This window comes from Tardiphaga robiniae, from assembly GCF_001618955.1.
GTDB classification, from domain to species: domain Bacteria; phylum Pseudomonadota; class Alphaproteobacteria; order Rhizobiales; family Xanthobacteraceae; genus Tardiphaga; species Tardiphaga robiniae_A.
The window spans coordinates 172,820-228,578 of sequence record NZ_LVYV01000023.1; the positions used below are offsets into that span (position 1 = coordinate 172,820).

58 protein-coding genes and 3 tRNA genes (1 of these 61 only partly in view) are annotated in these 55,759 nt (G+C 61.5%); 47 read left to right on the forward strand and 14 right to left on the reverse strand.

The annotated features are described in order from the left end of the window. Positions 1 to 17: 17 nt before the first annotated feature. The 8 genes from A4A58_RS18345 to A4A58_RS18380 all read right to left on the reverse strand — a co-directional run bounded on the left by A4A58_RS18345 (position 18) and on the right by A4A58_RS18380 (position 7,633). A tRNA-Gln gene (locus A4A58_RS18345) sits at positions 18 to 92 on the reverse strand. Between the two features lie 310 nt (positions 93 to 402). Next, a complete protein-coding gene (locus A4A58_RS18350; RefSeq protein ID WP_068734695.1) occupies positions 403 to 2,061 on the reverse strand; it encodes a urocanate hydratase in 1,659 nt (552 codons plus the stop codon). A gap of 19 nt (positions 2,062 to 2,080) precedes the next feature. Continuing rightward, entirely contained in the window at positions 2,081 to 3,169 is a 1,089-nt protein-coding gene (locus A4A58_RS18355) for a DUF917 domain-containing protein (RefSeq protein WP_068734697.1), read from the reverse strand. 64 nt (positions 3,170 to 3,233) lie between these two features. Next, positions 3,234 to 4,613, reverse strand: a complete 1,380-nt coding sequence (locus A4A58_RS18360; protein ID WP_068734699.1) for a dihydroorotase — start codon at positions 4,611 to 4,613, stop codon at positions 3,234 to 3,236. 64 nt (positions 4,614 to 4,677) lie between these two features. Continuing rightward, a complete protein-coding gene (locus tag A4A58_RS18365) occupies positions 4,678 to 5,337 on the reverse strand; it encodes an amino acid ABC transporter permease (protein WP_068734701.1) in 660 nt (219 codons plus the stop codon). Continuing rightward, positions 5,337 to 6,038, reverse strand: coding sequence for an amino acid ABC transporter permease (locus A4A58_RS18370; protein ID WP_204378187.1), 702 nt, complete (start codon positions 6,036 to 6,038; stop codon positions 5,337 to 5,339). The genes A4A58_RS18365 and A4A58_RS18370 overlap by 1 nt, the downstream gene beginning before the upstream one ends. Positions 6,039 to 6,041: 3 nt before the next feature. Further along, on the reverse strand, positions 6,042 to 6,803 hold the full coding sequence (locus A4A58_RS18375; protein ID WP_068734702.1) for an amino acid ABC transporter ATP-binding protein: 762 nt from the start codon (positions 6,801 to 6,803) through the stop codon (positions 6,042 to 6,044). Then, on the reverse strand, positions 6,800 to 7,633 hold the full coding sequence (locus tag A4A58_RS18380) for a transporter substrate-binding domain-containing protein (protein ID WP_204378188.1): 834 nt from the start codon (positions 7,631 to 7,633) through the stop codon (positions 6,800 to 6,802). Before A4A58_RS18380 ends, A4A58_RS18375 begins: the two co-directional genes overlap by 4 nt. A 166-nt stretch (positions 7,634 to 7,799) precedes the next feature. Between A4A58_RS18380 and A4A58_RS18385 the strand changes: the two genes are divergently transcribed. The 6 genes from A4A58_RS18385 to A4A58_RS18410 all read left to right on the forward strand — a co-directional run bounded on the left by A4A58_RS18385 (position 7,800) and on the right by A4A58_RS18410 (position 13,904). Next, entirely contained in the window at positions 7,800 to 9,020 is a 1,221-nt protein-coding gene (locus A4A58_RS18385) for a LysR family transcriptional regulator (RefSeq protein ID WP_068734705.1), read from the forward strand. A 183-nt stretch (positions 9,021 to 9,203) separates the two neighbouring features. Next, complete coding sequence (locus A4A58_RS18390; RefSeq protein ID WP_068734706.1) at positions 9,204 to 10,412, forward strand: ABC transporter substrate-binding protein; 1,209 nt, start codon at positions 9,204 to 9,206, stop codon at positions 10,410 to 10,412. Positions 10,413 to 10,567: 155 nt separating this feature from the next. Next, positions 10,568 to 11,440 (forward strand): branched-chain amino acid ABC transporter permease, encoded by an 873-nt coding sequence (locus A4A58_RS18395; protein ID WP_068734708.1) that lies wholly within the window; start codon positions 10,568 to 10,570, stop codon positions 11,438 to 11,440. A 1-nt stretch (position 11,441) separates the two neighbouring features. Beyond that, the gene (locus A4A58_RS18400) at positions 11,442 to 12,446 is read left to right on the forward strand and encodes a branched-chain amino acid ABC transporter permease (RefSeq protein WP_068734710.1); all 1,005 of its coding nucleotides are present in this window, start codon (positions 11,442 to 11,444) and stop codon (positions 12,444 to 12,446) included. After that, positions 12,439 to 13,197: an ABC transporter ATP-binding protein gene (locus tag A4A58_RS18405; RefSeq protein WP_068734712.1), complete on the forward strand. Its 759-nt coding sequence runs from the start codon at positions 12,439 to 12,441 to the stop codon at positions 13,195 to 13,197. The genes A4A58_RS18400 and A4A58_RS18405 overlap by 8 nt, the downstream gene beginning before the upstream one ends. Continuing rightward, entirely contained in the window at positions 13,197 to 13,904 is a 708-nt protein-coding gene (locus A4A58_RS18410; protein WP_068734716.1) for an ABC transporter ATP-binding protein, read from the forward strand. The genes A4A58_RS18405 and A4A58_RS18410 overlap by 1 nt, the downstream gene beginning before the upstream one ends. Positions 13,905 to 13,908: 4 nt before the next feature. On the opposite strand, the gene A4A58_RS18415 is transcribed toward A4A58_RS18410, so the two are convergent. Both A4A58_RS18415 and A4A58_RS18420 read right to left on the reverse strand, forming a co-directional pair. Beyond that, positions 13,909 to 14,331, reverse strand: coding sequence for a hypothetical protein (locus A4A58_RS18415; protein WP_244499800.1), 423 nt, complete (start codon positions 14,329 to 14,331; stop codon positions 13,909 to 13,911). Positions 14,332 to 14,378: 47 nt separating this feature from the next. Next, positions 14,379 to 15,290, reverse strand: coding sequence for a helix-turn-helix transcriptional regulator (locus tag A4A58_RS18420; protein WP_068734719.1), 912 nt, complete (start codon positions 15,288 to 15,290; stop codon positions 14,379 to 14,381). Between the two features lie 158 nt (positions 15,291 to 15,448). Between A4A58_RS18420 and A4A58_RS18425 the strand changes: the two genes are divergently transcribed. From A4A58_RS18425 to A4A58_RS18520, 20 genes are all read left to right on the forward strand, one after another. Further along, on the forward strand, positions 15,449 to 16,999 hold the full coding sequence (locus A4A58_RS18425; RefSeq protein ID WP_068734721.1) for a benzoate-CoA ligase family protein: 1,551 nt from the start codon (positions 15,449 to 15,451) through the stop codon (positions 16,997 to 16,999). Between the two features lie 21 nt (positions 17,000 to 17,020). Beyond that, a complete protein-coding gene (locus tag A4A58_RS18430) occupies positions 17,021 to 17,839 on the forward strand; it encodes an alpha/beta fold hydrolase (RefSeq protein ID WP_068735355.1) in 819 nt (272 codons plus the stop codon). A 12-nt stretch (positions 17,840 to 17,851) separates the two neighbouring features. Further along, on the forward strand, positions 17,852 to 18,346 hold the full coding sequence (locus A4A58_RS18435; RefSeq protein ID WP_244499801.1) for a DUF309 domain-containing protein: 495 nt from the start codon (positions 17,852 to 17,854) through the stop codon (positions 18,344 to 18,346). Between the two features lie 111 nt (positions 18,347 to 18,457). After that, positions 18,458 to 20,146 carry a 2,3-epoxybenzoyl-CoA dihydrolase gene (gene boxC, locus A4A58_RS18440; protein WP_068734725.1) on the forward strand — a complete coding sequence of 563 codons (1,689 nt, stop codon included), beginning with the start codon at positions 18,458 to 18,460 and terminating at the stop codon, positions 20,144 to 20,146. 104 nt (positions 20,147 to 20,250) lie between these two features. Continuing rightward, on the forward strand, positions 20,251 to 21,696 hold the full coding sequence (gene boxB / locus A4A58_RS18445; RefSeq protein WP_068734727.1) for a benzoyl-CoA 2,3-epoxidase subunit BoxB: 1,446 nt from the start codon (positions 20,251 to 20,253) through the stop codon (positions 21,694 to 21,696). A 73-nt stretch (positions 21,697 to 21,769) separates the two neighbouring features. Beyond that, a complete protein-coding gene (gene boxA, locus A4A58_RS18450) occupies positions 21,770 to 22,963 on the forward strand; it encodes a benzoyl-CoA 2,3-epoxidase subunit BoxA (RefSeq protein WP_068735357.1) in 1,194 nt (397 codons plus the stop codon). Positions 22,964 to 23,056: 93 nt separating this feature from the next. Continuing rightward, positions 23,057 to 24,946, forward strand: a complete 1,890-nt coding sequence (locus tag A4A58_RS18455; RefSeq protein WP_081421948.1) for a feruloyl-CoA synthase — start codon at positions 23,057 to 23,059, stop codon at positions 24,944 to 24,946. Positions 24,947 to 25,565: 619 nt separating this feature from the next. Then, complete coding sequence (locus tag A4A58_RS18460; protein ID WP_068734729.1) at positions 25,566 to 26,285, forward strand: aspartate/glutamate racemase family protein; 720 nt, start codon at positions 25,566 to 25,568, stop codon at positions 26,283 to 26,285. Between the two features lie 75 nt (positions 26,286 to 26,360). Then, positions 26,361 to 27,221: a VOC family protein gene (locus A4A58_RS18465; protein WP_068734731.1), complete on the forward strand. Its 861-nt coding sequence runs from the start codon at positions 26,361 to 26,363 to the stop codon at positions 27,219 to 27,221. Further along, the gene (locus A4A58_RS18470) at positions 27,221 to 28,342 is read left to right on the forward strand and encodes a M14 family metallopeptidase (protein ID WP_068734733.1); all 1,122 of its coding nucleotides are present in this window, start codon (positions 27,221 to 27,223) and stop codon (positions 28,340 to 28,342) included. The genes A4A58_RS18465 and A4A58_RS18470 overlap by 1 nt, the downstream gene beginning before the upstream one ends. A gap of 21 nt (positions 28,343 to 28,363) precedes the next feature. Continuing rightward, entirely contained in the window at positions 28,364 to 29,377 is a 1,014-nt protein-coding gene (locus A4A58_RS18475) for a quinone oxidoreductase family protein (RefSeq protein ID WP_068734735.1), read from the forward strand. Continuing rightward, positions 29,374 to 29,799 (forward strand): PaaI family thioesterase, encoded by a 426-nt coding sequence (locus A4A58_RS18480; RefSeq protein ID WP_081421949.1) that lies wholly within the window; start codon positions 29,374 to 29,376, stop codon positions 29,797 to 29,799. Before A4A58_RS18475 ends, A4A58_RS18480 begins: the two co-directional genes overlap by 4 nt. A gap of 90 nt (positions 29,800 to 29,889) precedes the next feature. Next, positions 29,890 to 31,464 carry an ABC transporter substrate-binding protein gene (locus tag A4A58_RS18485; RefSeq protein WP_244499802.1) on the forward strand — a complete coding sequence of 525 codons (1,575 nt, stop codon included), beginning with the start codon at positions 29,890 to 29,892 and terminating at the stop codon, positions 31,462 to 31,464. Between the two features lie 14 nt (positions 31,465 to 31,478). Next, positions 31,479 to 32,447 (forward strand): ABC transporter permease, encoded by a 969-nt coding sequence (locus tag A4A58_RS18490; protein WP_068734739.1) that lies wholly within the window; start codon positions 31,479 to 31,481, stop codon positions 32,445 to 32,447. Positions 32,448 to 32,450: 3 nt separating this feature from the next. Continuing rightward, positions 32,451 to 33,296, forward strand: coding sequence for an ABC transporter permease (locus A4A58_RS18495; protein ID WP_081421950.1), 846 nt, complete (start codon positions 32,451 to 32,453; stop codon positions 33,294 to 33,296). 7 nt (positions 33,297 to 33,303) lie between these two features. Continuing rightward, positions 33,304 to 34,326 carry an oligopeptide/dipeptide ABC transporter ATP-binding protein gene (locus A4A58_RS18500; protein WP_081421974.1) on the forward strand — a complete coding sequence of 341 codons (1,023 nt, stop codon included), beginning with the start codon at positions 33,304 to 33,306 and terminating at the stop codon, positions 34,324 to 34,326. After that, on the forward strand, positions 34,304 to 35,293 hold the full coding sequence (locus A4A58_RS18505; protein ID WP_068734743.1) for an ABC transporter ATP-binding protein: 990 nt from the start codon (positions 34,304 to 34,306) through the stop codon (positions 35,291 to 35,293). The genes A4A58_RS18500 and A4A58_RS18505 overlap by 23 nt, the downstream gene beginning before the upstream one ends. 24 nt (positions 35,294 to 35,317) lie before the next feature. Continuing rightward, positions 35,318 to 36,826 carry a class I adenylate-forming enzyme family protein gene (locus A4A58_RS18510; protein WP_068734746.1) on the forward strand — a complete coding sequence of 503 codons (1,509 nt, stop codon included), beginning with the start codon at positions 35,318 to 35,320 and terminating at the stop codon, positions 36,824 to 36,826. Beyond that, on the forward strand, positions 36,823 to 37,584 hold the full coding sequence (locus A4A58_RS18515) for an SDR family NAD(P)-dependent oxidoreductase (protein WP_068734749.1): 762 nt from the start codon (positions 36,823 to 36,825) through the stop codon (positions 37,582 to 37,584). Before A4A58_RS18510 ends, A4A58_RS18515 begins: the two co-directional genes overlap by 4 nt. Positions 37,585 to 37,808: 224 nt before the next feature. Then, entirely contained in the window at positions 37,809 to 38,324 is a 516-nt protein-coding gene (locus A4A58_RS18520; protein WP_068734751.1) for an Lrp/AsnC family transcriptional regulator, read from the forward strand. Between the two features lie 584 nt (positions 38,325 to 38,908). On the opposite strand, the gene A4A58_RS18525 is transcribed toward A4A58_RS18520, so the two are convergent. Further along, positions 38,909 to 38,983 (reverse strand) — tRNA-Thr (locus A4A58_RS18525). A gap of 333 nt (positions 38,984 to 39,316) precedes the next feature. Here A4A58_RS18525 and A4A58_RS18530 point away from each other — a divergent pair. From A4A58_RS18530 to A4A58_RS18545, 5 genes are read left to right on the forward strand one after another with little or no spacing between them, the layout of a single operon-like run. Continuing rightward, positions 39,317 to 39,529 carry a hypothetical protein gene (locus A4A58_RS18530; RefSeq protein ID WP_068734753.1) on the forward strand — a complete coding sequence of 71 codons (213 nt, stop codon included), beginning with the start codon at positions 39,317 to 39,319 and terminating at the stop codon, positions 39,527 to 39,529. A gap of 35 nt (positions 39,530 to 39,564) precedes the next feature. Further along, the gene (locus tag A4A58_RS18535) at positions 39,565 to 41,274 is read left to right on the forward strand and encodes an FAD-dependent oxidoreductase (RefSeq protein WP_081421951.1); all 1,710 of its coding nucleotides are present in this window, start codon (positions 39,565 to 39,567) and stop codon (positions 41,272 to 41,274) included. Positions 41,275 to 41,294: 20 nt separating this feature from the next. Beyond that, a complete protein-coding gene (locus tag A4A58_RS18540) occupies positions 41,295 to 41,603 on the forward strand; it encodes a UBP-type zinc finger domain-containing protein (protein WP_068734755.1) in 309 nt (102 codons plus the stop codon). A gap of 8 nt (positions 41,604 to 41,611) precedes the next feature. Further along, positions 41,612 to 41,815: a hypothetical protein gene (locus tag A4A58_RS30375; protein ID WP_139069881.1), complete on the forward strand. Its 204-nt coding sequence runs from the start codon at positions 41,612 to 41,614 to the stop codon at positions 41,813 to 41,815. Positions 41,816 to 41,828: 13 nt separating this feature from the next. Then, positions 41,829 to 42,335 carry a hypothetical protein gene (locus tag A4A58_RS18545; RefSeq protein ID WP_068734757.1) on the forward strand — a complete coding sequence of 169 codons (507 nt, stop codon included), beginning with the start codon at positions 41,829 to 41,831 and terminating at the stop codon, positions 42,333 to 42,335. Positions 42,336 to 42,366: 31 nt separating this feature from the next. Here A4A58_RS18545 and A4A58_RS18550 read toward each other — a convergent pair whose 3' ends face one another. Next, positions 42,367 to 42,975: a TetR/AcrR family transcriptional regulator gene (locus tag A4A58_RS18550; protein WP_244499803.1), complete on the reverse strand. Its 609-nt coding sequence runs from the start codon at positions 42,973 to 42,975 to the stop codon at positions 42,367 to 42,369. A gap of 164 nt (positions 42,976 to 43,139) precedes the next feature. Between A4A58_RS18550 and A4A58_RS18555 the strand changes: the two genes are divergently transcribed. The 16 genes from A4A58_RS18555 (at position 43,140) to paaE (ending at position 55,137) form a co-directional block, all read left to right on the forward strand. Further along, on the forward strand, positions 43,140 to 44,075 hold the full coding sequence (locus A4A58_RS18555; RefSeq protein ID WP_068734761.1) for an SDR family oxidoreductase: 936 nt from the start codon (positions 43,140 to 43,142) through the stop codon (positions 44,073 to 44,075). Between the two features lie 42 nt (positions 44,076 to 44,117). Continuing rightward, entirely contained in the window at positions 44,118 to 44,783 is a 666-nt protein-coding gene (locus A4A58_RS18560) for an epimerase (protein WP_068734763.1), read from the forward strand. Positions 44,784 to 44,909: 126 nt separating this feature from the next. Next, positions 44,910 to 46,199, forward strand: a complete 1,290-nt coding sequence (murA, locus tag A4A58_RS18565; RefSeq protein WP_068734765.1) for a UDP-N-acetylglucosamine 1-carboxyvinyltransferase — start codon at positions 44,910 to 44,912, stop codon at positions 46,197 to 46,199. Between the two features lie 21 nt (positions 46,200 to 46,220). Next, positions 46,221 to 46,673 (forward strand): DUF2948 family protein, encoded by a 453-nt coding sequence (locus A4A58_RS18570; protein ID WP_068734768.1) that lies wholly within the window; start codon positions 46,221 to 46,223, stop codon positions 46,671 to 46,673. A gap of 103 nt (positions 46,674 to 46,776) precedes the next feature. After that, on the forward strand, positions 46,777 to 48,072 hold the full coding sequence (gene hisD, locus A4A58_RS18575; protein WP_068734770.1) for a histidinol dehydrogenase: 1,296 nt from the start codon (positions 46,777 to 46,779) through the stop codon (positions 48,070 to 48,072). Then, positions 48,069 to 48,566, forward strand: a complete 498-nt coding sequence (locus tag A4A58_RS18580) for a UPF0262 family protein (protein WP_068734772.1) — start codon at positions 48,069 to 48,071, stop codon at positions 48,564 to 48,566. Before hisD ends, A4A58_RS18580 begins: the two co-directional genes overlap by 4 nt. A gap of 6 nt (positions 48,567 to 48,572) precedes the next feature. Further along, positions 48,573 to 49,040, forward strand: coding sequence for a low molecular weight phosphatase family protein (locus A4A58_RS18585; protein ID WP_068734774.1), 468 nt, complete (start codon positions 48,573 to 48,575; stop codon positions 49,038 to 49,040). Positions 49,041 to 49,180: 140 nt separating this feature from the next. After that, on the forward strand, positions 49,181 to 49,804 hold the full coding sequence (locus A4A58_RS18590; RefSeq protein WP_068734776.1) for a Maf-like protein: 624 nt from the start codon (positions 49,181 to 49,183) through the stop codon (positions 49,802 to 49,804). 1 nt (position 49,805) lies between these two features. Then, on the forward strand, positions 49,806 to 49,970 hold the full coding sequence (gene yacG / locus A4A58_RS18595; protein ID WP_414716994.1) for a DNA gyrase inhibitor YacG: 165 nt from the start codon (positions 49,806 to 49,808) through the stop codon (positions 49,968 to 49,970). Positions 49,971 to 50,128: 158 nt separating this feature from the next. Beyond that, positions 50,129 to 50,204 (forward strand) — tRNA-Phe (locus A4A58_RS18600). Positions 50,205 to 50,446: 242 nt separating this feature from the next. Then, the gene (gene paaX / locus A4A58_RS18605) at positions 50,447 to 51,319 is read left to right on the forward strand and encodes a phenylacetic acid degradation operon negative regulatory protein PaaX (RefSeq protein ID WP_068734779.1); all 873 of its coding nucleotides are present in this window, start codon (positions 50,447 to 50,449) and stop codon (positions 51,317 to 51,319) included. Positions 51,320 to 51,394: 75 nt separating this feature from the next. Next, positions 51,395 to 52,387 carry a 1,2-phenylacetyl-CoA epoxidase subunit PaaA gene (gene paaA / locus A4A58_RS18610; RefSeq protein ID WP_068734781.1) on the forward strand — a complete coding sequence of 331 codons (993 nt, stop codon included), beginning with the start codon at positions 51,395 to 51,397 and terminating at the stop codon, positions 52,385 to 52,387. A 17-nt stretch (positions 52,388 to 52,404) separates the two neighbouring features. Next, entirely contained in the window at positions 52,405 to 52,692 is a 288-nt protein-coding gene (gene paaB, locus A4A58_RS18615) for a 1,2-phenylacetyl-CoA epoxidase subunit PaaB (protein ID WP_068734783.1), read from the forward strand. Positions 52,693 to 52,771: 79 nt separating this feature from the next. Further along, on the forward strand, positions 52,772 to 53,548 hold the full coding sequence (gene paaC, locus A4A58_RS18620) for a 1,2-phenylacetyl-CoA epoxidase subunit PaaC (RefSeq protein ID WP_068734785.1): 777 nt from the start codon (positions 52,772 to 52,774) through the stop codon (positions 53,546 to 53,548). After that, positions 53,542 to 54,045, forward strand: coding sequence for a 1,2-phenylacetyl-CoA epoxidase subunit PaaD (paaD, locus tag A4A58_RS18625; protein ID WP_068734787.1), 504 nt, complete (start codon positions 53,542 to 53,544; stop codon positions 54,043 to 54,045). Before paaC ends, paaD begins: the two co-directional genes overlap by 7 nt. A 12-nt stretch (positions 54,046 to 54,057) precedes the next feature. Then, positions 54,058 to 55,137, forward strand: a complete 1,080-nt coding sequence (paaE, locus tag A4A58_RS18630) for a 1,2-phenylacetyl-CoA epoxidase subunit PaaE (RefSeq protein ID WP_068734789.1) — start codon at positions 54,058 to 54,060, stop codon at positions 55,135 to 55,137. On the opposite strand, the gene A4A58_RS18635 is transcribed toward paaE, so the two are convergent. Together A4A58_RS18635 and A4A58_RS18640 are read right to left on the reverse strand one after the other, a co-directional pair. Then, positions 55,138 to 55,563, reverse strand: a complete 426-nt coding sequence (locus A4A58_RS18635) for a PaaI family thioesterase (protein ID WP_068735367.1) — start codon at positions 55,561 to 55,563, stop codon at positions 55,138 to 55,140. Positions 55,564 to 55,594: 31 nt separating this feature from the next. Then, positions 55,595 to 55,759, reverse strand: partial view of a cytochrome P450 gene (locus A4A58_RS18640; protein ID WP_068735369.1) — the end only. Its footprint extends 1,074 nt past the window's final position; the window shows 165 of its 1,239 coding nt (coding positions 1,075-1,239); the start codon falls outside the window, past its right edge; it ends in the stop codon at positions 55,595 to 55,597.

Consider the following 55,759-nt stretch of genomic DNA (forward strand, 5'->3'; position numbering starts at 1 on the left):
CGTTTGGCCGGACTGCCTGGCTGGGGCGGGAGGATTCGAACCTCCGCATGGGGGAATCAAAATCCCCTGCCTTACCACTTGGCGACGCCCCAAAGGCCAAGGCGATCAAAGGGCGGGCTGGGCCCGCGGATTGCTTTGGCTCCGCCGGTCTATAGAGAGAGCTCCGCAATTTCAACCACCTACCAGCGGTGTTCCCCGCTTCCGGATGCGACGGACTTTTGTGCAATTGCGGGTGTCGGCTTCTGCCGGTGCGCGTGAGCCCCTGACGCCCTGAATTTTCCGATTTTCGCGGTCGCATATTGGGTGATAGGGCCTGTGAGCTGGCCCTCGGCACGTTCCCGAAGCCTGTCCGCAGGCGCGGGCTCTCGCCTAACGCGCCAGAGAATGCTCGGAACGACCGTTCTAGAGTTGTATATGCGGGATGTGCTTGAGCGAGACCTCGTCGATGGCCTCGCCATACCCCGCATCCGCGTAGCGGATGACGCCGAGGCCCGTGTCGTTGTCGAGGCTCATGGCGAGTCGTTCTGCCGCGGCGGCCGTGCCGTCGGCGATCAGGGTGACCCCGGCGCTGGTCATATAGCCGGCATAACCTCCGCCGCCGGAGTGAACGGCGACGAGATCGGCCTGGGATGAACACAGCGCCATCGCGTCGAGCAGCGGCCAGTCGGCGATGGCATCTGAACCGTCGCGCATGTTCTCGGTCATGATGTTCGGATGCGCCATGCCGGCGGCGTCGAGATGATCGCGGGAGAAGGCGACCGGTCCCTTGAGCGTGCCATCGGCGACGAGTTCGTTCACGCCCAGCGCCAGTTCGCTGCGCTCGCCATGACCGAGCCAGGCAATGCGCGCCGGCAAGCCTTCGAAAGGCACGTATTGGCGCGCGAGCTTGATCCAGTTCGAGACGATCTGATTGTCGCCGAACAGGCGCAGCACGAGATCGTCGATGGCAGCGATATCCTTGGGGTCGCCCGACAGCGCCATCCAGCGGAACGGACCGATGGCGCGCGCAAATAGCGGGCGCAGATAGGCTTCCGTGAAAATGGGGATATCGAAGGCGTTGGCGAGGCCGCCTTCTCTGGCGTGGGTCCGAATGAGGTTGCCATTGTCGAACACCTCCGCGCCGCGCGACTGGAATGTCAGCATGGCGCGCACATGATCGACAATCGACGCGCGGCTCTCCTCCATCAACTGTTCGGGCGCCGTCTTACGCATGGCACGCGCCTCGTCGAGCGATCGGGTCCGAGGTACATAGCCGAACACCAGATCGTGGGCTGCGGTCTGGTCGGTCACCACATCGGGAACGATGCCGCGCCGGGCGATCTCCGGATAAATGTCGGCGGCATTGCCGACGAGACCGACCGACAGAGCGCGGCGTTCGGATTTGGCTGCCTCGATCATCGTGAGTGCCGTGTCGAGATCCGGCGCGATTACTTCGAGATAACCGATCTCCTTGCGCTTACGCGCGCGCTCCGGATCGATGTCGATGGTGAGGATCGCCGCACCGGCCATGCGCCCGGCGAGCGGCTGTGAGCCGCCCATGCCGCCGAGCCCGGCGGTGAGGATGAAGCGCCCGGCGAGGGTGCCGCCGAAGCGACGTTCGGCGATACGCATGAAGATCTCGTAGGTGCCCTGAATGACGCCCTGCGAGCCGATATACTGCCAGGCGCCGGCCGTGAGTCCGCCCCAGCAGATCAGGCCCTTGCGTTCGAGTTCGTAGAAGATCTCGGCCTTGGCCCATTGCCCGACAATGTTGCAATTCGCCATGATGACCAGCGGCGCCTTGGCGTGGGTGCGCAGCAGGCCGACCGGCTTGCCGGACTGAATGACCAGGGTTTGGTCTTCCTCCATGGTCGTCAGCGCCTGCACGATCGCCTTGTGTGCTGGCCAGTTACGGGCCGCGCGCCCCAGCGCCGCATAGACGACGAGGTTCGACGGATCCTCACCGACCGCGAGCACGTTTTCCAGAAGCCGCAACAGACCCTCTTGCCGCCAACCCTTGGCACGCAGCTTTGGGCCGCCAGGAATCGGAAAATCGGGGTGCCGTGGATTCGCTGATGTCATGACGGACTCCTGTCGTGTCTCAGGCCAGTGCGTAGCGTGCGATCTCGATGCCCATGGCGCGCTCGACGGAGGGATAGACCGCCGGATCCTTGACGCTGGAGGCAAGCGGAATGATCGTCTTCGGCACATGGAACAGATGCACGTTCATGCCGACTTCGAGATGGCCGACGCTCATCGGCTCGGCCTCGTCGGACAGTGTGGCGATGATGTCCGGGAAGGTCGCGAGACGATTGCCCGATGCATCGACGATTGCCATGTATTCGTTCATCACATGCAGCGTGATGGCGCGGTCGCCTTCGCCGATGGTCAGGGTGCCGATGTCGAAGGCTTCCGGTGTGTAGACCACATTCTTTGCGGTGATCTTGCCGCTGCCGAGGATGGAGCCGCCGGTGTCCTTGCAGATCGCGTCGATCACGGCAGTCGGTCCTTTGGACTCGGCGGCGAGGATGGCTTCGCCGAGGCGCAGCGCCAGCGAGATGCCGCCGAGAGCAGCGTTGTCGCGCACATAGGATGCGCGGACCGGGTTGCGGCAGGAGGCAATGAAACCGCCGGACATGTCGCCGGCCGTACGCAGGATCGGCGACACCTTCGCGGTAGCGCCGCGCACGGTGAGTTCGATGTAGCGGTTCTCGGCGCGGTTGCCGCCGGCGGCTGTCTGGATCATCGGTTCGGGCGAGCCGGCAAGGCCGATCGATCCCATGTCGCCGGTCGGATGCGCGCGCATGTCGCCGACGGCATCGACCACCTTGGTGCCGAGCAGTGCCGATGGTAGCCACGCATTCATGGTGGACGACTTGCCATTCTGGCCGATGATGAGGCCTTTCAGCGGTTCACCCAGCGCGTCCTGCAGCAGTTGTACCGCACGAACGTAATCCTTGCCCTGCATCTCCCAAGCGGTGGTCGACGCCGGCGCGCCGATCGCGGCTGCAGTGGCCACCCAGTCGTCGTCGTCGAGTTCGTCGATCGACACGAGTTCGGGCTTGCCGACGAGAATCGCGGCGCGGCCGAGCATACGCCCGTGATCCGCCCAGCCGCCGCCACCGGCAGCATAGACACCGCCGCCGCGCACGGCGGCTTCAATATCGCGTTCGGTCAGAATACGTCCCATCGGAATGTCTCCTCGGCAGATGTTCTTGTGTTCGATACGTGGTCGGTGATCGGAACGGCGGGCGTTACGCCACCGGCGGTCGCTCCGGGAGAAGCAGCGGCGGCCGCACGAATTGTCCGCTGCCGGGCTCGGCGAGAACCTTGCTGCCGTCGAAGGCAAGCTGGCCGCGCACGTAGGTCGCAGCCACGGTCCACGGCAGCGTGATGCCATTATAGGGCGACCAGCCGACCACGTTGTTGCCGCTCGCCGCGCCGTCATAGACGACGGGCCTCTCGACCAGCACGGTGATGTCGGCGTCGAGGCCGGGCGCTAGCGTGCCCTTGCGATCGTCGATGCGGAAGTGCCGCGCCGGATTGAACGACATCAGCTTCGCGGCGTGGGTCAGCGGCAGCTTGCGTTCGACGAGACCCTTTACCAGCAGCGGCACCATAGCTTCGAGGCCGGGGACGCCGGACGCGTTGGCGAGCATGTCCGGATTGACCTTGCGGTCCTCCGACCAGCTGACGTGATCGGTCGAGACCAGCGAGACGCGTCCGGCTGCAAGCTCTGCCCAGAGCGCCTCGACATCGGCACGCGGGCGCACCGGCGGATTGATCTTGGCCTTGCCGCCGAGTCGGGAGACATCGTTCTCCTCGTCGAGCACGAGATAGTGGATACAGCATTCCACGGTGGCGTGATGACCTTCGGAGCGATACCACGCAGCAATGTCATAACCACGTGCGACAGAACAATGCACCACATGGGCGGGACAACCGGTCTCGGCGCCGGTCTCATAGATCTGCAGCATCGCCAGGATTTCGGCGAGCGGCGGGCGCGACATCGCATGGGCGCGCCAGTCGGTGACGCCCTTGGCCTTCACCTTGGCGACGGCGTCGCGGATGAATTCGTCGTCCTCGTTGTGGACGCCGGCGGCGAGGCCGGTCGGCGCAATAGCGGTGAAACAATCGGCGAGCAGCGGCGCGGGGATGCGCGGAAAGCGCTTCGGGTCGGTGCCGAAGGTGGAGAACTTGAAGGCGGCGACACCGGCCTTGGCCTGTTCGGCGATGCGTACCGGACCTTCTTCGGGGTCGATGGTGCCATAGAGCGCGAAATCCACGCGCGCCTGTTTGCTCGCATGGGCAATCTTGCGCTCGACTGCAGCAGCCGAGCAGACCAGATCGCCTTCGTCATAGGGCATGTCGACGATGGTGGTCACGCCGCCGGCTGCAGCGGAGCGCGTCGACCAGACGAAGTCTTCCTGATTACGCTGCGACAGCGAGTGGACCTGTGCGTCTATGGCGCCAGGCAGGATCATCCCGGAACTGAAATCCTGCCGCTCGCGCGCGGCAGGCGGCGTGCCTTCGCCGACGGCAGCCACGCGCCCGTCGCGGACCGCGACCCAGCCGTTCTCGATGATGCTGTCGTGACCGATCACCTTGCCGGTGAGAACCAGATCGAAATCCATGTGCAACTCCACATTCGCCGCCGGCGAGCCGGCTTGTCGTGATGGCCCTGCTGGACCGTATGTCCTAGAGCCTGTGCTCCAGCCGCGCGATCAGCCGCACGATTGGTAACAGCAAGAGCAGATAGATGATGGCCGCGAGGATCAGCGGCGACGAGTTGTAAGTGAGCGAGCGCGCGAGATTGGCGGAATGCAGCAGCTCCGGCACCGAGATGACGCTGGCCAGCGTCGTGAGCTTCACCAGCTCGACCGTATTGGACAACAGATCCGGCAAAACGTTGCGGATAGCCTGTGGCAGCGTCACGTAAAGCAATGTCTGTGTGGCGGAGAGACCGGTCGACCGCGCGGCCTCGCGCTGGCCCTTCGGCACGCTAACCATGCCGGCGCGATAGATCTCGCCGTAGTAACTTGCCGAATTGATCAGGAAGGCGACGGCCACTGCTACCAGCGCGGGCACGCGCAGTCCAATGAAGGGCAAGCCTGCATAGACGAAGACCAGCAGCACCAGCGGCGGGAAGGCGCGGAAGAAATCGACGGCGGCGATCGCCGGCCAACGTAGCAAGCGATAGGGACTGGTGGTGAGCAACATCACGAGGATGCCGCTGACGAGGCCGATCGGGATCAGGAACGAGCACAGCAGAAGCGTCTGCAGCAAGCCCTGCAGCAGGAACGGCGCAACCTTCGCCATGACGTCGAGATTGAGGAATTCTTGGCCGAACTGCTCCATCAGTGCTCACCCCACCGATAGTTGCGTTCGAGCGTGCGGGAGGCGATCACGAGCGGGATGAACACCAACACATAGAGCAGGGCGCCCATGGTGAGCGGCGTCGCATTGGCGGACATCGACAGCGCGGAATTGGCGCGGCCAAGGATCTCGTTGACGCCGATGGCGCTGCCGAGCGCGAGGTTCTTGGTGATGGAGATGGCGCGATTGGTCAGCGGCGGAATGCCAAGGCGAACGGCCTGCGGCAGGATCACGTAACGCAAGGTTTGCGCGAAAGTCAGGCCGGTGGAACGTGCGGCCAGCCATTGGCCCTTGGGTACCGAGGTGATGCCGGCCCAGAAGATCTCCTCCGCGAATGCGGCGAGCACGGCACTAAGCGACATCCAGAGCACGATCAGGCTGGGCAGCACGATGCCGATATTGGGAAATCCGAAGAACAGGACCAGGATGATCGCCAATGGCGGCAGCGAGCGGAAGATATCGACGAACACGATGATGAAGAAGTTGACAGGCTTCCCGCCGATCGCCCGGAGCGCCGCGAGGCCGAAGCCGGCGCTGATACCGGTGATGACCACCGCGAGGCCGGCAAGGATGGTAATGCCGGCGCCCTGCAGGATCTCCCAGCCGTACTTCATCGCGATATCCGCATTGAAGAAGGTGAAGACGAAGCGGTCCCAGTTGCTCATCGCGTCGGCGGCGGTCATGACCTAGTGCCTGATCTGCGCGAGGAAACGTCTGGTGCGCTCTTCCTGGGGTCGCAGGAAAATGTTTTCGGCACTGCCATGCTCGATGACGAGACCGCCATCGAGGAACACGACCTTGTCGGCGGCTTCGCGGGCGAAATTCATCTCATGGCTGGCGATCACCATGGTGATGCCGCGGTCGCGCAGGTCCTTGACGACGGCGAGCACGCTGCCGACGAGTTCCGGATCCAGCGCCGAGGTCGGCTCGTCCATCAGGATGATCTTGGGATTGAGCGCGAGCGAACGCGCAATGCCGATGCGTTGCTGCTGGCCACCGGAGAGTTGCGCGGGATAGGACGCGGCCTTGTCGGGCAGACCCACCAGCGCCAGCATCTCCGCGGCACGGGCATTGGCGTCGGCGGTGCTCATGCCGACGACCTTGCGCAGGGCCAGCGTGATGTTCTTCTGCACGGTGAGGTGCGGATAGAGATTGAAGCTCTGGAACACCATGCCGATCTGTCGCCGTGCGGCATTGATATCGGTACGCGGCGACAGCAGGTCGACATTGTCCATGATGATGGAGCCGCCATCCGGCTCCTCCAGACGATTGCAACAGCGCAGCAAGGTACTCTTGCCCGAGCCGGATGGGCCGATCAGAAACACCAGCTTGCCCGGCTCGACCAAAAGATCGACGCTCTTCAGGACTTCGGTGGTGCCGAAGCTCTTCCGGACGCCGCGGGCTTCGAGCAGATAGCGGGGCACGGGCGCTGCTGCTGCCGAACTCATGAACAGGTCGGCTTCTGCTCGGTCGCGTCATAGCCGGCAACGCCCGGTGCGCCATAGCCGGGATAGATGGTGGTGGTCGCCGAACCGGCCTCGGGCTCGACACCGAACCACTTCACGTAGAGTTTCTTCAGCGTGCCGTCCTGCTTCATGCAGACGAGTGCGTCTTCGAGCTTATTGCGCAATTCGGTATTGCCGTTGCGCAGCGGCATGCTCCAGACGAGGCCCGTCTTGTAGAGAAAGGCATTCTTCAGCCGCGGATTGTTTTTCACGATCCAGGCGACGACGGTTGCGGCCGAGATGTTGGCGTCGGCACGGCCGGCGAGCACGGCCTGCGCCGCGTCGGTGCTGGTGGCGAAGGATTCCGACTTCCAGCCATATTTGGCGGCGTTGTCGTTGACCCATTTCTCGTAGATCGCGCCTTTCTGCACGGCGATGGTCTTGCCGGAGAGATCTTCGAGCTTGGTGATATCAGGCGCCGAGGCCAGCGTCATGAAGCGATAATCGGCGTCGACGAAGCCTTCCATGAATAACAACTGCTGCGCGCGCTCGGGCGTGACAGTGACCACAGCGGCGAGGAAGTCGTAGGTGCCGGCCTGAAGCGCCGGAAGGAGACCGGCGAATTGCGCGCCTTCCACCGTGATCGGGCGTTTGATGCGCTTCGACATCTCATCGACGACGTCGATATTGAAGCCTTCGAGGCCGCCCGACAGTTTGGGCATGGCATGCGGCGCGAAGGTCGAGTCGATCGCGGACTTCAGCGGTTCCTGAGTCTGAGCGAATGCGGGACTGGCAAGGGCCAGAAGCCCGGCGGCAAGGATCATTGCTTTCATCGAACACCTCCATTGGTGCGGCCAGGCCAAGCCGGCATCTGGCTCCGCGGTCCCTGTTATGAAGGCTAACGCAATTGCGCATCGGGGGGATATCCCATTTGATGGACATCCTATACGCTCTCGCTGCAGCGCGGAAAAATCGACTACAGACCCGGATGACTATGGAATGGACATTGCGACCTTGGTGATGACAGCCGTGGTGCTCCGTTGCGGCAATGTGCGTGAGGCCGCGCGTCAACTCGGACGCGCACCCAGTACGCTCTCGGCAGCGGTGAAACGGTTCGAACGATCCATTGCAGCGCCCCTGCTGAACCGCGCAGGCGCAGCCAGCTTTCTCACGCTCGAGGCGCGGCGCATGCTGAACGACATCGAGGCGGCATCTGATATCGCACGCGCGGTGATTGCGCCGCGTCTGGCCGCGGATGCTGCGCTTGCCTTTTGCGCCTCACGCGACATCAGCCTCACGGCCCTGCAACGCGTCGCGCTGGTGGCCGAGACCGGCAGTGTACGCCGTGCCGCACGCATCATTCGTCTCGGTCAGCCGCAGCTCGCGCGGCAGATTGCGCGGGTGGAAGATGAGCTCGGCCGCGTGCTGTTCGATCGATCGCGGGTCGGCGTCACGCCGACGACTGCTTGCCAGCTGCTTATCGCATCGCTCGGCGAACTTGAAAAAACCATGCAACGACTGTCACGGCGTGCGCGTGAGCGTTTTCGTTCGACCAATGCCACCATCAGGCTCGGGGCGGTGATGCCGCTCGGCCATGAAAGCAATGTCGCGCGGCTGCTGGCCTTTCTCGTCGCAGCCTGGCAGCGGGATCGGCCGACGCAGCCGCTGTTTGTTACCAATGGTACGGCAGAGGATCTGCTCACCGGCCTGAAGGACAAGCGCTGCGACGTCGCGCTGATCGATAGCGACACGATCCCCGCCGATGTCTCGTCCCGCGCGCTGGTGCGATCGAAACTTGTGGTCGTCGGCGCGCGCGAGGTGCTGGGCGACCAACCCGATGTCATGCGGGTGCTTCGCCAGCAACCGCTTGCGCTACCCAGCCGACGCACTGGCCTCGGGCAGGCCGCGCACAGACTGCTCGCGCAATTGCTGCCTCAGGCAGAGATCGATGCGTTGGCCATCACGGAAATCGACTCGATCCCGATCATCGCCAACCTGATGCTGGATTTCGGCTTCGTATCAGTACTCCCCGAAAGCGCGCTCGTCTCGTTCGATGCGCGCCTCGTGGCGCTGCCGGTTGATCCCGGACTTGAGCTTATCCTGTCGCTGGTCTGGGTGCAGACCGAAGGTGCACGGCGCGGCGCCCGCTCCATTCTTGCTGCCTTGCGCAACTATGCGCCGGCAACGCCAGCAGCCGCCATGATGGTCAACAGCGATTGATTTGAATGAGCGTGGCTACCCGCTGTCGATAATTATGAATTATAATTCTTGATCTTTTCCAATTTCGTGCATTATGATGCAGAGATGTGAGCGCGGGTGGAGGGCAATGCTCCCACCTGGCGTCAATCTGCATTGTTAGGCCGGATCAACCGGTCATCAATTATTCCGAGGGGAGACGAGCCGATGACCACCAAGGGGTTTCTGCGTCCGGTGACGCGGCGCGCCATGCTGTCCGGGACCGCCGGTGCAGCAACATTCATTGCGACGTCGCCGCTTCATAGCCCGGCCATCGCGCAGAACGCGCCATTGAAGGTGGGGATGATGCTTCCCTACACCGGGACCTATGCGAAGCTTGGCCAGTTCATCGATGACGGCTTCCGTCTTTATGTCGAACAGAAGGGCGGCAAGCTCGGCGGGCGCGACATTGCGTTCGTGCAGGTGGACGATGAATCAAAGCCGGAAGCCGCCACCGACAACATGAACCGGCTGGTCGGCCGCGAGAAGGCTGACGTCGTTGTTGGCACCGTTCATTCCGGCGTGGCCATGGCCATGGTCAAGGTCGCGCGCGACACCAAGACACTGCTGATCATTCCGAATGCCGGCGCCAATGATGCGACTGGTCCTGCTTGCGCGCCGAACATCTTCCGCACGTCGTTCTCGAACTGGCAGAGTACCTACCCGATGGGCAAGGTGATGGCCGATGCCGGTATCAAGAACGTGGTCACGATCACATGGCGTTATACGGCCGGTGCCGAGATGATCGGCGCCTTCGCTGAAAACTTCACCAAGAACGGCGGCAAGATTGTCGCGGACCTGACAGTGCCATTTCCGGAGGTAGAATTTCAGGCGCTGATCACGCAGATCGCGCAGCTGAAGCCCGATGCCGTGTTCAGCTTCTTTGCAGGCGGTGGCGCAGTGAAGTTCGTCAAGGACTATGCGGCGGCGGGCCTGAACAAGACCATTCCGCTTTATGGCGCAGGCTTTCTGACCGACGGCACCATCGAAGCGCAGGGCGAAGCCGCCAAGGGCATAAGAACGACGCTGCATTACGCGGACAATCTCGATAATCCCGCCAATCTTGCCTTCCTCAAAGCGTTCAAGGCCAAGACGGGCAAGGACGGCGATATCTACGCCGTACAGGGCTACGATGGCGCGGCGCTGCTGGATATCGGGCTGACGGCCGTCGGCGGCGACTTCAATGCGCGCGACAAGATGATCGCGGCGATGGGGGCTGCGAAGATCAACAGTCCGCGCGGACCGCTGTCCTTCAACAAGGCGCATAACCCGATCCAGAACATCTACCTGCGCGAGGTCCGCAACGGGCGTAACGAGATGATCTCGATCGCCCAGGCTGATGTCGACGATCCCGCGCGGGGCTGCAAGATGACCTGAAGCATCGTTGCGCGGTCTGTCGATGGAGATCGAATCGTCGAATCCTGTTGCGCGCAATACCGTCCGTGAGGGAGGTGTCGCTGCGCAGCGAGGTATGGCCTCATGCTTGATTGCGCCGGCGACTGAAGGTGGCCCGCCGTGGTTGGATTGATCTGATGGACCTCATCACACTAGGCGTTCAGTTGCTGAATGCGGTTCAGTATGGCGCAGTCCTGTTCCTTGTCGCGAGCGGGCTGACCCTGGTGTTCGGCATCCTGGGGGTCATCAATCTCGCCCATGGCGCGTTCTATATGCTCGGCGCCTATCTGGCTTACTGGATCACGTTGATGACCGGCAGTTTTGTTGTCGCCCTGCTTGGCGGCGTGCTGGTTGCCTTCATCGCCGGTATTCTGCTTGAGACCGTCTTCGTTCGTCTTCTCTATGGCCGCGATCATCTGGCACAGGTGCTGCTCAGCTTCGGTCTCATTCTGGTCATCGACGAAATCAGGCAGTTGCTGTTCGGCAAGGACGTGCATGCGGTCGCCCCGCCGGCGTGGTTGTCGGGGTCGATCCAGCTGACCGACAACCTGTCCTATCCGGTTTACCGGCTGGCGATCTGTGTATTCTGCCTGATGGCGGCACTCGTCATCTTCTTCGTGATCGCGCGCACCAAGATCGGCATGATCGTGCGGGCGGGTTCGGAAAACCGCGAGATGGCGCGTGTACTTGGCATCAAGTTCGACCGGGTCAATCGCTACGTCTTCGCCGCCGGCATCGCGCTGGCGGCGCTCGGCGGCATCCTGATCGCGCCGATCTCGACAGTGTTTCCCGGCATGGGCGATGGCATGCTGATCCTGTCTTTTGTCGTGGTCGTGCTCGGCGGCATCGGTTCGGTCGCTGGCGCAGCCGTCGGCGCACTGCTGATCGGCCTCACGGATACGTTCGGAAAGGTGTTCTTTCCCAGTGTGTCCAGCATTCTGATCTATGTGGTGATGGCAGCCGTGTTGCTGTGGCGGCCCAGCGGAATTCTCGGACGCCAGGATGCTTGATATGAGCATGCCCAATCTGCGGGTCCGATTGTTCGGCATCGCCTGTCTGGTTATGGCGATTGCGCTGCCATTCTGTGTATCGACCTATTACACGCAATTCCTTGCTAAGGCGCTCATCATGGGCATGCTGGCCATGTCACTGAATCTCGTGGTCGGCCATGGCGGTCTGGTGAGCCTGTGTCATGCGGCCTTTTTCGGCCTCGCCGGCTACGTGCTTGCGCTGTTGTCGCCTCGTTATGATGCGGCGTCGCTGTTAACGACGCTTCCGATTGCGATCCTGTGCTCCGGCACCGCAGCCTTGCTGATTGGCGCGCTGGTGCTGCGCACCCGCGGCGTCTATTTCATCATGGTGACGCTTGCCTTCGGCGAGATGCTATTCTTCTTCTTTCACGATACCAAATTCGCGGGTGGATCGGATGGCATCTCCGTCAACATCCGGCCCGAGATCGCCATTGCCGGCCGTCAATTGCTCGATCTCGACAAGCCCATGACTTTCTACTTTGTCGTGCTGGGCTTCCTGGTGGGCGTGATCGCTCTGCTCACAATGGTGGTCCGCTCACCTTTCGGACGGGCGCTGGCGGCAGCCCGGGACAATGAGCGCCGGGCGCGGTCGCTCGGCTTTCCGATCTTCCGCCTCCGCCTGACGGCGTTCACCCTGTCCGGCGCGCTGGCGGGCGTTGCCGGTTATCTGGCCGCGGCCCAGTTCGGCTTCGTCGCGCCGCAGATGCTGGGATGGCACCAGTCGGCGACAATCCTGGTCATGGTGCTGATCGGTGGCCTGCGCTCGGTCACCGGGCCGCTGGTCGGTGCGCTGGTTCTGATCGGCATGGAAGAAGTGCTGAAGGCGCATCTCGACAACTGGAAGCTTGTCGAAGGCCTGATCATCATCGGCATCGTTATCCTGCTGCCCAATGGCGTCCGGCAGATCTGGTCGATGGTGTTTGGCGCGTCGCCGCAACGCGCGGCTGAGATCAAGCCTGCAGCCGCGGAAGCCCGTCATGCATGACATTGCGCTGCGTGCCGCTGGATTGCAGAAGCGTTTCGGGGGCCTGCTGGCCGTCTCCGATGTGTCGATCGACATCCGCGTTGGCGAGATCCATGCGGTGATCGGCCCGAACGGTGCCGGAAAATCCACACTGATCAATCTGCTGGCCGGCGAACTTCTGCCAACCTCGGGTGAGGTCCTGCTGAATGGCGCGGATATTACGTCGTTATCGCCGGACCGCCGCGCGCGTGCTGGCCTCGGCCGCGCCTATCAGAAGACGACGTTGTTTGCGCAGTTCAGCGTGCATGAGAATGTGCGTCTTGCGGCGCAGGCCCGTTCAACCGCGCCGCTCCGGATGTTTGGCGGCACGCGGTGCGACCGGCCATATCTCCAGTTGGTCACCGATGCGATCGACCGGGTCGGGTTGTCCGCACGGTCGCAGATCGTTGCCGATAAACTCAGTCACGGCGAACAGCGTCAGCTCGAAATCGCGATGGTGCTGGCGACCAATCCGCAGGTCATTCTGCTCGACGAGCCACTGGCCGGCATGGGACCGTCGGAAGCGCGGGGCATCATCGGATTGATCGCGTCGCTGAAGGCCGACCGTGCGTTGCTTGTGGTGGAGCACGACATGGATGCGGTGTTCGAGCTTGCAGACCGCTTGACGGTAATGCAGGACGGCCGTGTCGTCGCCACAGGTTCGCCGCAGGACGTGCGCGTGGATCCCGGCGTGCGCGCCGCCTATCTCGGGGCTGATGGAGGCATCGCGTAATGGCCTTGCTCGAGGTGGAAAAGCTCGATGCGTTTTACGGCGTCAGCCAGATTCTGCACGGCATCGATCTAACCTTCGCGCCGGGCGAGCAGGTCGCGCTGATCGGCCGCAACGGCATGGGCAAGACCACGCTGCTGCGTTCGCTGATGGGATTGATGCCGCTTTGTCGCGGCAGTTTGCGCTTCCACGGCCATGATATCCGCAATGCAGCGCCTGAAACGATCGCGCGGTCCGGAATGGCGCTGGTGCCCGAAGGCAGGGGCATTTTCGGCTCGCTGTCGGTGACCGAAAATCTGGTGATGGCTGCGCGACCAGGCAATCATGGTCGTCAATCCTGGACCCTGCCGAAAATCTTCGAGCTGTTTCCGCGTCTGCATGAACGCCGCAACAATGGAGGGCATCAACTATCGGGAGGTGAGCAGCAGATGCTGACCATCGGTCGCGCGCTGATGACCAATCCCGATATGATCATGATCGATGAGGCCACGGAAGGTTTGGCGCCGCTGGTGGCGCAGTCGATCTGGCAGACGCTGGCGATCGTTCGGAGCGAGGGCATCGCGACCATCGTCGTCGACAAGGATTTCCGGAGTCTGGCAAAAGTCGCCGACCGAATGGTAATCCTGTCGAAGGGCTGCGTGGTGTTCGACGGAAAGCCGGCGGCATTGGCTGCGCAGCCGGACGTGCTGGAGCGCCATCTCGGCGTTTGAGCGATCAGGCCACGACGACGGTCAACGCATCGTCATTGGCCGCAATAATATTGTCGGAAAGCGGCTCCGGCCATTGCACCACCAGACGGCCGAACAGATCGTTGAGTTCTTCCCGTTCAATGGCGTCGTAAAAACAGGGCGTCGTTGCGCGCGCGATGAAGCTGTGCAGCAGGTGCGCGGCGTCGTAGTCATAGACGATGTCGCCGGGAACGCTTCCCGGCTTGCGCAGCAGGAAGGTTCGCAGGCTTGTCAGGCGTGCCTGCCCGCCGTCTGTTGCGGCAAAGGAGAGCACGGCTGTCCGATGCGCAATGCGTGGGCCGTCCTGCATCCGGTCATACATCGGCAGCGCATTGGCGCTGATAACATCGGTGAGATCGCGGAAATCGTTTGAGACGTCTTCGGAATGCAGGGTGTTGCGGATCGCCATGACACCGACGGGATCGAAGCCGCGTGCTTGCAGAAGCTCGCCCAGTGTCACGACGCAGCGCTTCTCAGCCCGAAAGCCTGGGCATTGGTGTTCAACACGCGCGACACCGCGCCGACCAGTTGCGCGGCAGCCTTGTCCTTGCTGAGGCCGGCCGTATCGACAATGGCGGATGCACGGGAATAGAGCGGTTCGCGGCTCAGCAGGATCGTGCGCAATTCCTGCATGGCGGAGCGGTCGTCGGCCATCGGGCGCAAGTCACCCTGGCGGCGGACGCGTGCCATATGTTCTTCGGGCTTGGCCTTGAGCCAGATCGTGTAGAACGATGACAGCACGCGATCGAAGGTCACGGGTTCCGAGACAATGCCGCCGCCGGTCGCAAGGACGATGGGCTCCTTGCGCCCCAGCAGGCCGTTCAGCGCGGCCTGTTCCATACGGCGAAAGCCCTCCTGTCCATAGAGCGCGATGATCTCGGCGACCGATAGTCCGTTGTGCTGCTCGATCTCCTTGTTGAGTTCGACGAAGCTCCAGCCGATCTTGTCCGCCAGCAATTTCCCGAGCGTCGATTTTCCGGCGCCGCGCAGCCCGATCAGGGCGATGCCGCTGAATGACATATAATTCTGGAACGGACCGTGTCCGCGTCCGGCGAGAACATCCTTGGCCTGGGCGATCTGGTTCGGTGTCGCGTTGCGAACGAGGTCGCGAATGACCGGCCAGTCCGTCGTGGGTTCGTCCGCCGGAATCAGATCTTCGAGATGGGCACCCATGGCGCCGGACACCCGGCGCAGCAGCACGATAGACACGTTGCCCTTGCCGCTTTCCAATTGCGCGATGTAGCGCTCCGAAATCCCGGACACTTTTGCCAGCACCTTTCGCGACATGCCGCGCAGGCCGCGCATGGTGCGGACACGCTGGCCGAGCTGTTCAAGAAAGGCGGTTTCGGGATCGGCCTGGTCGGTCATGGGGCGTGCGTGCTCGCAGAGGATTTCAGGAAAGATAATTCCGGATGCGATTGACAGCAACCGGAGTTGGTGACTTTATATGAATTATAATTCAAAAAAGACGATAGGGAGAGCACCGTGAACAACGGTTGTGGAATCGCCCAAGGTGCAAACGCATCATGAGTGGGCCGTCCAATTCTTACAATGCGGTGACCTGGCTTCTCGACCGCAACATCGATGAGGGCCGTGGCAGCAAGCTCGCCTTCACCGATACCGTGACCGAACTGACCTATGGCGACCTGCAGACAAAAAGCTGCCAACTGGCCAATTTGCTGAAGCGGCTCGGCGTCCGGCGAGAAGAACGCGTCGCGATGATCATGCTCGACACGGTCGACTTTCCGGTGGCGTTCCTCGGCGCGATCCGGGCCGGCATCGTCCCGGTGCCGCTCAACACTCTGCTGACCTCGGAGCAATACGCCTATGTGCTGGCCGATTGCCGGGCGCGCGTGTTGTTCATTTCCGCGACGCTTTTGCCGGCAGTTGACGACATGCTTGGTCGTTTGCCGGATCTTGAGCATGTGATTGTGGTCGGTGGCGCTGGCAATGGCCGCAAGTGTCTGGCCGATGAAGTCAGGGATGAGAGCACAAGCTTCACGACGGTCGCGACCCATGCGGACGAGCCGGCCTTCTGGTTGTATTCATCCGGATCCACCGGCATGCCGAAAGGCGTTCGCCATCTGCATGCCAGTCTGGAAGCAACGGCGACCACCTATGGCAAGCAGGTTCTCGGCATCCGCGAGGACGATGTCGGACTGTCTGCGGCCAAATTGTTCTTCGCCTACGGTCTCGGCAACGCCATGACATTTCCCATGTCGGTTGGCGCCACGACGGTGCTCAATCCGGAGCGACCCACGCCGGCCACCATATTCGGCCTGATGCGCCGATATCAGCCGAGCATCTTTTTCGGGGTGCCGACATTGTTCGCGGCGATGCTGAACGATGAGGGGTTCAAAACGGAAGTTCGCCTCCCGCGCCTGCGCATTTGTACCTCGGCCGGCGAGGCGCTTCCGGAGCCGGTGGGGAATGGCTGGAAGAGCCGCTTCGGCGTCGATATTCTCGATGGCGTTGGCTCAACCGAGCTGCTGCATATCTTTCTGTCGAATGCTCCCGGCGATATCAAATACGGCACGTCCGGTCGGCCGGTGCCAGGCTATCGTGTGCGGCTCGTCGATGATGCGGGCCTCGATATCGCTGATGGAGAAATCGGCGAGTTGCTCGTCGATGCGCCGTCCGCCGGCGAGGGATACTGGAATCAACGCAGCAAGAGTCGGCGCACCTTTGAAGGTCATTGGACGCGTACCGGCGACAAATATGTCCGCGATGCCGACGGGCGCTATACGTTCTGCGGACGTGCCGATGACATGTTCAAGGTGTCCGGCATCTGGGTCTCCCCGTTCGAGGTCGAGAGCGCGCTGATCGCACATCCCGCCGTATCCGAAGCGGCGGTCGTGCCGGAGGCCGACGCCGAGGGGCTGTTGAAGCCGAAGGCCTTCGTGGTGCTGAAACCGAATGCCGTGCTTGAGGGCCTGCGCGAATCCTTGAAGGATCACGTCAAGCAACGGATCGGTCCGTGGAAATATCCACGCTGGATCGAGGTTGTCGATTCCCTTCCCAAAACAGCCACCGGAAAAATCCAGCGCTACAAATTGCGCGATGGAGCGGCGGTCTGAAACCGAGAGATGGATGACAAGATGAGCGCATTGCAATCCGCAGGACGGCTGACCATCGGTGCGTCCGAACTCGAGTACCGCATGATCGGTCCGCAACCCGACGCGGCGCCGACCATCGTGCTGCTGCATGAAGGGCTGGGCTCGGTCGCGCTGTGGGGCGACTTCCCGGACAAGCTTCAGGCAGCGACCGGGGCCGGCGTCTTCGTCTATTCGCGCGCCGGATATGGCGCGTCGACCCCGGTCGCGCTGCCGCGGCCGCTGGACTACATGCATATCGAAGCACTTGAGGTGCTGCCGCAGTTGCTCGATGTCATCGGCTTTCGCCGCGGCTTGCTGGTCGGTCATTCCGATGGCGGATCCATCGCCGCAATCTATGCCGGCGGCATTCAGGATCATCGCATCCGCGGCGTCTCGATGATCGCGCCGCATTTCGTCGTTGAGGATATTTCCGTCACGTCGATCGCCGAAATCAAAACGAGTTACGAGCAGGACGACCTGAAAGCGAAGCTCGCGCGCTGGCATGATGACGTCGACAACGCGTTCTATGGCTGGAACGGCGCATGGCTCGACCCGCAGTTCCGCGACTGGGATATTTCCGACTATCTCGCTTACGTGCGCGTGCCCGTGCAGATTTTGCAGGGCGCCGACGATCAGTACGGCACCATGAGGCAGATCGAGATCGCCGAGGTCGAATGCTATTGCCCGGTGGATGTCGAGATCATTCCCGGCGCTGCGCATTCGCCCCATCGTGAAGCCCCCGAGGCAACCTTGCGTGCCGTGGCGGATTTCGCCAATCGCCTGCTGCATTTTCACGGCGAGGGCGAATTACGCGCTGCGTAAGCGGGTACGATCGTGACTGTCACTCCTTCTCTCGCGATGCCGCGCTGGCCATATCGGCTCGGCAAGCAGGTGAAGGCTGATCACGACACGCTCGCGCTGGCCAAGGCACTGGTCCCGATGCGCTATGCAGGCTTCGTCCCGGCGGGTGATCCGGCGTTGCGCTATGGGCTCGCGCTCAACGATGCCGGCTTCTTCTGGGAGGCTCACGAAATTCTCGAGGCTGTCTGGAAGGTCGCGCCGCAAAGAGGGCGCGACCGGATTCTGCTTCGCGCCTGTATTCAGGTTGCCAATGCCAATCTGAAACTCAGGCTGCAGCGGCCGCGCGCGGCATATCGATTGCTGCAGGAAGCACTGTCCGAACTCGATGAACTCGCCATGCGTCCGCTGGCGGGTGTTGCCGGAAGTTTTTCCGAGCACTTTCCGGTCGCAGTGCTGGCGTCTGTGATCGCCCATCAACTGGCAATCGATGAGGCCGAGCGCGGTCTGATTAATATCGTCCGGATATGAAAGAAAATGCATGTTTCCGTTCGATTCTTCTAGACGGCTCCAATATCATGAATTATTGTGCATATAAGCAAGGCGCACGGTGCATAAATCAAGACTGTCAAAGGGTGGAGCATGGCCGCAGAGCAACGCGTTCTCTCGAACGGCGCCAAATTTATCGACTTCCAGACCGATCCGTCGCGCTACCGCCACTGGAAGCTCAGTGTCGATAACGACGTGGCAACGCTGACCATGGATGTCGATGAGAATGGCGGTCTGTTCGAGGGCTATCAGCTCAAACTGAATTCCTACGATCTTGGCGTCGATATCGAACTGGCGGATGCCGTGCAGCGGCTGCGCTTTGAATATCCCGAGGTCAAGGTCGTGCTGCTGCGCTCCGGCAAGAACCGCGTGTTCTGCGCTGGCGCCAATATCCGCATGCTGGCCGGCGCTACTCACGCCCACAAGGTCAATTTTTGCAAATTCACCAACGAGACTCGCAACGGCTTTGAAGACTCGAGCGAAAATTCCGGCCAGCGCTTCATTTCAGTGATCAACGGTACCGCTGCGGGTGGTGGCTATGAACTGGCGCTGGCCACCGATCACATTATCATGGCGGACGATGGCTCGGCGGCGGTGGCGCTGCCGGAAGTGCCGTTGCTGGCGGTGCTGCCGGGCACTGGCGGTCTGACGCGTGTGGTCGACAAGCGCAAGGTGCGCCGCGATCACGCAGATTACTTCTGCACGATCGAGGAAGGCATCAAAGGCAAGCGCGCGGTGGCGTGGCGGCTGGTCGATGACATCATCCCGAACAGCAAGCTTGAAGCCAAGGTCGCGGAACGGGCCAAAGAGTTTCTGGCGACGTCGAAACGTAGTGGCGCCGGCGATGGTCTCAAGTTGGCATCGCTGAATCGCAGATTCGACGACAGCGGCATCCGCTACGATATGGTCAATGTCGATATCAATCGCGCAGAACGAATTGCTACCATCTCGATCAAAGCGCCCGAGGGCTCAGCACCGTCAGATATCGATGGAATGATCGCGCAGGGGGACAGTTTCTGGCCGCTGCAGGTGGCGCGCGAGCTGGACGATGCCATCCTGCATCTGCGGATCAATGAACTTGAGACCGCCATGCTGGTGTTCAAGTCGCATGGCGACGGCGCCAATGTGCTGACCCATGATGTCTTCCTCGAAACGCACAAGGTGCATTGGCTGATCAACGAGATCCGGCAATACTGGAAGCGGGTGCTGAAGCGTATCGACGTGACGTCGCGCACGCTGGTGACACTGGTCGAGCCGGGCTCGTGCTTTGTCGGCACGCTGGCCGAACTCGTCTTCGCTGCGGACCGCTCCTACATGCTGGTCGGCCAAAAGCAGGGCGACAACCGCGCGCCGCCGGCCATTGTACTGAGCGCGATGAATTTCGGGCCTTACCCGATGAGCCACGGGCTGACGCGGCTACAGTCGCGCTTCCAGGCCGATCCGGAGGATGTAACCCGCGCGAAAGCGAGGATTGGTGAGCCGCTCGATGCGGAAACCGCCGAGCAGCTCGGGCTCGTCACCTTCGCGCTCGATGATATCGACTGGGATGACGAGGTGCGTGTGTTCTTCGAAGAACGCTGCAGCTTCTCACCCGATAGCCTCACAGGCATGGAAGCCAATCTGCGCTTTGTCGGGCCGGAGACGATGGAATCGAAAATCTTCTCGCGGCTGACGGCCTGGCAGAACTGGATCTTCCAGCGGCCCAATGCAGTTGGCGAGAACGGCGCGCTTGGACGTTACGGTACCGGCCAGAAGGCGCAGTTCGACATGACGCGCGTGTAGCGTCCGCAACTGGAACAGCGCGGCCATGTGTCACTCTTTGGATAAATGCAAGTCGGTGGCTTGCCCAATTCGAACGATCAGAAATACAGCGGGAGACCCCAGTCATGAACATCATGAATGTCGACTACAGCACCAAGATTCCGAACAACGTCAATCTGGCCGAGGATCGCCAGGTGCTCAAGGCGCTGGAGGGATGGCATCCCGGCTATCTCGATTGGTGGAACGACATGGGGCCTGAAGGTTTTCAGGAATCCCTCGTCTATTTGCGCACCGCGATATCGGTCGATCCCAAAGGATGGGCCAAGTTCGACTATGTGAAGATGCCTGAATATCGCTGGGGCGTGTTGCTGGCGCCGCAGGACACCGAGCGCAAGGTGAATTTCGGGCGACATATGGGTGAACCCGCCTGGCAGGAAGTCCCCGGCGAATATCGCGCGATGCTCCGCCGTCTCGTTGTGATCCAGGGCGATACCGAACCGGCCTCGGTCGAGCAGCAGCGTCATCTCGGCCAGACCGCGCCGTCGCTCTACGATTTGCGCAACCTGTTCCAGGTCAATGTGGAGGAGGGCCGCCATCTCTGGGCGATGGTCTATCTGCTGCAGAAATATTTTGGCCGGGACGGCCGCGAGGAGGCCGACGATCTTCTCCGTCGCCGCTCGGGGGATGCCGATGCGCCGCGCATGCTCGGTGCGTTCAACGAGGCCACGCCGGACTGGTTGTCCTTCTTCATGTTTACCTTCTTCACCGACCGCGATGGCAAGATGCAGTTGGAGAGTCTCGCCCAATCCGGCTTCGACCCGCTGTCGCGGACCTGCCGCTTCATGCTGACGGAGGAGGCGCATCATATGTTCGTCGGCGAGACCGGCGTCGGCCGCGTGCTGCAGCGAACCTGCGAAGCGATGAAGGCGGCGGGGATCGAGGATCCAAACGCCATCGAGAAAATCCGTGCGCTCGGCGTGATCGATCTGCCGACCATGCAGAAGAAAATTAACCTGCATTATTCGCTATCGCTCGATCTGTTCGGCTCGGAAGTCTCGACCAATGCTGCGAATTTCTACAATTCCGGGCTAAAGGGAAGATTCCAGGAGACCAAGATCGAGGACGATCACCAGCTCACCAATGACATCTATCAAGTGCTGAAATTCGTCGATGGCGAGATCAAGCTGGTCGATGAGCCGGCGCTGACCGCGCTCAACATGCGCCTGCGCGACGATTACACCGCGGATTGTGCCAAGGGCGTCGAGCGCTGGAACAAGATCATCGAGAAGGCCGGCGTCAATTTCCGCTTCGATCTGCCTCACACCGCGTTCCATCGCCAGATCGGCGAATTCCGTGATGTGAACGCCTCGCCGAAGGGGATCATCATGAGCGATGCCGCCTGGGCGAAAGCTAGGAACGACTATCTGCCGTCCGTTGACGACGGTGATTTCATCGCATCGCTGATGACGCCGGTCAGCGAGCCCGGCAAGTTTGCCAGCTGGATATCGGCGCCGAAGGTCGGCATCGATAACAAGCCGGGTGACTTCGAATACGTAAAGATTGCGGCCTGAAACGAGCACACGCGGCGGAAGGATTTCCAGCTTCCGCCGCTGTCAGTCTTCGATGGCACGCGTGGGATTTGCCATGAACGCCCCTTTCAAACAGCACCTGATCGATCCGGAAATTTGCATCAGGTGCAACACCTGCGAGGAGAGCTGCCCGGTCGATGCGGTGACGCATGACGACAACAATTATGTTGTCAACGCGGAGATCTGCAATTACTGCATGGATTGCATTTCGCCGTGTCCGACCGGCGCAATCGACAACTGGCGCGTCGTCGCGGCACCGTATTCGCTCGACGAGCAATTCTCCTGGAATGATCTGCCGGCGCAGGAGGAGGTCGCGGACAATGGCGCTGGCGCGAGCGCCATCGAAGCACTGGAAGATGAAATCGGTGCGTTGCTCGAAGAAGCGCGTAAGGGGCTGGGCGGCAAGCCCGTCGCGCCGCCGTCATCGAGCAAGGCGTCGGTCAACCTTTACAACCGCAGCAAGCCTGCGCTGGCCACGGTAACCGGCAATTTCCGGCTCACCCACGCGACGGCCGACTCCGACGTGCGCCACATCATCCTGGATTTCGGCGAGCAGCCGTTTCCCATCCTCGAAGGCCAGAGCATCGGCATCGTCGTGCCGGGCCTGGGCGCGGACCGCAAGCCGCATCAGGTGCGGCTCTATTCGATCGCGAGCTCGCGCGATGGCGAGAAGCCGAACACCAACAATCTCGCGCTGACCGTGAAACGTGAGCCCGGTGGGCTGTGTTCGAATTACCTGTGCGATCTGCCGCGTGGCGCAAAGGTCGAAGTCACCGGGCCGTTCGGTGCCACCTTCCTGCTGCCAAACGATCCTTCCGCGAATGTGCTGATGGTCTGCACCGGCACAGGCTCTGCGCCCTTCCGCGGCTTCACGGAGCGCCGTCGTCGTGCGATGCCCGACGCGCCGGGGCGACTGTTGCTATTCTTTGGCGCGCGCCGCCCCGAGGAGCTTCCTTATTTCGGCCCGCTGCAGAAAGTCCCGGATGCGTTGCTGGGCAAACATTTCTGTTATTCGCGCGTCCCCGGCGAACCACGGGTCTATGTGCAGGATCGAATCCGGAGCGAGGCTGCCGCGATCACGTCCCTCCTGCAGAACGGGCATACCCACGTCTATATCTGTGGATTGAAAGGCATGGAGAGCGGCGTCGAAGAGGCGTTCGCGGATATCTGCCGCGCGGCGTCGATGGATTGGTCGGATCTGAAAGCGGCGATGCGCGGCGGTGGAAGATATCACGTCGAGACTTACTGATCGATGTTGCATCCGATCCGAGCCGGCAACAACCGGTTCGATTGAACAGCCCGAATAAGAACAAAGACGGGTACGTTATGGGGGAGAGAAGCGATGGTTCTGGACCGCGACAATGCGGCTGGCTCAGGCAGTCCATTTTTTCTGGCGCCGTCGGTTGACGCAGAACAGCGATCCGACGGTACGATCCTTCTTCGATCCGACACAGCGCTGCGTCCCTATGCGCGTTGTGCCGGGGACTGGCTCGAACATTGGGCAGAACAGGCACCGGAGCGGACCTTTCTGGCGGAGCGGTCCAGTCCGGATTTGCCTTGGGTGACGCTGAGTTATGCGGAGACGCTTCGGCGGGTGCGCGGCGCGGGTAGCTGGATTCTTGCACAGGAGATGAGTGCGCAGCGGCCGCTCGCGGTACTATCGGACAACGGCATCGAGCATGCGGTTCTGGCCCTGGCAGCGATGCATGTCGGTGTGCCCGTCGCTGCGATTTCCCCGGCATATGCGCTGATGTCGAAGGATTTCGAAAAGCTGCGTGGCGCGATTCAGCTTCTAGATCCCGGTGCTATCTACGTCTCGAACTTGCATCAGTTCGGTCAGGCCCTCGCTGCGATAGCTCCATTTCATACCGCTGCAGTCATCGGCGGTGGCGCGACCGCCGGGGCGGGATGGTCATATGCTGATGTGGTCACAACGCCGGTGAGCGCGGCGATCTATCATGCCTTCGCAGCGGTCGATGCCGATACGATCGCCAAATTCCTGTTCACGTCGGGATCGACGGGTGCGCCGAAGGCGGTCATCAATACCCAACGCATGCTGACCTCGAGCCAGCAGGCCAAGGCACAGACCTGGCCGTTTCTCGAAGCCCCGCAGAGCGAACTCGTCCTTCTCGATTGGCTGCCCTGGAGCCATACCTTCGGCGGAAATCACAATTTCAATATGGTGCTGCGCAACGGCGGAACGCTGTACATCGACAGCGGCAAGCCCGCGCCCGGATTGTTCGCGACGTCGATCGCCAATCTGCGCAGCGTCATGCCGACGGTCTATTTCAACGTGCCGCGTGGCTTCGACATGCTTATTGCAGCCCTGCGGAAGGACGACGGGTTGCGAGATCGCTTCTTCAGCGAGGTGAAGTTCGTCTTCTATGCCGGTGCGGCTCTGCCGCAGAGCACATGGTCGGCGCTGGAGACACTTTCCATCGAGACAATCGGGCGTCCGTTGCCGATGGTCTCCGCCTGGGGATCGACGGAAACATCGCCGCTTGCGACCGATTGTCATTTTCAGGCGCCGAGATCAGGCAATATCGGCGTGCCGATTCCCGGTACGGAGCTAAAGCTCGTGCCATCGGACGGCAAGTTCGAGGTGCGGGTGCGCGGGCCCAATGTGACGCCGGGCTACTGGAAGGCGCCGGACCTCACCGCGAAAGCTTTTGATGGGGACGGCTTCTATCTGATCGGCGATGCCGTTGCGTTTGCAGACCCGACCCATCCGGAGCAGGGTTTGTTGTTCGACGGACGCATCGCCGAGGATTTCAAGCTGACATCGGGCACATGGGTCAACGTCGGAACGCTGCGCGTGGCAGGAATCTCCGCATTGGCGCCGCTGGTTCAGGATATTGTCGTGGCCGGCCATGGCGGCGAGGATGTGCGCTTCCTTCTTGTTCCCAACCTGGCTGCCTGCCGCGCGGTGTCCGGCCTGCCGGAGTCAGCGAGCATCGATGTCGTGCTTGGCTGCGAAAATGTGCGTTCGTTCATAGGGGAAGGGCTCGCAAGACTGAAGGCGGCAGGCGGAGGGTCTTCCACCTATGCAATTTGCGCGCTTTTGCTGGCAGAGCCGCTATCTGTCGATGGCGGCGAGATTACTGACAAGGGCTACGTCAATCAGCGCGCGGTTCTTGCGCGCCGTGCAGCCGACGTCGAAGATCTGAACAGAGGGGTCTCAGGTCGCCTGATAATCTGCGCGAGTGTCGAGCAATACGCCCGTCAAGCCTAGGACGTTCAGAATCCGAACGATGCTTCGAGATTAAAAAAATATCGCGTGATGGAAGGCATCAGGTCGAGCGGTCACACACAAGACTCTGCCTATGCGATCAACTGTCACATGCCGTGTCATGTCGTCGTCACACGCCAGCGCGGGCGCCGTGGTCAAATATGGCGCTCTTCCCCAGAGCACATGGACCGGCGCGAGGGCATTCGCGCGCTCCACGAGGTCGCCTTTCCCTCCAGGAGGCGACCTCGTTTGTTTCTGATGAACGGCTCATGCGGAGTGTTCGCGGAACGTGTCCGATCCGCATGCGTGTTAAGTTGCACTAAGTTCTACTCTTGGTGCAGACCGAACTCCGGCATTTTTCTCACACAGTGAGATTTCACGCGACGCACACGGCGACTCCGGGCGCTGCACGTCGTTGCATCATTCTGATCTGTCAGGACCCAACGAAGAAACGTTGATGCGACGGAACGGAAAATTTGAAATCCTATTCCGCCGATCGCTCGAACTATGAAGTTTCTTCTCAGGCAAACTGAGTATGATGACTGCGATCCGCAATCGGATTGCGCGGCACCGATGCTATCGTTCCGTCAAGCACATCGACTGGACAGAGCGAGCAATAGTAATGCGGACGATTGGTTTGATTGGTGGAATGAGCTGGGAAAGTACTGCTGTTTACTATCGCCGGCTGAATGAGCAAGTCCGCGCCGAACTCGGTGGGCTCCACTCCGCGGATATACTGATGCGCTCGATCAACTTCGACGCGATTGTCAGCTTGCAGAAACAAGGGCGTTGGGACGAGGCCTGTCAGGTTCTCGCTGACATCGCACGCGATCTGGAAGGAGGCGGTGCTGGTTGCATTCTGATCTGCACGAATACAATGCACAAGCTTGCCGACGAAGTGCAGCAAGCAGTGTCGATTCCGCTTCTTCACATTGCCGACGTTACCGGCGCTGCCGTGAAGGCTGCAGGGCTGCAGCGGCCGCTACTTCTGGCAACGCGCTACACGATGGAACAGGACTTCTATGTGACGCGATTGCGCGAGGGGTTCGGGCTAGATCCCGTTATTCCCGCTGAGGCCGATCGTGTGTTCATTCACGACATCATCTTCGATGAACTATGCCAGGGCGTTGTTCGTGAGGATTCGCGCCGTCTCTATCTCGATGCGATTGCACGAGGAAAAGAGCGTGGCGCTGACGGCGTAATTCTTGGTTGTACCGAGATCTGTCTCCTGGTCGGCCCCGAGCACATCGATCTTCCGGTCTTCGATTCAACGATGCTGCATGCAGATGCGGCGTTGGCTTTTTCAATGTCGAAAGAAGAGCCGCGACCACGTGCTGCATGACGCCATCGTGATTAATGTTCGGGCTGGCACCAATCTTGCTGAGCTCACCAACTTGGACGGAGATGAGGTTTCTGTATGAGTGATATGCGTGCTGTTCAACGGAAGATCTCGCCTGTTCTCGATCACGTCGTCATCAACGTGATGGGCCAGCTTGATGAGGCTGCTGCACAATATGTTCGCCTCGGCTTCCAGTTGACGGAGCGCGGTCACCATACGCTCGGCTCCAGCAACAATCTTGCGATCTTCGGCACGAACTATCTTGAATTGCTCGGCTATCTGCCGGGGCGTGAAACGATGCGTGCAGATCTCTGGACACATCCTTCGGGATTGAGCGGTCTGGTTTTCAAGTCGGTCGATGCCGATCGGGTCTATGCGACGTTGAAGGACAATGCCGTTCCCGTCATGGAGCCAATGAGCTTTGCGCGGCCGGTCGAATTGCCGGGCGGCGCCCAAGACGCGCGTTTCAAGGTCATCCGCGTGGCGGGCGACGAAGTGCAGAACGGCCGCACGTTCTTCTGCCATCATGATACGCCGGAACTGGTGTGGCGCCCCGAATGGCAGACGCATGCCAATGGCGCCACTGAAATCGTCGAATTTGTCATCGCCTCGCAGCAGCCGGCGCGAACTGCAGCGCTCTATGAACGCATGTTCGACGCACCGCTCCTGACGCCGACGGATGGCGGCTTTTCGTTCAGCGCCGGCGCAGCGACGATCTTCGTACTCGATCCTGCAGCCGTGGCCGATCGCTACGTCGGGGCCGCGCTGGTCAGCCCGGATGGCACTGACCGCATGGTCGCGCTGGTGTTCAAGGTCGCGTCGCTCGACACGCCGCGCGCCGTATTCGATGCGGCCGGCGTTTCCTTCAAGCCCTATGCTGACGGCATCATCGTGTCGCATGCCGACGCAGCTAATGTCGCTCTGGGGTTCACGGCGTGATGGTAGCGCTCCCCAATGATTTCACCCGGAGTTTTGCGCTCGACTATGACGGCGCGCGCGTGAAGTTTCGCAACGCTGCGAATGACGTCGGCGCTGCGTTGACCACCTACACCCATCCGGCGCTGAAGGGCCCGAATGGCCAGGATCTGTGCATCGATGTGGAGCGGCTCGGCGATCCGCGCGCAGCTTCGCAACTGGTGATCCTCAGCGGTACCCACGGCCTCGAAGGCCTCAGCGGTTCGGCGGCGCAGATCGGTTGGATGCAGAGCAATTTTGCACGCGCCCTTCCGCGCGGTGTGTCGATTCTCTTCGTTCACGCGATCAATCCCTACGGCTTTGCCTGGGGGACGCGAGCTACAGAGAACAATGTCGATCTCAATCGCAACTTCATCGATTTCGCCGCTCCCCGTCCGGCCAATCCGGGCTATGCGAAGCTATATCCGCACCTGCTTCCGGAGGACTGGACGCCGGCAGCCTTGCAGATCTACGCCGACGCCGTGGAAGCCTTCAAGGACGCGCATGGCGATGACGGTCTGTTCGACACGCTGGCGCGCGGGCAGTACGACTTCCCGGAAGGTTCCAATTATGGCGGCTCCGGGCGCGAGTGGTCCAATCTGACTCTGGAGACCATCGTTGCCGATCATCTCGGTGCGGCAGAGCGCATCGGCTTCATCGATTGGCATACAGGCATCGGTGATTTCGGCGAGTCCTTCTTTCTGTGCTTCAACCCTGAAGGTGGCGCGCTTCATGCGGAAGCCGTGCGCTGGTGGGGGCGCGACCGCATCGTCGGCCAGAAGCCGAACAATTTTGCGCGGCCCAATTATCAGGGACTCGTGTTTCACGGCATGACCAGGTTCCTCGGCGCGCGACCGATGGTCGGCGCTGTGATCGAATTTGGCACGCGAGGTACCAAGGTTCGCCGCGCCCTGCAGCTCGATCTCTGGCTGAAGTTCAAGGCCGAGAAAGACAGCGAGCGCGTTCGCATGCTGCGCGCAGACCTGCACGATTGCTTCGTGCCCGTGTCGTCGCACTGGCGTGAAGAGACCACAGAACAAGCCATTTCCATCACTCAACAGGCGGTGGAGGGGCTAGCAAGCTGGTCCCTCTCTGCCGCAGCCTGAACCAACGGAGCGAGATAGATCATGCGAGCAGTTGTCCTTCACGAACACGGCGATAACGATAAGCTGCAATTCACGGCGGATTATCCGACGCCGAAGGCCGGCGAGGGCGACGTTGTCATCCGCGTGCGGGCATCGTCGATCAATTATCACGACGTTTTCACCCGCCGCGGTATGCCCGGCATCAAGGTGCCTCTGCCTGTCATCATTGGCCTCGACGTGGTCGGTGAGATCGCCGAACTTGGCGCGGGCGTTACTGGCTGGAATATCGGCGACCGCGTATTGATCGATCCCGTCAACCGCGTCGAAGGCGGCCTGATGGGCGAGACCCAGGACGGCGGCCTCGCCGAATTCTGCCGCGCCAAGGCGCATCAGCTCGTCAAGATTCCGGAAGGCGTCAGCTTTGAGCAGGCGGCCGCGCTGCCGGTCGCCTATGGCACCGCAATTCGCATGATGAATACCATCGGCCAGATCAAGGCCGGCGAGAAGGTTCTGATTCTTGGCGCCAGCGGCGGCGTTGGCGTCTGCTGTGTTCAGCTCGCCAAGCTGGCCGGCGCTTATGTGATCGCCTGTGCCGGCAGCGAGGAGAAGGGCAAGCGGCTCACGGAGCTCGGCGCGGACGAGATCATCCTCTACACGCAGTCCGACTTCATGAAGACGATCTATGAGCGCCACGGCAAGCCGCATCGCCGTCGCTTCGTCGAAGGTGGGGGTGTCGATGTCGTCGTCAATTTCACCGGCGGTGATACCTGGGTCAAATCGCTGCGTTGCCTGAAGCTCGGCGGCCGCATTCTGACCTGTGGCGCGACTGCCGGCTACTCGCCTACTGAAGATCTTCGCTTCATTTGGACCTTCGAACTGGAGATCAAGGGCTCCAACGGCTGGGAACGTGACGATATCACAAAACTGTTCGATCTCGTCGCCGCCAAGAAGCTGCAGGTACTGATCGACAAGACCTATCCGCTGGAAGAAGCGAAGGAAGCTGTGCGCGTCATTGAGGATCGTGCGGTATTCGGCAAAGTCGTGGTGACGCCGTGAGCAAGCCCGACGTCAAGACGCTGACGGCCCCTGAGATTCAGCAAATGCTGGACGTGTCGCCGTTCAATCTGTTCCTCGGTCTTGAGGTGATCAAGGCCGATCCGGAAACGCAGGAAGTGACGATGCGGTCGCCGATGCGGCCGGAATTCGAGCGCAGGCCGGGCTCAAAGCAATGGCATGGCGGCGTCATTGCCTCGGTCATCGACACCGTCGGCGATTTCGCCGTCGGCATGATGGTCGGGCGCGGCCTTCCGACCGTGAACTTCCGAGTCGATTACCTGAAGCCGGCTGTCGATACCGCCTTGATCGCCGTGTCGCGGGTGCGCCGTGCCGGCAAGAGCGTCGGTGTCGCTGACGTCGATGTGTTTGACGAAAAGGGGGCGCTGCTCGCCATCGGCCGCGGCACCTATTCGACGCTTTAAGCAAAATAATAGCAGTAACGCGCGACGGGGCCGTTTCCTGTTTGCAACAAAGGAAGAACGATGAGCGGTTTTAGCAGACGTGATTTTTTGATGACGACAGCCGGTGCTGCTTTGGCCTCCGGCTTCGTTGGTTCTTCCAGCGCTGCAACGGGTACGCCGAAACGCGGTGGCACGCTGGTTGGCACCTGGGGCGGTTTCGAGCCTCAGTCGTTGTTCGTACCTGCAGGCGGCGGATCGAGTCCCTATTTCACCTCAACCAAGGTGTTCGAGCGTCTGCTTCGGCTGACGGTGGATCTCAAATTCGAGCCCGTCCTTGCCCTCGATATCAAGCCGGCCGAAGATTTTCGCAGCTATACGATCAAGCTCCGTCCGAACGTCACCTGGCATGATGGCAAGCCGCTGACTGCTGAGGATCTCGTCTTCAACGCGATGGAGTATTGGAAGCCGATTTCTGCGGGCGTCACGCTTGACGCGCTTGAGGGGGCGGAGGCGGTCGATCCGCTGACGGTCGTGCTCAAGTTCAAGGTGCCAGTGCCGGAGTTCTTCCTCAAATCGGTGCTGGCCGGCAAAGCAGGCCTTGTGATCCCGAAGCATATCTATGCCGGAAGCAATATCATCACCAATCCGGTCAACAACACGCCAATCGGTACCGGTCCATTCAAGGTCAAGGAGTGGGTGCGCGGCAGCCACGTTGAATTCGCCCGGCATGATGGCTACTGGAATGCAGGCCTGCCGTATGTCGACAAGCTGGTGATCCGCTGGTGGCGCGATCCTGCGTCGCGCTCGGCCGCGTTCGAGGCTGGGCAACTCGATATCGGAACCTTCAATCCGATTCCGGCGCCAGACATCGCGCGCTTGACCGGCACCAAGAAATTTGTCGCTGAGACCAAGGGCTATTCGAACTCAGCGTGGATCACGAGCGTCGAGTTCAATCAGCGTCGCGAGATCTTCAAGAAGCGCGAGGTGCGTCAGGCCTTGCTGCATGCGATCGACCGCAGCTTCATCTCCGACACGATCTTCTTCGGCCGCGCGCATCCGTCGATCGGCGCGATCCCGTCATCGAACTCCATCTTTTTCACCAAGGACGTTCAGGATTACCCGTTTGACGTCAAGAAGGCGGCGAAGCTGCTCGACGCCGCCGGCTATCCGGTGAAATCCGGCTCCCGCTTCAAGATGAGCCTCGTCTCGGCGGGTTGGTTCGAAGAGAACGTCAAGATCGGCCAGTATCTGAAACAGGCCTTTGAGGACGTCGACATCACCGTGGAACTGGCGATCCCTGATCGTGCGACCTCGCTAAAGCGTATCTACAGCGACTATGAATATGACGTTGCTGTCTCCAATAATTCCGGAAGCATCGAGCTGATCCCGGCGACGACGCAATATTACACCACCGACGGCATCGTGAAGGGCGCCGCATTCCGCAATGCCACGGGCTATTCCAACCCAAAGATGGATGAAATCGTCGGCAAGATGGCCATCGAAACCGACGAAAAGAAGCGCGTGTCCTTGGTACACGAGTTCGACAAGCTCGCAGCCATCGATGCGCCTATCCTGCCCATGGTCGATCTCGAACCGGTGACGATTGCGCGCGCTGACGTTCGCAATCACTCACTGACCGCGGACTTCATGGGCGAAAGCTGGGCTGAGGTCTGGCTGGATCGCTGAGTGCGGAGATAAACGTGCGTCGCATCATTATCCGCAGGCTCGTGCAAATCATTCCGCTGATCTTCGCGGTCATCGTGATGAATTTTGTGCTGATTCATCTGGCTCCTGGCAGTCTGTTCGACGTGATGACGTCCGAGCAGCAGATTACGGACCCGGCGATGCTGGACCAGCTGCGCCACACATATGGTGTGGATCAACCGGTGACGGTGCAGCTGGCCAAGTATATCTGGTCGGTGATGCGGCTCGATCTCGGCTACTCGTACCGGCAGAACGCCCCGGTGTTTGATGTGATCATGCAGCAACTTCCGGCGACGCTGATCCTGATGCTGGCGGCAATCGGAATTGCCTTGCTCGTCGGCGTCACGGCCGGTGTGATGGCATCGATCAAGGTCAATACGATCTGGGACAACCTGATCTCGCTCGGTGCGGTATTCTTCTTCGCTGCACCGAGCTTCTGGCTCGGCATCATGATGACGGTGATGTTTGCGGTTAAACTCGGCTGGTTTCCGGTGGGCGGCATGCGCACCATTGGTGTGGACGAGAGCGCCATCGGCGCTGTGCTGGACGTCATGCACCATCTCGTCCTCCCCGCAACGGCGCTAGGGCTGTTCTACGCAGCGACCTTCGCGCGGGTGATGCGGGCCTCAATGTTGGAGGTGGCCCGGTTGGATTTCGTACGAACGGCGCGTGCCAAAGGCCTGTCGGGCGGTCGGGTGGTCCTGGCGCATGTGATGCGCAACGCTATGTTGCCGATCGTCACGCTGCTCGGATTGCAGCTTGGCACCATGCTCGGCGGCAGCGTCGTCATCGAGGCCGTGTTTAGCTGGCCCGGCATCGGCAGCCTGCTGTTCGACAGCGTGATGAGTCGCAATTTTCCCATGGTGCTCGGTGTGCTCATCCTCGGTTCGTTGCTGGTCGCTGTCTGCAACGCGACCGTCGATCTGCTGTATCTGCGGCTCGATCCCCGGATCAAGGCGAGGTAGTCCATGATCGCTCTTTTCATCGATTTCGCCCGGCGCTTTGCCCGCAACCGTGCGGCGTTGGTCGGGCTGTTCCTCGTGCTTGTCGTAATTGGCGTCGCCATCGCAGCCCCATGGTGGTTTCCACGCAATCCGTTGCGCATTGTCGGGCGTCCCGAGATCTGGCCGTTCGTGTCACCGCGCTATCCGCTTGGGACTGACTCGCTCGGGCGCGACATCGCGGCGATGACAGCCTACGGCGCGCGCACGACTCTCCTGATCGGCCTCTGCGCGAGTCTCACCGCCACCATCATCGGCATCACCGTTGGCGCCACTGCGGCCTATGTCGGCGGCTGGGTCGACGAGCTGTTGATGCGGCTGACCGAATTGTTCCAGACCATCCCGAACCTGATCTTCGTGCTGACCATCGTGTCGATCCTCGGGCAAAAGATCGAATATGTCACCATCGCCGTGGGAGTCGTGACCTGGACGCCGATCGCGCGGCTGACGCGTGCCGAGTTCATGTCGCTGCGTGACCGCGAATTTGTGCAGGCCTGCCGCGCCATGGGGATGGGCAGTCTGCGGATCATGTTCGGCGAGATACTACCGAATGCATTGCCGCCGGTGATCGTGCTGTCGTCGCTGGTCATTGCCGGAGCCGTTCTGTTCGAGTCAGCCGTAGCTTTCCTCGGGCTCGGCGATCCCAATGTCACCAGTTGGGGCCAGTTGATCGGGGACGGCCGAACGCTCATTCGCTCGTCCTGGTACATCTGTGCGGTGCCGGGTCTCGCGATCATGCTCACTGTGCTGGCGCTCAACCTTGTGGGCGATGGCCTCAACGATGCGCTCAACCCAAAACTGCGGGATCGCTGAGATGATCATGGGAAGCACAGCCGGTCCAACGCCAATCCTCTCCATTGAGAACCTGCAGGTGTCGTTGTTCACGCGCCGCGGCGTCTTGCCTGCGGTCGATGGCTTGTCGTTGACAGTCTCGGCCGGCGAGACGCTGGCCATCGTCGGTGAATCCGGCTGTGGTAAGTCGCTGACGGCGCTGGCGATCATGCGGTTGTTGCCGAACCCGCCGGCAAAGATCGTCGGTGGCGCTGTCCGCTTCATGGGGCGTGATCTCGCTGCCCTGTCCGAGCGCGAGATGCAGCGGGTTCGCGGCAAGGACATCTCGATGATCTTCCAGGATCCGATGACGTCGCTGAACCCTGTCGTGGCGGTCGGGGATCAGCTGATTGAGGCAATCAGGCGCCACAATGAAGTGTCGCGTCACGAGGCGAGAGACCGCGCGGTCGAGTTGCTGCGGCGGGTGCGCATCCCGGATGCGGAACGCCGCCTCAACGATTATCCGCACCAGATGTCCGGCGGCATGAGCCAGCGCGTCATGATCGCCATGGCGATTGCTTGTGGGCCGAAGCTCCTGATCGCCGACGAACCGACCACGGCGCTCGACGTCACCATTCAGGCGCAAATCATCGAACTGATGAAGGAGCTGCAGTCCAGCTCCGACATGGGTCTCATCATCATCACCCATGATCTCGGCGTGGTTGCCGAAGTCGCTGACCGGGTGGCCGTGATGTATGCCGGCCGCAAGGTCGAGGAAGCGCCGGTGGAGGCATTGTTCGAGCGGCCGCTGCATCGCTACACGCGGGGGCTGCTGGGGGCGACGCCGTCGGCACAGCGCCGCCGGGGCAGCCGCTTGGTCGAAATCACGGGCAACGTGCCGGCACTGTCCGATTTGCCGCAAGGCTGTGCCTTCCAGAACCGTTGTCCCGATGTATTCGATCGCTGCCGTGCCGAGCGACCACAGCTGGCGTCGTTGCTGCCGCACCGTTCCGCCGCCTGTTTTGCTGCCGAGAAGGAGTTATCGCGCGATGCCGCTGCTATCGGTGCTTAGTCTCTGTGTCCAATACCAGAGCGCACAGGGTGTCGTGCGGGCGGTCGACGATGTGAGTTTCGACCTCGAACCCGGAGAGACTGTAGGGCTGGTCGGGGAATCCGGCTGCGGCAAGTCCACGCTCGGCAAGGCGATCATGCGTCTGGTGCCGACGTCCGACGGACGCGTCTTCCTCGATGGTGACGATGTTACGCGGATGCAGGCCGGCGCGTTGAAGGCCTCGCGGAAGTCGATGCAGATGATCTTCCAGGATCCCTATGGATCGCTCAATCCACGCCACGACGTCGGCACCATCGTCGGGCAACCGCTCAGCGTCGCCGGCTGGTTGCGCCGTGATATCAAGGATCGTGTCGTTGAGCTGATGGGACAGGTAGGCCTGCCGGCCGACGCGATGCGGCGCTATCCGCATGAGTTCTCTGGCGGCCAGCGCCAGCGTCTCGGCATTGCGCGTGCACTTGCGCTCAAGCCCAAGGTCATCATCTGCGACGAGCCGGTATCTGCGCTGGACGTTTCGGTGCGCGCGCAGGTCATCAATCTGCTTGAGGACCTGCAGCAGGCAACGGGCGTGTCGTATCTGTTCATCTCGCACGATCTGTCGGTCGTCGAGCATATTTCGGACCGGCTGATCGTGATGTATCTCGGTCGTATCGTCGAAACAGGCCGCAGCGAGGACGTCTGGGATAGACCGGCGCATCCTTATACGGAGGCCTTGCTCGCCGCCGCGCCGATCGCCGATCCGCGCACTGCACGGAGCCGCGCCCGCAGCGTGCTGCAGGGTGAGTTGCCAAGCCCGCTCAATCCGCCGCCAGGCTGCAGCTTCAGTACGCGCTGCCCCTACGCTCAAGCGCTTTGCCGCGAGGAGCGACCGATGCTGCGTGACGTCGTCGGTGGCCGCAAGGTGGCTTGTCATTACGATCTGCTTGAACAACCCGCGGCGCTGCCGCGGGTTGCGCGGGTGGCCAATTGAGTTCTCAGAAGTGGAGCATTGCCAATGCGGTGGAATAATCTCGGCGACCTGATCGATCGCAGCGGTGACCTCGATCGGGAGGCGGTCATCGATCTGATCGATCCCGCGCATCCCAGGCGCTACACGCACCGTCAGATCGACGAGATGGCAAACGGGGTCGCCAAGTATCTCGTCGATAACGGTTACAAGCGCGGCACACATATCGCAATTCTGTCGCTTAACCGCGCCGAATACATCATGTGCTATTTCGGCATTATGCGCGCCGGATGCATCGCTGTTCCGGTCAATATCAAGGCTGCGCGCGATACGGTCGATTTTGTGATGGATGACGCGAAGATCGCGCTGGCCTTTGTCGACAATGCCAACCGGCCGATGGTGCGCGACGGCATTCCAGTCATCAATTTCGACGACAACGGCCCAAGCGGTTTTGCTGCGACCATCCGGCCCGCCATATTCAACGCCGTCGAGACTACGCAGGAAGAGATAGGGCAGATGCTCTACACCTCTGGCTCCACCGGCCGCCCCAAAGGCGTACCGCTATCGCATTACGGCCAGCTCTGGGCGATCTCGACACGTACCAGCGGCGCGCTCAACCAGGATGATCGCTACATCATCGCGCAGCCGCTGTTTCACATGAATGGCCTGTTCGCCATCAAGACCATCTTCGCCCAGAACGCGTCGGTCGTAATACTGCCGTCGTTCGAGACCCGCAGTTATATCGAGGCCATCGCCAAGTACAAGGTGACCGCCGCCACGGCGGTTCCCACCATGTGGGCCCGTGTCGTCAAGGAAACGGAACTGCTGGCGAAGAATGATATCACCTCGGTTCGTCGCCTGATGCTTGGATCGGCGCCGATGACCATGGGTCTGTGGGACAGGATCAAGCAGGCGCTGCCCAACGTCGTGATGACGATGGGCTATGGTACCACGGAAGCGGGGCCGGCTGTGTTCGGTCCGCATCCCGACAAGGTTCCGACGCCGCCGTTGGGGTTGGGATATCCGATCCATCTGGAAGATGTCCGGCTCGTCAACGGAACCGAGAATGAAGGCGTGTTGTTGATGCGGAATCCAGCAGTGCTGGATCACTATCACAATCTGCCGCAGCAGACCGCCAAGGTGCTGACCGATGGTTGGTATTACAGTGGCGATGTGATGCGCCGCGATGCCAGCGGCTTCTATTTCTTCGTAGGCCGTGCCGACGACATGTTTGTCTGCTCCGGCGAGAATATCTATCCGGGCGAAGTCGAGAAGCTGTTGGAACGTCACCCACAGGTCCAGCAAGCCGCGGTGGTGCCGTTGCCCGACGAAGAGCGTAGTCAGGTGCCGGTCGCCTTTATCGTCACCCGCGAGCAGCCCACGCCGAGCTTCGATGATATCCGTCAGTTCGCCATCGCCAATGGTCCGGCATATCAGCACCCGCGGCGGGTTGAGTTCGTCCACGAACTGCCTTGGGCGGGCACCAACAAGATCGATCGCAAGGCGCTGATCGATCGGGCGCGCAGCCTGGAAGCCAGTCACGGCTGGTCCGCATGAGCGGGCTGGCGGGGAAAATCGCGCTGGTTACTGGCGCAAGTCGGGGGATCGGTCAGGCTATCGCACGTCGCTTGGCGAAGGATGGCGCAACCGTCGCGATCCATTACAACGCCTCGGTCGATGCGGCGAATGAGACTGTGGCGGCCATCGCCGCTGCGGGGGGCAATGCCTTTGCCATCAAGGCCGATCTCTCGGAACGCAGTGGAGCAACTTCCCTGGCCGCTGATCTATGTGCCGAACTGACCAAGCGTTATGGCAGCCCTGCATTCGATATTCTCGTCAACAACGCCGGTCTCGGAAAACGCGCGACCATCGAGGATATTTCTGAGGACGACTTCGACCTTCTGCTGCAGACCAATCTGAAATCGCCGTTCTTTCTGATCAAGGCGTTGATGTCGCATCTGCGCAATGGCGGCCGTATCATCAACATCTCGTCGATGGGGACGCGTTCGGCCTATCCGACCATGGCCGCCTACGCGCCGGCCAAAGCGGGTCTGGAAGCGCTGAGCCGCTTGCTGGCCGTTCATCTCGGCGGTCGACAGATCACAGTGAATTCCGTGATGCCCGGTGCGACGGCGACGGACATGAACATCGTCGCGCGCGATCCGGTGGCCAGCCGCGCAGTGGCTGAGACAATCGCGCTCGGCCGGGTCGGGCAACCCGACGATATCGCCAGGGTCGTCGCCTTTCTCGCGTCGGACGAAGCGGGCTGGGTCACTGGCCAGCAGATCGATGCCAGCGGTGGCCAGCGACTGTAAGAGGCCACGCGGTCAATCAACGAGCCGATATCACGACACACGGTGGCGAATTCATCTTAGCGCTGCGTCAGCGAAGGCGTCGCTTTTGACGCCAGCCTGCTGCTTGAATGCGCAGCGATGATAATTGTTTATGCTCGCGAACTCCCAAATCTCGCAATAGCATTGCGTCACGATGGCAATGAACGGCAGAAATATTCTGCGTGCACCCTTCATCGGAGGCCAACATGCTCGACGAGCTCGACCGCAAAATTCTCGCGGCACTCCAGGTAGACAGTAGCCTTTCCATGCAGGACCTCGCCGATCGCGTAGGTCTGAGTTCCACGCCGTGTTGGCGTCGCATCCAGAAGCTCGAAAGCTCTGGCTACATCAAGCGACGCGTTGCACTTCTCGATGCAGACAAGCTGAATTTGGGTGTCAGCGTTTTCATCGCCGTGCGAACGAACCAGCATAACGCGGAGTGGGTTCAGCGTTTCCGGAAGATCGTCGTCAGCTTCCCCGAGGTGGTTGATTTCTATCGCCTGAGCGGTGACGTGGACTATCTGATCCGGGCTGTGGTCTCGGATATCCGGGCCTACGACGATCTTTATCAGCGGCTGATCGCGAAGATTGATCTGCATGATGTGTCGTCAATGTTCACGATGGAGCAGATCAAGTCGACGACCGAATTGCCGCTCATGAATGCTTTGGTGAAGCAGGGCAGGAGCGATATATCTTCGACGGCGCACTCCCTGTCACATTGAGATGCCGCGGTTGGATAGATCGTGGCAGTTACCGAAGCCTTCAATATGAGCTGAGTGTCGGGGGAGCCAACCCTTGCGTCGATATCGTGCGAAATACTCGTATGATTTTTGATGGCTCCGACGTTATCGCGTGGAGTGTATTCGTTCGCGTGGACGGACAGCACTGTTCTACGATTTCTCCGAGAGCGGCACGTCCGGCCGATCACATGCTGCGGGGCGATTGACCGGTTCGTCGATCTGGATCGGCGATGCCGTCGCATTTGGCGGCCTTCTACGGTTCGACGGGGGTCGGCAGAGGCATTATGTGCGCCAAACGAAAAACCCGCCGGTTAGGGCGGGATTCAGCGGTCATCTCGATTTTGGTCCATCATTCAAAGTCACAAGCGTACCGCCCCCGCGAAGGGGGCTGTTTCAAGTTCGTTTGAGTCCGGTGATACGGCTGCTTATGCCGGGCGACTGGAACGGGTAGGGAACAGAGCCCCGGATATTCCCGTATTGAACCGCGATTCGCGTTCTGTTCAGCCGCGAGATGCCTGATTGTCAGGCGCCTCGGTCGGGAGAACTTATTGATTTAACGGGGGAAATGGTGCTGCCAGACAGGATTGAACTGTCGACCTCTCCATTACCAATGGAGTGCTCTACCACTGAGCTACGGCAGCATGCTGGGTACAGGAATCAGCCTCAAGGGCGCCTACCAAGCGGGGCGATCCTTGCCACAAGGTCACGGGCGGCGCAAGCGCGGGTGGCACTTCGAATGCATCATTATAACAGGGGTGTGGTCGGCCTGTTGCGGTTGCAGCCGCCTTGCGCTTCGCTATTGGCGAGTCGATCCGGTTCCCCATGGCCCGCCAACCGCCGGCAGAGCCTTCATTGGCCGGATCATCACCTCGAGAAGTCGATATCTCGCGTGATCCGTTGAAGGCGGTTATGTATGGATCACAGGATCCAATCTGGCGCATCTGTGCACGCCATTCGATCGACCATAACTGCCCATGACCGATACGCCGAGCAAACCCGCCAAGGAAAGTGCAACTGCCCGTCAGGACAGGCTGCGCCAGGCGCTGCGTGAAAATCTCAAGCGCCGGAAGGTGCAAATGCGCGGGCGCGCCAGTCAGGCCGGCGATGTCGTCGCAGTCGAGGCGTCATCGGATGCCGATAAGATACAGGACTTCTGTTCAAGACCCGTCGATCCCGATCGGGATTGATGGCGCCTGTCCACCGCGTCAGCATGCGAGTTTAAATGTCATCAGAATCTCAGGCATCATCCAGCGCCGAACTGCCGGTCTACGCGCCGCGGGCGGCGCTGCCGCGTCACGATCAGACTTTTCCCGTGCTGACGGCGGCGGAGATCGAGCGGATGCGCCGCTTCGGTGAGATCCGGCATTACAAGGATGGCGATTGCCTGTTCGAGACCGGCAAGCTTGGTCCCGGCATGTTCGTGGTGCTATCCGGACATGTGACGATCACCCAGCGTGACGGTTTCGGCCGCATCACGCCGGTGGCCGATCAGTGCACCGGACAGTTCGTCGCCGAGATCGCGCAGCTGTCGGGCCGCGTCGCGCTGGTTGACGGTCATGCTGAAGGCGATGTCGAAACGCTGCTGATTCCGCCGGAACGGCTGCGCGCGCTGCTGATCGCGGAAGCGGATCTGGGCGAGCGCATCATGCGTGCGCTGATCCTGCGTCGGGTGAACCTCCTGCAGGGCAGCGCTGGCGGTCCGGCTTTCATCGGCGCAGCCAATTCCAGCGATGTCATTCGCCTGCAGGGCTTTCTCAGCCGCAACGGATATCCGCATCATCTGCTCGATCCGGCAACGGACAAGGACGCCGCCGATCTGATCGCGCGCTATACGCCGTCGCCGGAGGATCTGCCGCTGGTGGTGGTGGCTGACGGCACGGTGCTGCGCAATCCGTCATTCTCCGAACTCGCCCGCGCGATGGGCATGATCAGCCATATCGCCAAGGGCAAGACCTATGACGTTGCCATCGTCGGCAGCGGACCTGCGGGCCTGTCCACCGCGGTGTATGGCGCGTCCGAAGGTCTGTCGATTGCGGTGTGCGATGCCAAGTCGTTCGGCGGGCAGGCCGGTGCCAGCGCGCGGATCGAGAACTATCTCGGCTTTCCCACCGGCATCTCCGGCATGGCGCTCACGGCGCGTGCCTTCAACCAGGCGCAGAAATTCGGCGCCGATATCATGATTCCGGCCGCTGTGAAGTCGTTGGACTGCTCACGCAAGGACGGCTTGTTCGCGCTGGAGTTAGACGATGGCGATGTCATGCGTGCCAAGGCCATCGTGGTGGCATCGGGCGCGCGCTATCGACGGCCGGATATCGAGCGGCTCGCCGATTTCGAAGGTCGCGGCGTCTGGTACTGGGCATCTCCGATCGAGGCCCGGCTCTGCAGGGAGCAGGAAATCTACCTGGTCGGCGGTGGCAATTCGGCAGGTCAGGCGGCGGTGTTTCTCGCGAGCCAGGCCAACAAGGTGCATATGGTGATCCGCGGCGGGGGCCTCGGCGCCAGCATGTCGCGCTATCTGATCGAGCGCATCGAGGCGACACCGAATATCGAGCTGGTCTTCAACACCGAAGTCGTGGCGCTGGAGGGGACGCAGGAGGCGGGGCTCGAACGGATCTGCACCCGTAGTCGGCTGTCCGGCGAGGAGTCCTGCGCTGACATCCGCAATCTGTTCCTGTTCGTCGGCGCCGATCCCGCCACCCAATGGCTGGCGGATTGCGGCGTCACCCTCGATCGTCATGGCTTCATCATCACCGGCATTCCCGCCAATGGCCGCAGCGTGCAGGCGCTGGAGACGTCGGTGTCCGGTGTCTTTGCGGTCGGTGATGTGCGCTCGGGTTCGGTGAAGCGTGTCGGTGGCGCGATCGGCGAGGGCGCCCAAGTGGTGGCGGCGCTGCATGGTTTTCTCGGCGATGCGGCCACACCGACCCTTTGAGCTCATAACCGGAGATCATCATGCCCAAAGGCTGCACGCATATTTCCGGCATTCGCGATGTGACGCCCAGCGCACTCGGTTGCGAGGAATGCCTGAAGACGGGCAGCATATGGCTACACTTGCGGATCTGCCGGACCTGCGGCCATGTCGGCTGTTGCGACGATTCCCCGAACAAGCACGCGACCAAGCATTTCCACGCCACGAAGCATCCGATCATCGAAGGCTACGATCCGCCCGAAGGTTGGGGTTGGTGCTATGTCGACGAAGTCATGTTCGATTTGTCGGATCGAAAGACTCCGCACAACGGGCCGATTCCACGCTACTACTAATCGCGTGAGTGCCATCCGGCCTCGTCGGGCTGCCGCTCGCGCATGACGCCGCGAACGCGGTGGCGTGTTTCAACGCCTGCATGGGCAGCGTCAACGAACGTAAAGCCATCATATCAGGACGCGGCGGCGAAAAATCAAACTTGAATGATGAGTATCAGCCAAAAACAGTTGGCGAGTTTCCGCAGTACACTGTAGCTTTTGAAAAGTTCTAAAGCGGGGGGCATCATGGTTTTGGGAATGAGCTTGGCAACGTTCACGTTGCTTCATGTGGTGATCAGCCTGATCGGCATCGTCGCGGGCCTGGTCGCAATGGTCGGGTTGCTGAAGTCAAAGCCGCTGCCCGGCTGGACCGGTCTGTTTCTGCTGACGACGATCCTGACCAGCGTGACCGGCTTCTTCTTCCCGGTCGAAAAACTGTTGCCGTCGCATGTCATCGGCATCATTTCGCTGGTGCTGCTGGCGGTCGCCTGTCTGGCACTGTACGGCCAGAAGCTGGCGGGGCCATGGCGCTGGATTTATGTGCTGACTGCGATGATCTCGCTTTATCTCAATGTGTTCGTGCTGGTGATCCAGAGCTTCCTGAAGGTCCCGCCGCTTCATGCGCTGGCACCGAGCGTGCCGCCGAGTGAGCCGCCTTTTGCGATCGTTCAGGGCATCGTGCTGGTGTTCTTCGTCGTCACTACCTTCCTTGCGATCAGGAAGTTTCGCCCGATGCCCGGCGGCTTCGCCTGATCGCCAGGCGGCGATCTCCCGCCGATAGCCGCTAGACTTTGTCTTTTCGGACGGGCGATTCCCCGAGGATCGCCCGTATCTCGCCGAAGGTGCGCTTCACAAGCGCCTCGGGTCTTTCGCCTGCGTCCTGCGCCAGCCAGATCTCGCCGCCGATTCGCATCGCGCCCGTCGTGATCATGGAGACCAGCCGCGCCTGTAATTGGCCGGATTTGTCTTTGGCGCGGTTGCCGAGCGCGGCAGCGATGGCGCGCTCCATCTTCTCGTATTTCACGTGGTCGCGCGCGCGCAGCGCGGGATTGCCGTGCTTCAATCGCGCAATGGCGATCGCCTCGGAGCTCTCGAGCTGCTGTGCCATCGAGAGCAAAGCATTTTCCGCGGCCAGCAGCATCGGCTCGTCCGCGGGCCTTGCGGTGATCGCGGCCACAAGGAAATCCGTGCTGGCATCCTGCCACGCCAGAACGAGGTCTTCCTTCGACGCGAAATAATGGAAAAAGCTGCGGCGCGAGATCTCTGCGGCGGCCGCAATGTCGTCCAGCGTCGTTTCCTCGAAACCGCGCTTGAGAAACAACTCCATCGCGACCTTGGTGAGCCGCTCTCGCGTCTGCTGGCGCTTCTTTTCGCGCAGACCGGTCGGCGGCACAGCAGGTGCCGCAACCGATTCCGCGTCTGTTTTCCTCGGCTTAGCCGGCATCCTGGCGGTCACAACAATCCTCGATCTGCACCTATTGCAAGTTTGCACTGAGTGCACATTTATGTCCGGCGGCCGCGCCGCGCAACGATTCTCGATCCTGGGGAGATATAAGCATGACGGACTGGAGCATCGACCATATTCCGCCCATGACCGGCAAACTGGCCGTGGTGACCGGAGCGACAGGCGGCCTCGGCTTCGAGACGGCATTGGCGCTTGCGGGAGCCGGCGCCGAAGTGGTGCTGACCGGCCGTAGCGACGCCAAGGGGAGCGCTGCGATCGAGCGCATCTGCGAGCGGCATCCCGATGCGATCATCAGCTATGAGCACCTCGATCTCGCCAGCCTGGACTCCGTCGCTACTTTCGCGCGCCGTTTCGATGCGATGTATGCGTCGCTCGATCTCCTGATTAACAATGCCGGCGTAATGTCGCTGCCCGCGCGCCAGACCACTGCTGACGGCTTCGAGATGCAACTCGGTACCAACTATCTCGGTCACTACGCGCTCACGGCGCGCTTGCTCCCGGTACTTCGCCGCAACAAGGCGCCACGGGTCGTCAATCTCAGCAGTCTTGCGCATCGTTCGGGCATCATCGATTTCGACGATCTTCAGGGAGCGACGTTCTACAAGCCCTGGAAAGCCTATGAGCAGTCGAAGCTGGCGATGCTCGTCTTCGCGATCGAACTGCAGCGGCGCAGCGATGCCGCGGGCTGGTGTCTGATGAGCAATGCCGCGCATCCCGGTTATGCCCTGACCGATCTCATTCCGAACGGTCCCGGCAGCGGTGGCCTCATGGGGCTCGGAGGCCGGTTGCTGCGTCCGCTGAGCCATTCAGCCGCCGCCGGTGCCTTGCCGACATTGTTTGCAGCCACCTCACCCGATGCGAAGCCGGCTGGCTATTACGGCCCGAACGGCTTCTACGAATTGAAGGGGCCGCCGGCTCCCGCGAAGATCATGCCGCGGGCGCAGGATGCCACCGTTGCCGCGCGGCTGTGGGAGGTCTCCGCTGCGCTCACCGGCACGTCGTTCGATCAGGTCGCGATTGCCGCCTGATTGCGCCGCTCGATCGACTGTCAGTCATCCAAAGGAAGTCTCATGAAAGTCATTTTGTTCGGTGCGACCGGCATGGTTGGGCAAGGCGCGCTCCGCGAGTGCCTGCTCGATCCCAATGTCGAGAGCGTGCTCGTGGTCGGCCGCAGCTCCACCGGGCAACGCGATGCCAAACTGCGTGAGATCAAGCATACCGATCTTTTCGACCTGTCGGCCATCGCGCCTGATCTGACGGGCTATGACGCCTGCCTGTTTTGCCTCGGGGTTTCTTCGCTGGGCATGAGCGAGCCAGACTATCGCCGGGTCACCTACGACATCACCCTCGCGGTGGCGAATACGCTGGTGGGGCTCAATCCTGCGATGACCTTCGTTTACGTCACCGGCCAGAGCACCGACAGCAGCGAGCAGGGCAACGTGATGTGGGCGCGGATCAAGGGCAAGACCGAGAACGATCTGCTCAAGCTGCCGTTCAAGGCCGCCTACATGTTCCGCCCCGGCGGCATCCAGCCGTTGCACGGCGTTCGCTCGAAGACGGCGTGGTATCAGGCGATCTACACTGCGACCGCGCCGTTATGGACGCTCCTGGTCCGGATCGCGCCGAAATACGTCACGACGACCGAAAAACTCGGCCGTGCCATGATCCGGGTGGTTCGCAACGGTTATTCCAAGCCCATTCTGGAGACGCCTGATATCAACATGGTCGGTGCGTAAACGGGCCGATTCGGCCCTTTTACAGATTTGCTGCCGGCCTCATCGAAAAACCGCAAATTTCGACGCTTTTGCTTTAAAGAGGCCATCCGCCCTATAGTCAGGGCACAGCAATCAGCGGGAAACGGTATGGATCGCATTCGCATCGTCGGCGGCAGCAAACTCAATGGCACGATCCCGATTTCGGGCGCCAAGAACGCGGCGCTGCCATTGATGATCGCCGGTCTGCTGACCGACGAGACGCTGATTCTCGACAATGTGCCGCGTCTGGCCGACGTCGCGCAGTTGCAGCGTATTCTCGGCAATCACGGCGTGGACATCATGTCGGCCGGCAAGCGTCCGGGCGATCATGAATATCAGGGCCAGACCCTGCACATCTCCGCCGCCAATATCATCGACACCACTGCGCCCTATGAGCTGGTCTCGAAGATGCGCGCCTCCTTCTGGGTGATCGCGCCGCTGCTGGCGCGCATGCACGAGGCTAAAGTGTCGCTGCCCGGTGGCTGCGCCATCGGCACCCGTCCGGTGGATCTGTTGATCATGGCGCTGGAGAAACTCGGCGCCGAGCTGACCATCGACGGCGGCTACGTGATCGCCAAAGCCCCCGGCGGCCTCAAGGGCGCCGAGATCGATTTTGCCAAGGTCACCGTCTCCGGCACCCATGTGGCGCTGATGGCTGCGACGCTGGCCAAGGGCACGACCATCATCAACAACGCGGCGTGCGAGCCGGAAATCGTCGACGTCGCCGACTGCCTGAACAAGATGGGCGCGCGCATCTCCGGCGCCGGCACCACGACGATCACGATCGAGGGCGTGGCCAAGCTGAATGGCACGCGCCACACCGTGCTGCCGGATCGTATCGAGACTGGCACCTATGCCATGGCCGTGGCCATGACCGGCGGCGATGTGCAACTCTCAGGCGCTCGGCCGGAATTGTTGCAGGCGGCGCTCGACGTGCTGGTCGAAGCAGGAGCAACGGTGACGCCGAACAATGACGGCATTCGCATCTCGCGCAATGGCGCCGGCATCAAGCCTGTGAACGTGTCGACAGCGCCGTTCCCGGGTTTTCCGACAGATCTTCAGGCGCAGTTGATGGCGCTGATGACCACGGCGAAGGGGTCGTCGCATATCACCGAAACGATATTCGAAAACCGCTTCATGCATGTGCAGGAGCTGGCACGCTTCGGCGCGCGGATTCACCTCGACGGTGAAACCGCGACCATCGACGGCACGGCCAAGCTGCGCGGCGCGCCCGTGATGGCGACCGATCTGCGTGCCTCGGTCTCTCTGGTGATCGCTGGCCTCGCCGCGGAAGGCGAGACCATGGTCAACCGCATCTATCATCTCGATCGCGGCTTCGAGCGGCTCGAGGAAAAGCTGTCCGCCTGCGGCGCCACCATCGAGCGCATCAGCGGATAGGGTTCTCTCAAAGGGGTCGTCGTGACGGGTCAACGCAAGCTGATTGCACTGGATGCCGACGACCTCGCGGTGATTTCTGCGCATGTGCAGGATGCGGCCGTTAATGTCGGCGACATTATCTGGCGGCAGAGCGAGAAGCGACTGGTGGTCGGCATGAGCCGGCTCGACTGGGACCAGGCAATTTCAGGCGAGGTGACGCCGCGCCGGCTGGTCTCGGCACTGCGGTTCGACCGCGTGCTGGCTTGCAAGTCCCGCGATATCGATCTCGACAGGCCCGACATCGCGCTGGAACTGCTCGGCATCGAATTCCATGCCGCCGAGCCTCCTGGCGGCAGTGTCGTCCTGATCTTCGCCGGCGGGGGCGCGCTCCGGCTGGACGTCGAGTGCCTGGAATGCGAACTGGCCGACTTGGGTCCCGACGATCTCACCGGCGCATCCGGGGCCGGCACCGAGGCCTCCGGCCTGGACGCCTGATCCGCTATTCATCCTTTCCATTGCAGCACAGGGTTGACGGCCCTTTGCCGCCGCGCCATTGAGCAGGGGGCCTTGGCCGGCAAGGCCCCGCCGGAACACCAGCATGCCAATTCGTATCGATACCGCCAGCGCCGATTTCACCCAGCGCTTCAATGCCTTCCTGACCATGAAGCGTGAAGTCGCGGCCGATATCGAGGTCGCCACTCGCGCCATCGTCGACGACGTCGCCGCCCGCGGCGACGCAGCGCTGCTGGAGGCCACCCGCAAGTTCGACCGGCTGGACCTCAAGGCCTCCGGCCTGCGCGTGACCCCGGCCGAAGTCTATGCCGCCGTTGCTGCCTGCGACGCAGAGACCGTTGAGGCCCTGACATTCGCCCGCGACCGCATCGAGCTGTTCCACAAGCGCCAGCTCCCCAGGGATGATCGCTTCACCGATGCGCTGGGCGTCGAGCTCGGCTGGCGCTGGAGCGCCATCGAGGCTGTTGGCCTCTATGTGCCCGGTGGGACTGCTGCCTATCCGTCGTCGGTCTTGATGAATGCCGTGCCGGCCAAAGTCGCCGGCGTGGAGCGCGTGGTGATGGTGGTGCCGTCGCCGGACGGCAAGCTCAATCCGCTGGTGCTGGCCGCTGCAAAGCTCGGTGGCGTCTCCGAAATCTACCGCGTAGGCGGCGCACAGGCCGTGGCCGCGCTCGCTTACGGTACCGACACCATTGCGCCGGTGGCCAAGATCGTGGGCCCCGGCAATGCCTATGTGGCCGCCGCCAAGCGCCAGGTGTTCGGCAAGGTCGGCATCGATATGATCGCAGGTCCCTCCGAGGTGTTAGTGATCGCCGACGATAGCGCCAATGCCGACTGGATTGCCGCCGATCTGCTGGCGCAGGCCGAGCACGACGCCAATGCGCAGTCGATCCTGATCACCGACAGCGAGCGCCTTGCGGACGATGTTATCCTTGCCGTCGAGGCCCAGCTAACCACACTGCCGCGCGCCGAGATCGCGCGTGCGTCGTGGGAGAATTTCGGCGCGGTCATTCTGGTCGAGAAGCTCGATGACGCCGTGCCGCTCGCCAACGCCATTGCCGCCGAGCATCTCGAAATCATGACGGCCGATCCTGAGGCGTTCTCGCTCAAGATACGCAATGCCGGCGCCATCTTCCTGGGTGGCCATACGCCGGAAGCGATCGGCGATTATGTCGGCGGCTCCAACCACGTGCTGCCGACGGCGCGTTCGGCGCGGTTCTCGTCGGGCCTCGGCGTGCTTGACTTCATGAAGCGAACATCGATCCTGAAGTGCGGGCCGGATCAGCTGCGGGCGCTGGGACCGGCTGCGATGACGCTGGGCAAGGCCGAAGGCCTCGATGCCCACGCACGTTCGGTCGGATTGCGCCTCAATTTGCGATGAGTAGTGCCCCTCCACCAGAGGATGACAGCAACAACCGCATCGTGGCGGTGACGCTCGATGAGGAATCGATCGGCCGTTCCGGGCCGGATATCGAGCATGAGCGCGCGATCGCGATCTACGATCTGATCGAGCAGAATCTGTTCGCGCCGGAAGGCGCGCACGTCGGCCCGTTTACGCTGCATATAGGCATCACCGGCAGCCGGCTGATGTTCGACATCCGCCGCGAGGACGGTACGCCCGTGGTCGCGCACCTTCTGTCGCTCGGGCCGTTCCGCCGCATCGTGAAGGACTACTTCATGATCTGCGACAGCTACTATCAGGCGATTCGCACCGCTACGCCCGACAAGATCGAGGCCATCGACATGGGCCGCCGCGGCATCCATGACGAAGGCTCGCGGACGCTGCAGGAACGATTGGCCGGCAAGGTGCGCGTCGATTTCGAAACGTCGCGGCGGCTGTTTACGTTGATCTCCGTCCTCCATTGGAAGGGCTAGCCGCTGATGGCCGCGCCGCCACGCGCGCGCACGCCTCAGGCGGTGTTGTTTGCCTGTGGCCAGAACAGCGTGCGTTCGCCGATGGCCGCCAGCCTCCTGCAGCAGATGTTCCCGCAGGCGCTGTATGTGAAATCCGCCGGGGTGAAGAAGGGAGAGCTCGATCCCTTCGCAGTGGCCGTGATGGCCGAACTCGGCCAGGACATCTCCAGACACAAGCCCATGACCTTCGAAGAACTCGAAGACTGGGAAGGGCTCAATTTCGATCTCATCATCACGTTGTCGCCGGAGGCGCATCACAAGGCGCTGGATCTGACACGCACTGATGCCGCCGAGGTCGAATACTGGCCGACGGTGGATCCCACGGGAACCGAAGGTAACCGCGACCAGAAACTGGCGGCCTATCGCGAGGTCTGCGATGGGCTTTTGCTGCGGATCCGCAAGCGTTTCGCCAAAGGCGGTGCAGCCAGCGGATGAATGCTACAGCACACTAGTCATTCCGGGTTCGAGATCGCCTTATGGCCCTCTCGCCCCGGAATGACGAGCCTAGTTCCGGTTGTCGAACCATCCCCCTTCCGATAGGTTCCGCGCGCATTTCCAGGATCGATCACATCGCCATGCTCGGCCGCCCCAAATTCGTTCTCGCCTCCGGTTCGCCCCGTCGCCTCAGCCTACTCAATCAGGCCGGGATCGAACCCGATGCGCTGCGTCCCGCCGATGTCGACGAGACCCCGAAGCGGGGCGAACTGCCGCGCGCCTGCGCCAATCGCCTGGCCCGCGCCAAGGCGGAAGCGGCGCTGAAATCAGTCCAGCTCGACGACGAACTCCGCGGCGCGTTCATTCTCGCAGCCGATACCGTGGTGGCCGTCGGTCGTCGCATCCTGCCCAAGGCAGAACTGGTCGATGAGGCCTCGCAGTGTCTGCGGCTGCTGTCGGGCCGCAACCACCGTGTCTACACAGCAGTCTGCATCGTCACCCCCAAGGAAAGCTTCCGGCAGCGGCTGATCGAGACCAAGGTGCGCTTCAAGCGCCTTAACGAAGAAGACATCAGCACCTATATCGGCTCCGGCGAGTGGCGCGGCAAAGCCGGTGGCTACGCTGTGCAGGGCATTGCCGGCTCCTTCGTGGTCAAGATGGTCGGCTCCTACACCAATATCGTCGGCCTGCCGCTCTACGAGACCGTCTCGCTGCTGGGTGGCGAAGGCTTCCCGATCCGTTTCGGCTGGTTGAATGCAAGCTAAGGTGTCCAAATCCGGCGAAAAGCCGTGCCCGATCTGCGGCAAGCCCGTGGTGGAGGCCTCCAAACCGTTCTGTTCCGAGCGCTGTCGCGACGTCGATCTCAACCGCTGGCTGTCGGGCTCCTATGCGATTCCCGGCAAACCGACGGATGATGAGGACGCCGAATAGGCTCGACGGGCATTTGCGCTGCCCAAGCCAGTCCGAAGCGGCCATTTCCCATTGTTTTGACGGCAAAATCTTCGTTCACAGAAATGCCATCGGGCGGGTGGACAGGGCCGATTTGCCTGACTATAAACCGGCGCTCCCTGGACCTGATCCGGGGCGGCGCCCAGGTAGCTCAGTTGGTAGAGCATGCGACTGAAAATCGCAGTGTCGGTGGTTCGATCCCGCCCCTGGGCACCACTGTTATCCTGCCCGCAACATGATGCGAAGCAACGAGTGCTAACTTTCGCTTAATGGCGTAAGCCGCGCATGGACGTGGTAATTGCCGGCTATTCCGACTCGTCGAGCGACTGAGTATTTCGAGGATAGCGGGATCCTGATCTTTGTGCCGGGCTGCGCGCGCACGGAGGATCTCATTCTACCAATCAAAATGCAGGGGCGGGCGGATTGGTGATCGCGCTGGAATGTTTTACGGATGTCCCATGTCGCAGCATCCGCTCTTTCGCATTATCAGCCGATTCAAGCGCGAACCCTCACGCACCGGCTCACTGATCATTACCTTCTATGGCGACGCGATCTTGCCGCGTGGCGGATCGGTGTGGCTCGGCACATTGCTGGCATTTCTGGAGATGCTGGAGATCGACGGGGGCGTGGTGCGCACAGCGATGTCCCGTCTCGCCGCCGACGGCTGGCTCGATCGCGAGAAGGTTGGCCGCAAGAGCTTTTACAAGCTGGGTCCAAGCGGGCAGGAGCGCTTCGCGTCAGCCGTAGCGCATGTCTACAATCCGCAGCCCTCCGAGTGGCAGGGGCTTCTTGAATTGCTCCTGATCTCTAATGGCGGGGATCGCGAGGTGTCGCGCGCCGCATTGACCGAGGCGGGGTTCGGCAATCCGATGCCGGGCGTCTGGGTCGCGCCATCCGGCACCGCCGTGCCATCGGCAGCGGCCGGTGCGATCCGGCTGGAAGTATCGGCCGATAACGAAATGGGGCGACGCTTGATTGGGGAGTCCTGGCTGCTGCCGCGGATCGCCGACTCTTATCGGGATTTTCTGAAGACCTTCGCACCGCTCGAGGCGTGGATCGCCGGCGCGGACGCACTGCCGCCGGCAGATGCGATGCTGGCGCGCGTCCTGCTGATTCATCAGTACCGCCGTGTCCTGCTGCGCGACCCATTGCTGCCACCGGCGCTGCTGCCGGCGGATTGGCCCGCTGCAGAGGCTCGTGCGCTGTGCGGACGGATCTACCGGGCCTTGCTCTCAGCCGCCGAGCAGTGGCTCGACCAACATGGTGCAAGCGCTGACGGACCGTTACCTGTACCCGGCATGGAACTCGCACGCAGGTTCTCGGGCCAATAGCCATTATGTTACAAAAATATCTTGATATTCTATTTTTCCGTTATATGTTGTGGGAAACATACGGGAGGACGAGGCATGTATACGCAGGCCCTGAATGCGCCGCAGGCCGACGACCGGCATCTGGAAGACGCTGACAAATCCGCTCGTTTCGAGGCCCGCGTCGCCAATGAGGAGCGCATCGAGCCCAATGACTGGATGCCTGCCGCCTATCGCAAGACATTGACGCGGCAGATTTCCCAGCATGCGCATTCCGAAATCGTCGGCATGCTGCCGGAAGGCAATTGGATCACGCGTGCGCCGACCCTGCGTCGCAAGGCGGCGCTGCTGGCCAAGGTGCAGGACGAGTGCGGGCACGGCCTCTATCTCTACGCGGCCGCGGAAACGCTCGGCACCTCGCGCGAGGAACTCGTCGATCAGATGCTGAGCGGCAAGGCGAAGTATTCGTCCATCTTCAACTATCCGACGCTGACCTGGGCTGATATCGGCGCGATCGGATGGCTCGTGGACGGTGCCGCCATCATGAACCAGATTCCGCTGTGCCGATGTTCCTACGGCCCCTATGCGCGCGCGATGATCCGCGTCTGCAAGGAAGAGTCGTTTCATCAGCGCCAAGGTTACGAGATCATGGTCACGCTGTCGCACGGCACGCCCGAACAGAAGGCGATGGCGCAGAGTGCGCTGGATCGCTGGTGGTGGCAGTGCCTGATGATGTTTGGCCCGCCGGATGGCGAGAGCCAGCACAGCGATCAGTCGACTCGCTGGAAGATCAAGCGTTTTTCCAATGACGAGCTGCGTCAGAAATTCGTCGACGCCACCGTTCCCCAGTCCGACTATCTCGGCCTCAAGATCCCGGATGCGGATCTGAAGTGGAACGCAACGACAGGCCACTGGGACTACGGCGCCATCGACTGGCAGGAATTCCAGGACGTGTTGGCCGGCAATGGCCCCTGCAATCGCGATCGTCTCGCCGCGCGCCGCAAGGCACATGACGATGGCGCATGGGTCCGCGAGGCCGCCACGGCCTATGCAGAGAAACAGCGGGCACGCCGCGCTGCTGTCGCAGCTTGAACGGACAGGAGCTGATCATGAGCACGCCAAACATCCAGCTTTGGGAAGTCTTCATCCGCAGCCGCAACGGGCTTGCACACAAGCATGTCGGATCGCTGCACGCCGCGGATGCTGCGCTGGCGATGCAGGCGGCGCGCGATATCTACACGCGCCGCGGCGAGGGGCTGTCGATCTGGATCGTCCCGTCGGACACCATCGTCGCCTCGGATCCCGCCGAAAAGGACATGATGTTCGATCCGGCACTGTCCAAGATCTATCGGCATCCGACATTCTACGATGTGCCGGACGAAGTCGGCCATATGTGAGCAAGCGCACGCGCTGCTTCTTTCGCGCACGCGCCATGCTCTTACAGCAACAGAATTCTTGCCAGCAGGATCACAGGCCATGGCTGCAGCTTCGATTTCGGTAACTGAGAGCTCCCTGGTGCTCTATGCGTTGCGTCGTGCAGACGACGCGCTGATCCTGGGGCACCGGTTGTCGGAATGGTGCGGCCATGCGCCGATGATGGAAGAGGATATGGCGCTCGCCAATATGGGCCTCGACCTGATTGGCCAGGCGCGTGAGCTGTATAGCTACGCGGCCAAGGTCGAAGACAACGGCAATGACGAGGATCGCTACGCCTATCTGCGCGACGTCCGTCAGTATCGCAATCTCCTGCTGGTCGAGCAGCCGAATGGCGATTTCGCGCGCACCATCGTCCGGCAGTTCTTCTACTCGGCCTTCGCCGATGCCTACTGGCGCGCCATGATGGGTTCCGAAGATGCCACTCTGGCTGCGATCGCCGCGAAATCCGAGAAAGAGAGTGCCTATCATATCAGGCATTCGTCCGAATGGGTGATCCGCCTCGGCGACGGCACGCCCGAGAGCCACCGCCGTGCGCAAGATGCAGTTGACGATCTCTGGGCATTCACCGGCGAGCTATTCCATACCGATGACAGCGATGCCGGATTGATCGCCGATCGGCTTGTCATCGATCCCGAAAGCCTCCGTGCCGGCTGGACCGACACAGTGACCGGGATTTTGCGGACGGCGACGCTGGCGTGCCCCGGGAAAAGCTGGATGCAGAAGGGCGGGCGATCGGGAAACCATAGCGAGCATCTCGGTCATCTTCTCAGCGAGTTGCAGTCGCTACAGCGCTCGTTCCCGGGCGCAACGTGGTAGTCGCCGATACCAATGACAGTGCGTTGCGCGCGCGCGCATGGGCTGCGGCCGCCGAAGTGGTCGATCCGGAAATTCCGGTCCTGACCATCGCGGATCTTGGCGTGCTGCGCGACGTATCCATTGTGGACGGACAGGTCGAAGTCGCGATTACGCCGACTTATTCAGGATGCCCGGCGATGAACATGATCGCGCTGGAAATTGAACTGGCTCTGACGCGCGAAGGAATCCGCAATTCGAGGGTCAAGACGGTGTTGTCGCCAGCCTGGACGACGGACTGGATGAGCGATGACGGCCGCCGCAAGCTGAAGGACTACGGCGTGGCGCCGCCGCAATCCGGCGGCGGCCGTCGTGCATTGTTCGGCGAGCAGCAGGTGGCCTGCCCGCAATGCGGGTCGAGCGAAACCGAGGTGCTGTCCGAATTCGGCTCGACGTCATGCAAGGCGCTGTGGCGCTGCACAGCGTGCCGCGAGCCATTCGATTATTTCAAGTGTCATTAGGACGAGCGGCCGATGTCCCAAATTCCCAAATTCCATCGCCTCGCGGTTGATGATTTGCGCCGTGAGACCTCCGATGCGGTGTCGATGACATTCGCCATTCCCGAAGATCTCGAACAGGATTACGCGTTTGCGCCGGGCCAGTATCTGACGTTGCGGACTATGATGGATGGCGAGGAGGTGCGCCGGTCCTATTCGATCTGCTCCAGCCCTGATGATCGCGAACTGCGCATCGCCGTGAAGAAGGTCGATGGCGGCGCCTTTTCGAACTGGGCGCTCGAGCAGCTCAAATCGGGGGACGAACTCGACGTCATGACTCCGACCGGTCGCTTCGGCATCGCGCATGCGCCGGAGCAGGCGCGCATCCATGTCGGCTTCGCCGCCGGATCCGGCATCACACCGATCATGTCGATCATTCGCGGCATTCTCGCGCGTGAGCCACAGAGCCGCTTCTTTCTCTTCTACGGCAACCGGACGGCCTCCGGCATTCTGTTTCTTCAAGCACTGGAGGAATTGAAAGACCGGTTCATGGGTCGTCTGTCCGTGTTCCACGTCCTATCTCAGGAAGAACAGGACCTGCCGATCCTTTACGGCCGGCTCGATCGCGACAAAGTCTCCATTTTGCTGCGCGCGATGGTGCCGGCTCAGGCGGTCGATCACGTATTCATCTGCGGACCGGTGGCCATGAGCGAGGAAATCGCGGCGACCTGCGCCGAACTCGGCATCGCCGCCGAACATGTTCACGTCGAGCGTTTTGTCTCAGGTCTTGGCGGCAAGCCGCGGCCCAAGCCTGTCGTGGCGCCTGAGACACCGCCCAAGGCGGTCGCGGCGCTCATCGTGGACGGCAAGCGCAAGGACGTGCCGATCGTCGAGGGGGAATCCATCCTCGATGCGGCGCTTCGCGCGGGCATGGATCTACCCTATGCCTGCAGGGGCGGTATGTGCAGCACTTGCCGTGCCAAGGTCGTTGAAGGCGACACGCAGATGGATGTCAATTATTCGCTGGAGCCGTGGGAGCTGGAGGCGGGCTTCGTGCTCACCTGTCAGGCACATCCGGTGTCTGCGCGCATCACCGTCGACTATGATCAGGTCTGATTACTTGCTGTCGCGCATGATCGCATAGGCGGTCTGGGCCAGCGCGACTGGTTTTGCGTCGCTTGCGGTTTCGATCGTTACGCTGCCGAACGCCATGGTGCGCCCGAGCCTGACTACACGTGCCTGAGCCAGCAGATCGGAACGCATGGCCGGTTTGAGGAAGTGGATAGTCTGATCCACTGTGGTCATCGGCAGATATTCGCCCGCTGCCGAAGATATAGCGAACACCATGGCGGTGTCGGCCAGAGACATCAGCGCCTGTCCGCAAACCACGCCGTTATCGCGGCAGAGCCTGTCCGAGAACTTCATGCGCAAGATAGCGCCGTCACCGCCGATGCTTTCGATTGAGAGGTCGAGGTCCTGCACCCATGGGGCAAAAACGGTCTGCAGCAGATGAGTGGCAGTGGAGGCGTCGAAGGTCGTCATCACGGAGCATCCTGCATTCGGTGTGAAGAAATCATCCAAGCGTTACGGGCAATGACGTGAAGCCGCGGAATCGTGCGCGCCGGGCGCGTTTTGCGGGGCCCGCGGCTGCGAAATTCGGGAAGCGGGCCATGAAGCGTCCGATGGCGATGCGGCCTTCCATGCGGGCAAGATTGAGACCCGCGCAGACATGGGCGCC

What these genes read in the sequence shown, in the direction of transcription:
- A4A58_RS18350 (WP_068734695.1), bottom strand. Translation starts at nt 2,061, where the DNA reads ATGACATCAGCGAATCCACGGCACCCCGATTTTCCGATTCCTGGCGGC.
- A4A58_RS18355 (WP_068734697.1), bottom strand. Translation starts at nt 3,169, where the DNA reads ATGGGACGTATTCTGACCGAACGCGATATTGAAGCCGCCGTGCGCGGC.
- A4A58_RS18360 (WP_068734699.1), bottom strand. Translation starts at nt 4,613, where the DNA reads ATGGATTTCGATCTGGTTCTCACCGGCAAGGTGATCGGTCACGACAGC.
- A4A58_RS18365 (WP_068734701.1), bottom strand. Translation starts at nt 5,337, where the DNA reads ATGGAGCAGTTCGGCCAAGAATTCCTCAATCTCGACGTCATGGCGAAG.
- A4A58_RS18370 (WP_204378187.1), bottom strand. Translation starts at nt 6,038, where the DNA reads ATGACCGCCGCCGACGCGATGAGCAACTGGGACCGCTTCGTCTTCACC.
- A4A58_RS18375 (WP_068734702.1), bottom strand. Translation starts at nt 6,803, where the DNA reads ATGAGTTCGGCAGCAGCAGCGCCCGTGCCCCGCTATCTGCTCGAAGCC.
- A4A58_RS18380 (WP_204378188.1), bottom strand. Translation starts at nt 7,633, where the DNA reads ATGAAAGCAATGATCCTTGCCGCCGGGCTTCTGGCCCTTGCCAGTCCC.
- A4A58_RS18385 (WP_068734705.1), top strand. Translation starts at nt 7,800, where the DNA reads ATGGACATTGCGACCTTGGTGATGACAGCCGTGGTGCTCCGTTGCGGC.
- A4A58_RS18390 (WP_068734706.1), top strand. Translation starts at nt 9,204, where the DNA reads ATGACCACCAAGGGGTTTCTGCGTCCGGTGACGCGGCGCGCCATGCTG.
- A4A58_RS18395 (WP_068734708.1), top strand. Translation starts at nt 10,568, where the DNA reads ATGGACCTCATCACACTAGGCGTTCAGTTGCTGAATGCGGTTCAGTAT.
- A4A58_RS18400 (WP_068734710.1), top strand. Translation starts at nt 11,442, where the DNA reads ATGAGCATGCCCAATCTGCGGGTCCGATTGTTCGGCATCGCCTGTCTG.
- A4A58_RS18405 (WP_068734712.1), top strand. Translation starts at nt 12,439, where the DNA reads ATGCATGACATTGCGCTGCGTGCCGCTGGATTGCAGAAGCGTTTCGGG.
- A4A58_RS18410 (WP_068734716.1), top strand. Translation starts at nt 13,197, where the DNA reads ATGGCCTTGCTCGAGGTGGAAAAGCTCGATGCGTTTTACGGCGTCAGC.
- A4A58_RS18415 (WP_244499800.1), bottom strand. Translation starts at nt 14,331, where the DNA reads ATGGCGATCCGCAACACCCTGCATTCCGAAGACGTCTCAAACGATTTC.
- A4A58_RS18420 (WP_068734719.1), bottom strand. Translation starts at nt 15,290, where the DNA reads ATGACCGACCAGGCCGATCCCGAAACCGCCTTTCTTGAACAGCTCGGC.
- A4A58_RS18425 (WP_068734721.1), top strand. Translation starts at nt 15,449, where the DNA reads ATGAGTGGGCCGTCCAATTCTTACAATGCGGTGACCTGGCTTCTCGAC.
- A4A58_RS18430 (WP_068735355.1), top strand. Translation starts at nt 17,021, where the DNA reads ATGAGCGCATTGCAATCCGCAGGACGGCTGACCATCGGTGCGTCCGAA.
- boxC (WP_068734725.1), top strand. Translation starts at nt 18,458, where the DNA reads ATGGCCGCAGAGCAACGCGTTCTCTCGAACGGCGCCAAATTTATCGAC.
- boxB (WP_068734727.1), top strand. Translation starts at nt 20,251, where the DNA reads ATGAACATCATGAATGTCGACTACAGCACCAAGATTCCGAACAACGTC.
- boxA (WP_068735357.1), top strand. Translation starts at nt 21,770, where the DNA reads ATGAACGCCCCTTTCAAACAGCACCTGATCGATCCGGAAATTTGCATC.
- A4A58_RS18455 (WP_081421948.1), top strand. Translation starts at nt 23,057, where the DNA reads ATGGTTCTGGACCGCGACAATGCGGCTGGCTCAGGCAGTCCATTTTTT.
- A4A58_RS18460 (WP_068734729.1), top strand. Translation starts at nt 25,566, where the DNA reads ATGCGGACGATTGGTTTGATTGGTGGAATGAGCTGGGAAAGTACTGCT.
- A4A58_RS18465 (WP_068734731.1), top strand. Translation starts at nt 26,361, where the DNA reads ATGAGTGATATGCGTGCTGTTCAACGGAAGATCTCGCCTGTTCTCGAT.
- A4A58_RS18470 (WP_068734733.1), top strand. Translation starts at nt 27,221, where the DNA reads ATGGTAGCGCTCCCCAATGATTTCACCCGGAGTTTTGCGCTCGACTAT.
- A4A58_RS18475 (WP_068734735.1), top strand. Translation starts at nt 28,364, where the DNA reads ATGCGAGCAGTTGTCCTTCACGAACACGGCGATAACGATAAGCTGCAA.
- A4A58_RS18485 (WP_244499802.1), top strand. Translation starts at nt 29,890, where the DNA reads ATGACGACAGCCGGTGCTGCTTTGGCCTCCGGCTTCGTTGGTTCTTCC.
- A4A58_RS18495 (WP_081421950.1), top strand. Translation starts at nt 32,451, where the DNA reads ATGATCGCTCTTTTCATCGATTTCGCCCGGCGCTTTGCCCGCAACCGT.
- A4A58_RS18500 (WP_081421974.1), top strand. Translation starts at nt 33,304, where the DNA reads ATGGGAAGCACAGCCGGTCCAACGCCAATCCTCTCCATTGAGAACCTG.
- A4A58_RS18505 (WP_068734743.1), top strand. Translation starts at nt 34,304, where the DNA reads ATGCCGCTGCTATCGGTGCTTAGTCTCTGTGTCCAATACCAGAGCGCA.
- A4A58_RS18510 (WP_068734746.1), top strand. Translation starts at nt 35,318, where the DNA reads ATGCGGTGGAATAATCTCGGCGACCTGATCGATCGCAGCGGTGACCTC.
- A4A58_RS18515 (WP_068734749.1), top strand. Translation starts at nt 36,823, where the DNA reads ATGAGCGGGCTGGCGGGGAAAATCGCGCTGGTTACTGGCGCAAGTCGG.
- A4A58_RS18520 (WP_068734751.1), top strand. Translation starts at nt 37,809, where the DNA reads ATGCTCGACGAGCTCGACCGCAAAATTCTCGCGGCACTCCAGGTAGAC.
- A4A58_RS18530 (WP_068734753.1), top strand. Translation starts at nt 39,317, where the DNA reads ATGACCGATACGCCGAGCAAACCCGCCAAGGAAAGTGCAACTGCCCGT.
- A4A58_RS18535 (WP_081421951.1), top strand. Translation starts at nt 39,565, where the DNA reads ATGTCATCAGAATCTCAGGCATCATCCAGCGCCGAACTGCCGGTCTAC.
- A4A58_RS18540 (WP_068734755.1), top strand. Translation starts at nt 41,295, where the DNA reads ATGCCCAAAGGCTGCACGCATATTTCCGGCATTCGCGATGTGACGCCC.
- A4A58_RS18545 (WP_068734757.1), top strand. Translation starts at nt 41,829, where the DNA reads ATGGTTTTGGGAATGAGCTTGGCAACGTTCACGTTGCTTCATGTGGTG.
- A4A58_RS18555 (WP_068734761.1), top strand. Translation starts at nt 43,140, where the DNA reads ATGACGGACTGGAGCATCGACCATATTCCGCCCATGACCGGCAAACTG.
- A4A58_RS18560 (WP_068734763.1), top strand. Translation starts at nt 44,118, where the DNA reads ATGAAAGTCATTTTGTTCGGTGCGACCGGCATGGTTGGGCAAGGCGCG.
- murA (WP_068734765.1), top strand. Translation starts at nt 44,910, where the DNA reads ATGGATCGCATTCGCATCGTCGGCGGCAGCAAACTCAATGGCACGATC.
- hisD (WP_068734770.1), top strand. Translation starts at nt 46,777, where the DNA reads ATGCCAATTCGTATCGATACCGCCAGCGCCGATTTCACCCAGCGCTTC.
- A4A58_RS18580 (WP_068734772.1), top strand. Translation starts at nt 48,069, where the DNA reads ATGAGTAGTGCCCCTCCACCAGAGGATGACAGCAACAACCGCATCGTG.
- A4A58_RS18585 (WP_068734774.1), top strand. Translation starts at nt 48,573, where the DNA reads ATGGCCGCGCCGCCACGCGCGCGCACGCCTCAGGCGGTGTTGTTTGCC.
- A4A58_RS18590 (WP_068734776.1), top strand. Translation starts at nt 49,181, where the DNA reads ATGCTCGGCCGCCCCAAATTCGTTCTCGCCTCCGGTTCGCCCCGTCGC.
- paaX (WP_068734779.1), top strand. Translation starts at nt 50,447, where the DNA reads ATGTCGCAGCATCCGCTCTTTCGCATTATCAGCCGATTCAAGCGCGAA.
- paaA (WP_068734781.1), top strand. Translation starts at nt 51,395, where the DNA reads ATGTATACGCAGGCCCTGAATGCGCCGCAGGCCGACGACCGGCATCTG.
- paaB (WP_068734783.1), top strand. Translation starts at nt 52,405, where the DNA reads ATGAGCACGCCAAACATCCAGCTTTGGGAAGTCTTCATCCGCAGCCGC.
- paaC (WP_068734785.1), top strand. Translation starts at nt 52,772, where the DNA reads ATGGCTGCAGCTTCGATTTCGGTAACTGAGAGCTCCCTGGTGCTCTAT.
- paaE (WP_068734789.1), top strand. Translation starts at nt 54,058, where the DNA reads ATGTCCCAAATTCCCAAATTCCATCGCCTCGCGGTTGATGATTTGCGC.
- A4A58_RS18635 (WP_068735367.1), bottom strand. Translation starts at nt 55,563, where the DNA reads ATGACGACCTTCGACGCCTCCACTGCCACTCATCTGCTGCAGACCGTT.